At 60.9% G+C, this 57671-nt stretch carries 48 protein-coding genes (2 of these 48 cut by a window edge); 22 read left to right on the top strand and 26 right to left on the bottom strand.

Translation table 11 applies throughout. The annotated features are described in order from the left end of the window. The 8 genes from ftsW to lpxC all read left to right on the top strand — a co-directional run. Positions 1 to 299, top strand: partial view of a putative lipid II flippase FtsW gene (gene ftsW, locus T3A99_RS08560; protein ID WP_047228818.1) — the end only. It extends 919 nt beyond the left edge of the window; the window shows 299 of its 1218 coding nt (coding positions 920–1218); its start codon lies beyond the left edge, outside the window; it ends in the stop codon at positions 297 to 299. Further along, complete coding sequence (gene murG / locus T3A99_RS08555; protein ID WP_107321911.1) at positions 289 to 1359, top strand: undecaprenyldiphospho-muramoylpentapeptide beta-N-acetylglucosaminyltransferase; 1071 nt, start codon at positions 289 to 291, stop codon at positions 1357 to 1359. Before ftsW ends, murG begins: the two co-directional genes overlap by 11 nt. Beyond that, entirely contained in the window at positions 1352 to 2812 is a 1461-nt protein-coding gene (gene murC, locus T3A99_RS08550) for a UDP-N-acetylmuramate--L-alanine ligase (protein ID WP_047228820.1), read from the top strand. Before murG ends, murC begins: the two co-directional genes overlap by 8 nt. After that, entirely contained in the window at positions 2809 to 3774 is a 966-nt protein-coding gene (locus T3A99_RS08545; RefSeq protein WP_076383613.1) for a D-alanine--D-alanine ligase, read from the top strand. Before murC ends, T3A99_RS08545 begins: the two co-directional genes overlap by 4 nt. A 2-nt stretch (positions 3775 to 3776) precedes the next feature. Next, positions 3777 to 4643 (top strand): cell division protein FtsQ/DivIB, encoded by an 867-nt coding sequence (locus T3A99_RS08540; RefSeq protein ID WP_047228822.1) that lies wholly within the window; start codon positions 3777 to 3779, stop codon positions 4641 to 4643. Positions 4644 to 4658: 15 nt separating this feature from the next. Then, complete coding sequence (gene ftsA, locus T3A99_RS08535; protein WP_076383614.1) at positions 4659 to 5918, top strand: cell division protein FtsA; 1260 nt, start codon at positions 4659 to 4661, stop codon at positions 5916 to 5918. A 100-nt stretch (positions 5919 to 6018) separates the two neighbouring features. Beyond that, positions 6019 to 7212 (top strand): cell division protein FtsZ, encoded by a 1194-nt coding sequence (gene ftsZ / locus T3A99_RS08530; RefSeq protein WP_047228824.1) that lies wholly within the window; start codon positions 6019 to 6021, stop codon positions 7210 to 7212. A gap of 112 nt (positions 7213 to 7324) precedes the next feature. Further along, on the top strand, positions 7325 to 8236 hold the full coding sequence (gene lpxC / locus T3A99_RS08525; RefSeq protein ID WP_030139673.1) for a UDP-3-O-acyl-N-acetylglucosamine deacetylase: 912 nt from the start codon (positions 7325 to 7327) through the stop codon (positions 8234 to 8236). A 759-nt stretch (positions 8237 to 8995) separates the two neighbouring features. Here lpxC and T3A99_RS08520 read toward each other — a convergent pair. The 5 genes from T3A99_RS08520 to T3A99_RS08500 form a co-directional block, all read right to left on the bottom strand. Further along, on the bottom strand, positions 8996 to 10492 hold the full coding sequence (locus tag T3A99_RS08520; protein WP_139049260.1) for a sensor domain-containing diguanylate cyclase: 1497 nt from the start codon (positions 10490 to 10492) through the stop codon (positions 8996 to 8998). A 245-nt stretch (positions 10493 to 10737) separates the two neighbouring features. After that, entirely contained in the window at positions 10738 to 12105 is a 1368-nt protein-coding gene (locus tag T3A99_RS08515; RefSeq protein ID WP_171061319.1) for a heavy metal sensor histidine kinase, read from the bottom strand. Further along, on the bottom strand, positions 12102 to 12773 hold the full coding sequence (locus tag T3A99_RS08510; protein ID WP_047228825.1) for a heavy metal response regulator transcription factor: 672 nt from the start codon (positions 12771 to 12773) through the stop codon (positions 12102 to 12104). Before T3A99_RS08510 ends, T3A99_RS08515 begins: the two co-directional genes overlap by 4 nt. A 9-nt stretch (positions 12774 to 12782) precedes the next feature. Beyond that, positions 12783 to 15893 (bottom strand): multidrug efflux RND transporter permease subunit, encoded by a 3111-nt coding sequence (locus T3A99_RS08505; RefSeq protein ID WP_322834218.1) that lies wholly within the window; start codon positions 15891 to 15893, stop codon positions 12783 to 12785. Continuing rightward, positions 15890 to 17047 (bottom strand): efflux RND transporter periplasmic adaptor subunit, encoded by a 1158-nt coding sequence (locus T3A99_RS08500; RefSeq protein WP_322834217.1) that lies wholly within the window; start codon positions 17045 to 17047, stop codon positions 15890 to 15892. Before T3A99_RS08500 ends, T3A99_RS08505 begins: the two co-directional genes overlap by 4 nt. A 236-nt stretch (positions 17048 to 17283) precedes the next feature. On the opposite strand from T3A99_RS08500, the gene T3A99_RS08495 reads away from it, so the two are divergent. After that, positions 17284 to 17538, top strand: a complete 255-nt coding sequence (locus T3A99_RS08495) for a hypothetical protein (RefSeq protein WP_047228828.1) — start codon at positions 17284 to 17286, stop codon at positions 17536 to 17538. A gap of 27 nt (positions 17539 to 17565) precedes the next feature. Here T3A99_RS08495 and T3A99_RS08490 read toward each other — a convergent pair whose 3' ends face one another. After that, positions 17566 to 18534: a LysR family transcriptional regulator gene (locus T3A99_RS08490; protein ID WP_047228829.1), complete on the bottom strand. Its 969-nt coding sequence runs from the start codon at positions 18532 to 18534 to the stop codon at positions 17566 to 17568. Positions 18535 to 18845: 311 nt separating this feature from the next. On the opposite strand from T3A99_RS08490, the gene T3A99_RS08485 reads away from it, so the two are divergent. From T3A99_RS08485 to T3A99_RS08470, 4 genes are read left to right on the top strand one after another with little or no spacing between them, the layout of a single operon-like run. Then, entirely contained in the window at positions 18846 to 20318 is a 1473-nt protein-coding gene (locus T3A99_RS08485) for an efflux transporter outer membrane subunit (RefSeq protein ID WP_047228830.1), read from the top strand. 7 nt (positions 20319 to 20325) lie between these two features. Beyond that, complete coding sequence (locus T3A99_RS08480) at positions 20326 to 22518, top strand: FUSC family protein (RefSeq protein ID WP_155417184.1); 2193 nt, start codon at positions 20326 to 20328, stop codon at positions 22516 to 22518. Continuing rightward, complete coding sequence (locus tag T3A99_RS08475) at positions 22508 to 22708, top strand: DUF1656 domain-containing protein (RefSeq protein ID WP_024617598.1); 201 nt, start codon at positions 22508 to 22510, stop codon at positions 22706 to 22708. The genes T3A99_RS08480 and T3A99_RS08475 overlap by 11 nt, the downstream gene beginning before the upstream one ends. Before the next feature lie 10 nt (positions 22709 to 22718). After that, complete coding sequence (locus T3A99_RS08470) at positions 22719 to 23594, top strand: HlyD family secretion protein (RefSeq protein ID WP_047228832.1); 876 nt, start codon at positions 22719 to 22721, stop codon at positions 23592 to 23594. A gap of 118 nt (positions 23595 to 23712) precedes the next feature. Here T3A99_RS08470 and T3A99_RS08465 read toward each other — a convergent pair whose 3' ends face one another. Both T3A99_RS08465 and T3A99_RS08460 read right to left on the bottom strand, forming a co-directional pair. Continuing rightward, positions 23713 to 24537: an SDR family oxidoreductase gene (locus tag T3A99_RS08465; RefSeq protein WP_274089985.1), complete on the bottom strand. Its 825-nt coding sequence runs from the start codon at positions 24535 to 24537 to the stop codon at positions 23713 to 23715. Between the two features lie 31 nt (positions 24538 to 24568). Beyond that, positions 24569 to 25033, bottom strand: a complete 465-nt coding sequence (locus T3A99_RS08460) for a multidrug transporter (RefSeq protein WP_316912186.1) — start codon at positions 25031 to 25033, stop codon at positions 24569 to 24571. 173 nt (positions 25034 to 25206) lie between these two features. Between T3A99_RS08460 and T3A99_RS08455 the strand changes: the two genes are divergently transcribed. Next, positions 25207 to 27924 (top strand): RHS repeat-associated core domain-containing protein, encoded by a 2718-nt coding sequence (locus T3A99_RS08455; RefSeq protein WP_322834216.1) that lies wholly within the window; start codon positions 25207 to 25209, stop codon positions 27922 to 27924. Positions 27925 to 28007: 83 nt separating this feature from the next. Here the strand turns inward: T3A99_RS08455 and T3A99_RS08450 are convergent, their stop codons facing one another. From T3A99_RS08450 to T3A99_RS08395, 12 genes are all read right to left on the bottom strand, one after another. Further along, complete coding sequence (locus tag T3A99_RS08450) at positions 28008 to 29459, bottom strand: mannose-1-phosphate guanylyltransferase/mannose-6-phosphate isomerase (protein ID WP_047228836.1); 1452 nt, start codon at positions 29457 to 29459, stop codon at positions 28008 to 28010. Positions 29460 to 29610: 151 nt separating this feature from the next. Continuing rightward, positions 29611 to 30279 (bottom strand): alginate O-acetyltransferase AlgF, encoded by a 669-nt coding sequence (locus T3A99_RS08445; protein ID WP_047228837.1) that lies wholly within the window; start codon positions 30277 to 30279, stop codon positions 29611 to 29613. Positions 30280 to 30293: 14 nt separating this feature from the next. Next, positions 30294 to 31469 (bottom strand): alginate O-acetyltransferase, encoded by a 1176-nt coding sequence (locus T3A99_RS08440; RefSeq protein WP_107321917.1) that lies wholly within the window; start codon positions 31467 to 31469, stop codon positions 30294 to 30296. An 11-nt stretch (positions 31470 to 31480) separates the two neighbouring features. Then, a complete protein-coding gene (locus T3A99_RS08435; protein ID WP_047228839.1) occupies positions 31481 to 33046 on the bottom strand; it encodes an MBOAT family O-acyltransferase in 1566 nt (521 codons plus the stop codon). Between the two features lie 132 nt (positions 33047 to 33178). Beyond that, the gene (locus T3A99_RS08430) at positions 33179 to 34303 is read right to left on the bottom strand and encodes a mannuronate-specific alginate lyase (RefSeq protein WP_139049262.1); all 1125 of its coding nucleotides are present in this window, start codon (positions 34301 to 34303) and stop codon (positions 33179 to 33181) included. 23 nt (positions 34304 to 34326) lie between these two features. Beyond that, a complete protein-coding gene (locus tag T3A99_RS08425; protein ID WP_139049195.1) occupies positions 34327 to 35778 on the bottom strand; it encodes an alginate O-acetyltransferase in 1452 nt (483 codons plus the stop codon). Positions 35779 to 35789: 11 nt separating this feature from the next. Further along, positions 35790 to 37382, bottom strand: coding sequence for a mannuronan 5-epimerase AlgG (gene algG / locus T3A99_RS08420; RefSeq protein WP_322834215.1), 1593 nt, complete (start codon positions 37380 to 37382; stop codon positions 35790 to 35792). 26 nt (positions 37383 to 37408) lie between these two features. Then, positions 37409 to 38893, bottom strand: coding sequence for an alginate export family protein (locus T3A99_RS08415; protein ID WP_047228909.1), 1485 nt, complete (start codon positions 38891 to 38893; stop codon positions 37409 to 37411). A gap of 5 nt (positions 38894 to 38898) precedes the next feature. Next, entirely contained in the window at positions 38899 to 40410 is a 1512-nt protein-coding gene (gene algK, locus T3A99_RS08410) for an alginate biosynthesis TPR repeat lipoprotein AlgK (RefSeq protein WP_322834214.1), read from the bottom strand. A gap of 9 nt (positions 40411 to 40419) precedes the next feature. Beyond that, complete coding sequence (locus tag T3A99_RS08405) at positions 40420 to 41589, bottom strand: alginate biosynthesis protein Alg44 (protein WP_047228844.1); 1170 nt, start codon at positions 41587 to 41589, stop codon at positions 40420 to 40422. Positions 41590 to 41624: 35 nt separating this feature from the next. Further along, complete coding sequence (gene alg8 / locus T3A99_RS08400; protein ID WP_370695168.1) at positions 41625 to 43106, bottom strand: mannuronan synthase; 1482 nt, start codon at positions 43104 to 43106, stop codon at positions 41625 to 41627. A gap of 100 nt (positions 43107 to 43206) precedes the next feature. Then, complete coding sequence (locus tag T3A99_RS08395) at positions 43207 to 44523, bottom strand: nucleotide sugar dehydrogenase (protein WP_139049197.1); 1317 nt, start codon at positions 44521 to 44523, stop codon at positions 43207 to 43209. 472 nt (positions 44524 to 44995) lie between these two features. On the opposite strand from T3A99_RS08395, the gene T3A99_RS08390 reads away from it, so the two are divergent. Then, positions 44996 to 45184: a hypothetical protein gene (locus T3A99_RS08390; RefSeq protein ID WP_139049198.1), complete on the top strand. Its 189-nt coding sequence runs from the start codon at positions 44996 to 44998 to the stop codon at positions 45182 to 45184. A 150-nt stretch (positions 45185 to 45334) separates the two neighbouring features. Here T3A99_RS08390 and yaaA read toward each other — a convergent pair whose 3' ends face one another. Beyond that, the gene (gene yaaA, locus T3A99_RS08385; RefSeq protein ID WP_047228847.1) at positions 45335 to 46114 is read right to left on the bottom strand and encodes a peroxide stress protein YaaA; all 780 of its coding nucleotides are present in this window, start codon (positions 46112 to 46114) and stop codon (positions 45335 to 45337) included. A 177-nt stretch (positions 46115 to 46291) separates the two neighbouring features. On the opposite strand from yaaA, the gene T3A99_RS08380 reads away from it, so the two are divergent. The 6 genes from T3A99_RS08380 to T3A99_RS08355 all read left to right on the top strand — a co-directional run bounded on the left by T3A99_RS08380 (position 46292) and on the right by T3A99_RS08355 (position 51624). After that, the gene (locus tag T3A99_RS08380) at positions 46292 to 47416 is read left to right on the top strand and encodes a polysaccharide deacetylase family protein (protein ID WP_047228848.1); all 1125 of its coding nucleotides are present in this window, start codon (positions 46292 to 46294) and stop codon (positions 47414 to 47416) included. A 335-nt stretch (positions 47417 to 47751) separates the two neighbouring features. Beyond that, positions 47752 to 49146 (top strand): PhoH family protein, encoded by a 1395-nt coding sequence (locus T3A99_RS08375; RefSeq protein WP_047228849.1) that lies wholly within the window; start codon positions 47752 to 47754, stop codon positions 49144 to 49146. A 259-nt stretch (positions 49147 to 49405) separates the two neighbouring features. Further along, entirely contained in the window at positions 49406 to 49879 is a 474-nt protein-coding gene (moaC, locus tag T3A99_RS08370; protein ID WP_076383624.1) for a cyclic pyranopterin monophosphate synthase MoaC, read from the top strand. Further along, the gene (locus T3A99_RS08365; protein WP_139049200.1) at positions 49876 to 50118 is read left to right on the top strand and encodes a MoaD/ThiS family protein; all 243 of its coding nucleotides are present in this window, start codon (positions 49876 to 49878) and stop codon (positions 50116 to 50118) included. The genes moaC and T3A99_RS08365 overlap by 4 nt, the downstream gene beginning before the upstream one ends. Positions 50119 to 50121: 3 nt before the next feature. Further along, positions 50122 to 50574 carry a molybdopterin synthase catalytic subunit MoaE gene (gene moaE / locus T3A99_RS08360; RefSeq protein WP_047228852.1) on the top strand — a complete coding sequence of 151 codons (453 nt, stop codon included), beginning with the start codon at positions 50122 to 50124 and terminating at the stop codon, positions 50572 to 50574. 273 nt (positions 50575 to 50847) lie between these two features. Continuing rightward, positions 50848 to 51624, top strand: a complete 777-nt coding sequence (locus T3A99_RS08355; RefSeq protein ID WP_047228853.1) for an ABC transporter substrate-binding protein — start codon at positions 50848 to 50850, stop codon at positions 51622 to 51624. Positions 51625 to 51750: 126 nt separating this feature from the next. On the opposite strand, the gene T3A99_RS08350 is transcribed toward T3A99_RS08355, so the two are convergent. The 5 genes from T3A99_RS08350 to T3A99_RS08330 all read right to left on the bottom strand — a co-directional run bounded on the left by T3A99_RS08350 (position 51751) and on the right by T3A99_RS08330 (position 56948). After that, complete coding sequence (locus T3A99_RS08350; protein ID WP_076383627.1) at positions 51751 to 52377, bottom strand: helix-turn-helix transcriptional regulator; 627 nt, start codon at positions 52375 to 52377, stop codon at positions 51751 to 51753. An 88-nt stretch (positions 52378 to 52465) separates the two neighbouring features. Next, complete coding sequence (locus tag T3A99_RS08345; RefSeq protein ID WP_107321919.1) at positions 52466 to 53593, bottom strand: NAD(P)/FAD-dependent oxidoreductase; 1128 nt, start codon at positions 53591 to 53593, stop codon at positions 52466 to 52468. A gap of 62 nt (positions 53594 to 53655) precedes the next feature. Next, complete coding sequence (locus T3A99_RS08340; protein WP_047228856.1) at positions 53656 to 54603, bottom strand: ornithine cyclodeaminase family protein; 948 nt, start codon at positions 54601 to 54603, stop codon at positions 53656 to 53658. Between the two features lie 125 nt (positions 54604 to 54728). After that, positions 54729 to 56192 (bottom strand): ATP-dependent RNA helicase RhlB, encoded by a 1464-nt coding sequence (gene rhlB / locus T3A99_RS08335; RefSeq protein ID WP_322834213.1) that lies wholly within the window; start codon positions 56190 to 56192, stop codon positions 54729 to 54731. A gap of 99 nt (positions 56193 to 56291) precedes the next feature. Then, a complete protein-coding gene (locus T3A99_RS08330) occupies positions 56292 to 56948 on the bottom strand; it encodes an alpha/beta hydrolase (RefSeq protein WP_322834212.1) in 657 nt (218 codons plus the stop codon). A 473-nt stretch (positions 56949 to 57421) separates the two neighbouring features. Here T3A99_RS08330 and T3A99_RS08325 point away from each other — a divergent pair, with 473 nt between their 5' ends. Next, on the top strand, positions 57422 to 57671 hold the start of the coding sequence (locus T3A99_RS08325; RefSeq protein ID WP_047228859.1) for an amino acid ABC transporter substrate-binding protein. Its footprint extends 782 nt past the window's final position; the window shows 250 of its 1032 coding nt (coding positions 1–250); the start codon lies at positions 57422 to 57424; the stop codon falls past the right edge of the window.

The following is a 57671-nucleotide window of genomic DNA, read 5'->3' as shown; positions in this document are numbered from 1 at the left end:
TGTACATCGGTTTGTGGGCCGAGCGGGCCAAGCAGTATTTCGCCGCGTACGTGGCGTATGGCTTGTCGTTCCTGTGGATCGGTCAGTTCCTGATCAACATCGGCGTGAACGTCGGCCTGTTGCCAACCAAAGGCCTGACGCTGCCGTTCCTCAGTTACGGCGGCAGTTCCCTGGTGATTTGCTGTGCCTGCCTGGGCTTGTTGTTGCGCATCGAATGGGAGAGTCGAACCCACCTGGGCAGCGAAGAGATGGAATTCCAGGAGAGCGACTTCGCCGAGGAGCCGACTCATGGGCGCTAACGTGCTGATCATGGCCGGCGGAACCGGGGGGCATGTGTTCCCGGCGCTGGCCTGTGCCCGGGAGTTCCAGGCGCGCGGTTACACCGTGCACTGGCTGGGCACGCCACGGGGCATCGAGAACGAACTGGTGCCCGCCGCCGGCCTGGAACTGCACCGGATCAGCGCCAGCGGCCTGCGGGGCAAAGGCAAGTTGTCGCTGCTCAAGGCGCCGCTGATGCTGCTCAAGTCGATCTGGCAGGCCCGGGCGATCATTCGTCGGTTGCGGCCGGTATGCGTGGTGGGCTTTGGTGGTTATGTGACCGGTCCTGGCGGTGTTGCGGCAAAACTGGCCGGTGTGCCGGTTATCGTTCACGAGCAGAACGCCGTGGCCGGTACCGCCAATCGGTTACTGGTGCCGTTGGCCGCTCGAGTCTGTGAAGCCTTTCCCGACACCTTTACCCTGTCGGGCAGCCGTCGTACCACCGGTAACCCGGTGCGTACCGAGCTGTTCCTCGATACACCGCGCCCGGCCCTGGCCGGACGCAAGGCGCGTTTGCTGATCCTGGGCGGAAGCCTGGGGGCGGAGCCGTTGAACAAATTGCTGCCCGAAGCCTTGTCGCAGGTCGCTCCCGAACTGCGGCCCGAGGTGTTTCACCAGGCCGGCAAAAACCACGATGAAGTCACCGCCGAGCGCTACCGCGCCGCAGGCGTCGAGGCGCAAGTGCAGCCTTTCATCAAAGACATGGCCCAAGCCTATGGCTGGGCCGACCTGGTGGTCTGCCGCGCAGGCGCGTTGACCATCAGCGAACTGGCCGCCGCCGGTCTGCCCTCGATGCTGGTGCCTTTGCCCCACGCCATCGACGACCACCAGACCCGCAACGCCGATTATTTGGCCCGTGAAGGCGCTGCCTTCCTGATGCCGCAAAGAACGACTGGTGCCGCGGATCTTGCCGCGCGCCTGACAGAGGTTTTGATGCAACCGCAAACAATCGAAGACATGGCCCGCGCCGCCCGTCGCCTGGCCAAACCCGACGCCACGGTTCAAGTGGTCGATACCTGCCTGGAGGTGGCCCATGGTTGAGAATCGCAAAGCCATGCCGCAACCGGAAATGCGCCGTATCCGCCGCATCCATTTCGTCGGTATCGGCGGGGTGGGCATGTGCGGGATCGCCGAAGTGTTGCTGAACCTGGGCTATGAGGTTTCCGGTTCCGACCTGAAAGCCTCGCCGGTTACCGAGCGCCTGGAATCCTTTGGCGCGCAGATTTTCATCGGCCACCGTGCCGAGAACGCCGCCAACGCTGATGTGCTGGTGGTCTCCAGCGCCGTGAACACCTCCAACCCGGAAGTCGCCACCGCCCTGGAACGGCGCATTCCCGTGGTGCCGCGTGCCGAGATGCTGGCCGAACTGATGCGTTATCGCCACGGCATCGCCGTTGCCGGTACCCATGGCAAGACCACCACCACCAGCCTGATCGCCTCGGTGTTCGCTGCCGGTGGCCTGGACCCGACTTTCGTGATCGGCGGTCGTCTGAATGCCGCGGGCACCAATGCCCAGCTGGGCACCAGCCGTTACCTGATCGCCGAAGCCGACGAAAGCGATGCGAGCTTCTTGCACCTGCAGCCGCTGGTGGCCGTGGTCACCAACATCGACGCCGACCACATGGCGACCTACGACGGTGACTTCAACAAACTGAAGAAAACCTTCGTCGAGTTCCTCCACAACCTGCCGTTCTACGGTTTGGCAGTGGTGTGCCTGGACGATCCGGTGGTGCGCGAGATCCTGCCGCTGATCAAGCGCCCGACCGTGACCTACGGTTTCGGCGAAGAAGTCGACGTGCGCGCCATCAACGTGCGCCAGCAGGGCATGCAGACGTTCTTCACGGTGCTGCGCCCTGACCGCGAGCCGCTGGATGTGTCGGTGAACATGCCGGGCAACCACAACGTGCTCAATGCCCTGGCCACCATTTGCATCGCCACCGACGAAGGTGTCAGTGACGAAGCCATTGTCCAGGGCCTGTCCGGGTTCCAGGGCGTGGGACGACGTTTCCAGGTCTACGGCGAACTGCCGGTGGACGGCGGCAACGTGATGCTGGTGGACGATTACGGCCACCACCCGACCGAAGTCGCGGCGGTGATCAAGGCCGTGCGCGGTGGCTGGCCGGAGCGGCGCCTGGTGATGGTCTACCAGCCGCACCGCTACAGCCGTACCCGCGACCTGTACGACGATTTCGTCCAGGTTTTGGCCGACGCCAATGTGCTGCTGCTGATGGAAGTCTATCCGGCCGGCGAGGAGCCGATCCCGGGCGCCGACAGCCGTCAGCTGTGCCACAGCATTCGCCAACGCGGTCAGTTGGACCCGATCTACATCGAGCGCGGCGTGGACCTCGCACCGCTGGTCAAACCGCTGCTGCGCGCTGGCGACATCCTGCTGTGCCAAGGCGCCGGTGACATCGGTGGCCTGGCCCCGAAACTGTTGAAAAGTCCGTTATTCGCCGGGGCAATCGTGGCATCCAGCGAGGGGAAACTGAAATGACTGCTGCCTACGCCAACCTGGTTTCGACCCTGGACCCGAAAGCCTTCGGCCGCGTCGCCGTGCTGTTCGGCGGCAAGAGCGCCGAGCGCGAAGTGTCCCTCAAGTCTGGCAACGCCGTGCTGCAAGCCCTGCAAAGTGCCGGTGTCGACGCGTTCGGCATCGACGTAGGCGACGACTTTTTGCAGCGCCTGCTGAACGAAAAAATCGACCGCGCGTTCATCATTCTTCATGGCCGCGGCGGCGAAGACGGCAGCATGCAGGGCCTGCTCGAATGCCTGGGTATTCCCTACACCGGCAGCGGCATCCTGGCGTCTGCCTTGGCCATGGACAAACTGCGCACCAAGCAGGTCTGGCACAGTCTCGGCATTCCCACGCCCCGTCACGCCGTGCTGGCATCCGAGGCCGATTGTATTTCGGCGGCCACGGAACTGGGCTTCCCTTTGATCGTCAAACCGGCCCATGAAGGTTCAAGTATCGGCATGGCGAAAGTGACTTCGCTGCCTGAGTTGACCGCGGCATGGAAAGACGCCAGTTCCTACGATTCGCAAGTGTTGGTCGAGCAGTGGATCACCGGTCCCGAGTTCACCATCGCCACCCTGCGTGACCAGGTGTTGCCCCCGATTGCCCTGGGCACGCCGCACACGTTCTACGACTACGACGCCAAGTACGTGGCCAATGACACCCAGTACCGCATTCCATGCGGGCTGGACAGCGCCAAGGAAAAACAACTGATGGACCTCACGGCCAAGGCCTGTGAGGCGCTGGGTATTGCCGGTTGGGGCCGGGCGGACGTGATGCAGGACGCCGACGGGCAGTTCTGGTTCCTGGAAGTCAACACCGCCCCAGGCATGACCGATCACAGCCTGGTACCGATGGCGGCCCGTGCCGCCGGCCTGGATTTCCAGCAACTGGTGCTGTCGATCCTGGCCGCCAGTGTCGGCTCTCAAGAGCCAAGAGGTTAAGCATGCAAGGCGCATCGCTTCGTCATCAGCCATCCGCACCCGGTCGCAAGCCGGTGCCGCGGGGTGCCAGCCGAATGGTGGCCAAAGAGCCGATGTCGGCGCGCCTGCCGAAAGCCAACTTCGGTTTTCTCAAGAGTCTGTTCTGGCCGGTGTTGTTGGTGGCGTTGGGGTTCGGTACGTACGAAGGGGCCCAGCGGTTGCTGCCCTATGCGGATCGGCCGATCGCCCGGATCAATGTGCAGGGCGACCTGAGCTACATCAGTCAGCAAGCCGTGCAGCAGCGGATCGCCCCATTCGTGGCGTCGAGCTTCTTCACCATCGACCTGGCGGGCATGCGCAAGGAACTGGAGCAGATGCCCTGGATCGCCCATGCCGAAGTGCGGCGGGTATGGCCTGACCAGGTATCGATCCGCCTGGAAGAACAACTGCCCGTGGCCCGCTGGGGTGACGAGTCGCTGTTGAACAACCAGGGCCAGGCGTTCACGCCGCGGGAACTGGCCAACTACGAACATTTGCCACAACTGTTTGGTCCTCAGCGGGCCCAGCAGAAAGTAATGCAGCAGTACCAGGTGTTGAGTCAGATGTTGCGGCCGCTGGGCTTCTCCATCGCGCGCCTGGAGTTGCGTGAGCGCGGCAGCTGGTTCCTGACCACTGGCGCGGGCAGCTCGGGGCCGGGCATCGAGCTGCTGCTCGGGCGCGGCAATCAGGTGGAAAAGATGCGCCGCTTCATTGCCATCTATGACAAGACGCTCAAAGACCAGATTACGAACATCGCGCGCATCGATCTGCGCTACGCCAACGGCCTGGCTGTTGGCTGGCGGGAACCTGTAGCGCCCACGACGGCTGAACCCGCCGTCGCGAAGAATTAAGAAGAGGCAGGACCCATGGCAAACGTGCAAAGCGGAAAAATGATCGTCGGTCTGGATATCGGCACTTCCAAGGTGGTTGCGCTGGTAGGCGAGGTCGCGGACGACGGCACGCTGGTCATCGTCGGGATCGGTACCCACCCGTCCCGTGGCTTGAAAAAAGGCGTGGTGGTGAACATCGAGTCCACCGTGCAATCGATCCAGCGCGCCATTGAAGAAGCGCAGCTGATGGCCGGTTGCCGGATCCACTCGGCGTTCGTCGGTGTGGCAGGTAATCACATCCGCAGCCTGAACTCCCACGGCATCGTGGCGATTCGTGACCGTGAAGTCAGCTCCGCTGACCTTGAGCGCGTGCTCGACGCGGCGCAGGCCGTGGCGATCCCGGCCGACCAGCGTGTGCTGCACACCCTGCCGCAGGATTACGTGATCGATAACCAGGAAGGCGTGCGTGAGCCCCTGGGCATGTCCGGCGTGCGCCTGGAAGCCAAGGTCCACGTGGTGACCTGTGCCGTGAACGCCGCGCAGAACATCGAGAAATGCGTGCGCCGTTGCGGCCTGGAAATCGACGACATCATCCTCGAGCAACTGGCCTCGGCCTACTCGGTACTGACTGACGACGAGAAGGAACTGGGCGTGTGCCTGGTGGACATCGGCGGCGGCACCACCGACATCGCGATCTTCACCGAAGGCGCGATCCGCCACACGGCAGTGATCCCGATTGCCGGTGATCAGGTCACCAACGACATCGCCATGGCCTTGCGCACTCCGACCCAGTACGCCGAAGAAATCAAGATCCGCTACGCCTGCGCCCTGGCGAAACTGGCCGGTGCCGGTGAAACCATCAAAGTGCCAAGTGTTGGCGAACGTCCTCCGCGCGAGTTGTCCCGCCAGGCGTTGGCCGAAGTGGTCGAGCCGCGTTACGACGAGCTGTTCACGCTGATCCAGGCTGAGCTGCGTCGCAGTGGCTACGAAGACCTGATCCCGGCCGGCATCGTGCTGACCGGCGGTACGTCGAAGATGGAAGGCGCGGTCGAACTGGCCGAAGAGATTTTCCACATGCCGGTGCGCCTGGGCGTGCCCCATGGCGTCAAGGGCCTGGATGACGTGGTCCGCAACCCGATTTACTCCACCGGCGTGGGCCTGTTGATGTACGGCCTGCAGAAGCAGTCCGACGGGGTTTCGTTCTCGGGCATCGGCAGCCGCGACAGCTACAACAGCGACGAGCCGAAGGCGCCGCTTTTCGAGCGGCTCCAGGCTTGGGTGAAGGGCAATTTTTAGCAACAGGTTTAAAGCTTCAAGCGACGAGCCTCTGGCTTGGCACTGGAAGATGCAACAAACGCAGTAGGCGAAAAAACTAGAGAATGAAAGGAGAGGGAAAATGTTCGAACTCGTAGACAACATCCCCGCTAGCCCGGTTATCAAGGTAATCGGTGTCGGCGGTGGCGGCGGCAACGCTGTCAACCACATGGTCAAGAGCAACATCGAAGGCGTCGAATTCATTTGCGCCAACACTGATGCTCAAGCGCTGAAAAACATCGGCGCGCGAACCATCCTTCAACTGGGTACCGGCGTGACCAAGGGCCTGGGTGCCGGCGCCAATCCCGAGGTTGGCCGTCAGGCTGCCCTGGAAGACCGCGAGCGCATCGCTGAAGTCCTGGCTGGCACCAACATGGTGTTCATCACCACTGGCATGGGCGGCGGTACCGGTACCGGTGCGGCGCCGATCATCGCCGAAGTAGCCAAGGAAATGGGCATCCTCACCGTTGCGGTGGTGACCCGTCCGTTCCCGTTCGAAGGCCGCAAGCGCATGCAGATTGCCGATGAGGGCATCCGCGCGCTGAGCGAAAGCGTCGACTCGTTGATCACCATTCCCAACGAGAAGCTGCTGACCATCCTGGGTAAGGACGCAAGCCTGCTGTCGGCTTTCGCCAAGGCCGATGACGTACTGGCCGGTGCCGTTCGCGGTATCTCCGACATCATCAAGCGTCCAGGCATGATCAACGTCGACTTCGCCGACGTACGCACCGTGATGTCCGAAATGGGCATGGCGATGATGGGCACTGGCTGCGCCAGCGGTCCGAACCGTGCTCGCGAAGCCACCGAAGCGGCTATCCGCAACCCGTTGCTCGAAGACGTCAACCTGCAGGGCGCCCGTGGCATCCTGGTGAACATCACCGCCGGTCCGGACCTGTCCCTGGGCGAGTACTCCGACGTGGGTAGCATCATCGAAGCGTTCGCTTCCGACCACGCCATGGTCAAGGTCGGCACCGTGATCGATCCTGACATGCGTGACGAGCTGCACGTGACCGTGGTTGCCACTGGCCTGGGCGCGAAAATCGAGAAACCGATGAAGGTGATCGACAACACCGTTCAGACCTCCCTGGCATCGCAGCCGCAGCAACAAGCAGCCGCTCGTCAGGAACAACCCGCGGTGAACTACCGTGACCTGGACCGTCCGACCGTCATGCGCAACCAGGCTCAGGCCGGTGCTGCGACTGCCGCGAAGATGAATCCGCAAGACGATCTGGATTACCTGGACATCCCGGCATTCCTGCGTCGTCAGGCCGATTGATGAAATGTATCAGGGGGATACGGGTGATTGGTGTTCAGCAAAGGTCTGGTCTGCTATTATCGCCAGCCTTTGTTGATACCAGTTCGCAATTTGCGCTGAAGCGGCCCATGCCATGATTAAACAACGCACCCTGAAGAATATTATCCGTGCCACAGGTGTCGGCTTGCACTCCGGTGAGAAGGTCTACCTGACCCTCAAGCCCGCGCCTGTCGATACTGGCATCGTGTTTTGTCGTGCCGACCTCGACCCTGTGGTGCAGATCCCTGCTCGCGCGGAAAACGTTGGTGAAACCACTATGTCGACCACACTGGTCAACGGTGACACCAAAGTGGATACGGTGGAGCATTTGCTCTCGGCCATGGCTGGCCTGGGCATCGATAACGCCTACGTCGAGCTCTCCGCGTCCGAAGTCCCGATCATGGATGGCAGTGCCGGACCCTTCGTATTCCTGATTCAATCGGCTGGCCTGGAAGAGCAGGACGCAGCCAAGAAGTTCATCCGTATCCTGCGGGAAGTGACAGTGGAAGACGGCGACAAACGCGCCACTTTCGTGCCTTTCGAAGGTTTCAAGGTGAGCTTCGAGATCGATTTCGATCACCCGGTTTTCCGTGACCGCACCCAGAGTGCAAGCGTGGACTTTTCCAGCACTTCGTTCGTAAAAGAAGTCAGCCGCGCCCGTACCTTTGGTTTCATGAGTGACATCGAGTACCTGCGCAAGCACAACCTCGCACTCGGCGGCAGTGTTGAAAACGCGATCGTGGTCGATTCCGATGGTGTGTTGAACGAAGACGGCCTTCGTTATGAAGACGAGTTCGTCAAGCACAAGATTCTCGATGCAATCGGCGACCTCTACCTGCTGGGCAATAGCCTGATTGGTGAGTTCAAAGGCTTCAAGTCCGGCCACGCGCTGAACAACCAGCTGCTGCGCAAGTTGATTGAGCAGAAAGATGCTTGGGAAGTCGTGACGTTCGAAGACGCCAGCACCGCACCAATCTCTTACATGCGCCCTGTAGCGGCCGTGTAAGCATAAAAACCTCTCTAGTTTTTAAAGGCTGCCTTCGGGTGGCCTTTTTTTATGGCTGCTTTCTGGGACGTTTGTGGCAATAGGGGGAATGCTGTTTTTTGAGTTGAGTTGAGTTGAGTTGAGTTGAGTTGGGGTACATATCCGTTTCTGCGGTAATGGCCACTGGCGGTTCCGCCCTTACGGCGGGTCACTTTCGAAAAGCGCGAAAGTAACCAAAGCGCTCATGCCCCACCACTAGGTGCCTCGCTTAGGCTCGGCATGCCCTCACTCCGGCATTGCTCCGTGGGCCCGCCGCGAAGGACCATCCATGGTCCAGCGCGGCTATCCCGGCATCCATGCCGGGATGCCCACTCCACAATGCCTGCGTTCGGCCAGCGTGGTTAACGGGGCGCCGAGATCAACGTCCACCGCGAGGCGGCCTGACAGCCGGCCTGGTTCTTTCGGTCGTACACCTGTCAGATCTGTGGGAGCAAAGCTTGCTCGCGAAGGCGGCCTGACAGCCGGCCTATTTCTTGTGGTAGTACTCCGATCCAATTGTGGGAGCGAGCCTGCTCGCGAAGAGGCCGGCACATTCAACATCCTCATTGACTGAACCACCGTCATCGTGAGCAGGCTCGCTCCCACAGGATGAACGCGGTCATCAAAAAACAGGTCGGCTGTCAGGCCGCCTCGCGGTGGACGTTGATCTCGGCGCCCCGTTACCGCAGCAATGGATACACACCTACCCAAATCGGTCGAATAGCCACATGGAAGGGTCCGTTACATCGCACAAACCACACGATTGCGCCCACTGGCCTTGGCCTGGTATAGCGCCTTGTCAGCAGCGAACATGAGCTGCTCGAGTTCGCCATAAGGTCCTTGGGCCCAGGTGGCAATGCCAATGCTGACGGTCATGGGGGCTGCGCCGGGAATGAAGGGCGGCAACTGTTCCACCGCTTCGCGAATGTTCTGGGCCATGGTAAAGGCTCCGGCGGTGGTGGTTTCCGGCAGTACCACCGCGAACTCCTCACCGCCGTAGCGCGCTGCCAGGTCGGCCGGTCGGCGGACATGCCTACCGATCAGATGCGCCAGGGTGCGCAAGGCCTCATCACCACTTGGGTGGCCGTGGCGATCGTTGAATGCCTTGAAGTGATCGGCATCGATCATCATGACTGACAGCGGTTGGCCCGAACGCTGGGCCCGCAGCCATTCCTGTTGCAGCGTTTCGTCCAGAGTCCGGCGGTTGGCCAGGCCCGTCAGCGAGTCGATGGACGCCAGTTGCGCCAGTTCCCGTTCAGCATGGTGGCGCCGCCTAAGTTCATGACGCAGCAGCCAGGTGAGCCAGAGCAAACCGATGCACAATGCCCCCGTAGCACCGCTGACCAGCAGCGCCGTGCGTTTCCAGGAGGCGAAGACTTCATCGGAGGAGAGCGCTACCACCACGATCAAAGGCAGGTCGCCCACTTGGGAGAAGGTGTACAGGCGCGGCTTCTGGTCCTGACCGGATACGCTGGTGAAGCTGCCGTTGCCTTCGCGCAGGATGCGCATGAAGTTCGGGCGGTTGCTGAAATCCTTGCCAATCAGGTCCTCGGCCAGGGGCGGCTCCTGGGCCAACAGAAAGCCTTCGCTGCTCACCAGATTGACTGTGCCGCCATGACCGATGTTCAGGCTCTTGAACAATTGGTTGAAATAGTTCAAGCGCATCGCGGCTTCCGCCACGCCCAGGAACTCCCCTTGTTCGTCGTTTAGTCTGTAGCTGAAACTGATACGCCAGTCCTGCGCGGCACTTCTGGAGCGAAACGGGCGACTGATCATCATGCCCGGGCTTGGGTTATGGACATGGGACTGGAAGTATTCCCGGTCGGCGTAGTTGCCCTTTCGTGGCTCGATCGAGGCGGAGTCGGCGACTACATTGCCGCGCTTGTCGAGCAGCAGGATGTCGCCTTTATAGGGGGCGGCGGTGGCACGGTCGAAGAGGGCCAAGTGGCGAATCGTCGGCGAAACGTCTTTCAGGTCGTTGCGTTGGGCGGCGGCGACCAAACCTTGTAGCGACAGATCGTAGAGCTCCACGTTGCGCAGCACGTCGGCATCAATCAGTTGCACGATATTGGTCGCCGAACGTGTCGCGGCCTGTTGGGCAGCGGCGTATTCGCGGATCAGCAGGAAGGTCACGATGCTCAGGATGGCAATGACAACCAACGAACTGGCCAGTACGAGTACCCGTTCCGAGCGTATCGAAAACGGGGTATTGCCGGGTGTCGCACTGCTCGCGCTCATGGTTCCGATGTCTGCATTTGTCATGTGGCTGGGATCCGTCCCAAAGGGTTGCATAACCGGCAATGCACCAGATGCTGGCCTTTTGCTGATTGTGCTTGGATCGGTGAGAGCGGGCAATCAGTGTTCGCGCAATAACGCGTGAGCGCTGCCGAAGGCGCAGATCTTTTTACTTTGCTTGATTTGGCTTTCATCCAGCATTCAATCGCCTGGAATTCATCCCAATACGATCTAAACAGCGTGGGGTGTCAGGCCGGCAAGCGGATCCCGAAGGTATTCACGCCCCGGTCACTGCGCACGAAGACATCCCCGCCGTGCATCAGCGCAATCGCCTTGACGATGGCCAGCCCCAACCCGTGGTTGGCGCCACTGTTGCTGCGGGAGGCATCTACCCGGTAGAACCGTTCGAACAGGCGTGGCAGGTGTTCATCGGCAATCGGTTCGCCGGGGTTGGTGACGGCGAGGGTGATCTGGTCGCCCAGGGCCTCGATGCGCACATTGATCACTTGCCCCGGGGCGGTGTGTCGCACCGCGTTGCTCAGCAGGTTGATCAGTGCGCGGCGCAGGTGGGCGATCTCGATGTTGGCCTGGGCGTCACCGCTGACCCTGACCTGGACCTGGGCGTCTTCAAGGATGAAGTCCAGGTAGTCGAGGGTGGTCGCCACTTCGCCGGCCAGGGAGGTGCTGGTGAGTTTGGTGGCTTTGTTGCCCTGGTCGGCGCTGGCGAGGAACAGCATGTCGTTGATGATCGAGCGCAGTCGCTCCAGCTCTTCGAGATTCGATTGCAGCACCTCGAAGTAATGTTCGGCCGAGCGCCCACGGGTCAGCGCCACCTGGGTCTGGCCGATCAGGTTGGTCAGGGGCGAGCGCAGTTCATGGGCGACGTCGGCGTTGAACGACTCCAGTCGCGAGTACGCCTGTTCGACCCGGTCGAGGGTGGCGTTGAAGGAACTGACGAATTGACTGAGCTCCGGCGCCAACGGTGACATCTGCAAGCGCCCGGACAAGCGCGGTGGTGTCAGGCGTCTGGCCTCATCGGACAGTTTGATCAGCGGCTTGAGGCCGATACGCGCTACCCAGTAGCCCAGCAAGGAGGCCAGGATCACCCCGACAATCGCCAGGCTCACCAGTGCCACGAGCAAATAGTGTTGGGTCTGGTAGAACGTCTGGGTGTCGATGCCGATCATGAAGCGCAACGGTGGACGCTGGTCCTTGGCCGGGAACTGGCTGACGAGTACTTTCATCGGGTATTGCTGGGCCGCCAGTTTCAGGTCGCGCTTGCCCAGCGAACCTTCGGCGAAGGCACGAATCTGTGGATCGGGGTTGCCATATTCAAAGCGTGGATCGCCACTGACGATCCAGAAGTGAATGCGTTTGTCTTCCTCTCCCAGCAGGCGCAACTTGTTATTGATCTTCACCCAGTGCTCGGGTGTGCCGTAGCGACCGACCGTGGATTCGAGCACGCTGTAGCGCGCATCGAGTTCGGCTTCCGGCAGCAGGCCCAGACCCTTTTCGACTTGCTGGTACAAGGCTCCGCCGATCAACAGGAACACCAATGCCGCCACCAGCGTGAACATGCCGCTCAGGCGCAGGGCAATACTGTCGGGCAAAGTCACTCTCTGCTCTCCAGCACATAACCCATTCCACGAATCGTGTGCAGCAGTTTCTGTTCGAACGGCCCGTCGAGCTTGGCCCGCAAGCGTTTGATGGCCACTTCCACCACATTGGCGTCGCTGTCGAAGTTGATGTCCCAGACCATTTCGGCAATGGCGGTTTTCGACAGTATTTCGCCCTGGCGACGTGCCAGGACGCTGAGCAGCGAGAACTCCTTGGCCGTCAGGTCCAGGCGTTGGCCTGCTCGGGTGGCCTTGCGGCTGATCAGGTCGATCCACAGGTCGGCGATGCTGACCTGCACCGGTTCATGACTGCCGCTGCGGCGGGTCAGGGCTTGCAGGCGGGCCACCAGCTCCAGGAAGGAGAACGGCTTGCCCAGGTAATCATCGGCGCCGTCTCGCAAGCCCTTGATGCGGTCTTCGACCCGTTCACGGGCGGTGAGCATGATCACCGGCGTCTGTTTGCGGGCGCGCAGGGCCCGCAGCACGCCGAAGCCGTCCAGGCCTGGCAGCATGACGTCCAGCACGATCACCGCGTAGTCGCTTTCCAGCGCCAGGTGCAGCCCCTCGACGCCGTCCGGCGCCACATCCACGGTGTAGCCCTGTTCGCTCAGGCCGCGATGCAGATAGTCCGCGGTTTTTTCTTCGTCTTCGATGATCAGAACGCGCATGGCCCCGCCTCAGTCTGTGGTCGCCAGCGTCGTCGGCGCAGGTCCGGGCTGCTGGACGGGCCGATGAAACAGTCGCTCGAGCCATAAGTATATGACCGGTGTAGTGAACAACGTCAGCGCCTGGCTCACCAGCAGGCCGCCGACCACTGCAATGCCCAACGGCTGGCGCAGTTCTGCGCCGGGGCCGGAGCCGAGCATCAGCGGCAGGGCGCCCAGCAGGGCGGCCAGGGTGGTCATGATGATCGGGCGAAACCGGGTCAGGCATGCCTGGAAAATCGCTTCCTGGGGCGTCAACCCACCCTTGCGCTGGGCGTCGAGAGCGAAGTCGATCATCAGGATGCCGTTTTTCTTGACGATGCCGATCAGCAGCACCAGCCCGATCAGCGCCATGATCGAAAAATCCTGGCCCAGCAACCACAGCATGACCAGCGCGCCGAGGCCGGCCGAGGGCAGGGTGGAGATGATCGTCAACGGGTGTACGAAACTCTCGTAGAGCACGCCGAGGATGATGTACACCGCCAACAGCGCGGCGAGGATCAGCCATGGCTGGCTGGCCAGGGAGCTTTGGAACGCCTGGGCCGCGCCCTGGAAGTTGCCGGTAATGGAGGCCGGCATGCCGACCTCGTTCTTGGCCTGGTCGAGCATGCGCACCGCATCCCCCAATGCCACGCCAGGCGCCAGGTTGAACGACAGATTGGCGGCCGGGAACATGCCGTCGTGGGCAATGGACAGCGGGCCGTTGGTCGGCGCATCGAAGCGGGCCAGGGCCGAGAGCGGGACCATCTCTCCACTGAGCGGCGAGCGCAGGTAGAAATAGGCCAGGCTCTCGGCCTTGCCGCGTTGCGCGGTGTCGAGCTCCAGGATCACGTTGTACTGGTTGGTTTCAGTCTGGAATTCGTTGATCTGCCGCTGGCCGAAGGCGTCGTACAGGGCCTGGTCGACATCGCTGGCGGTGAGGCCAAAGCGCGCCGCCGCGCTGCGGTCGATGTTGATGTGGGTGATGCTGCCGCCCAGTTGCAGGTCGTTGGAGATGTCCCGGAACGCGGGGTTACCGCGCAGCCTGTCGGTGAGTTTTTGTGTCCAGGTGTTGAGCGTCGGTCCGTCGTTGCTCTTGAGCACGTATTGATATTGGGCGCGGCTCGGACCGGGACTGAGGTTGATGTCCTGCCCGGCCCTCAGGTACAGCACCACGCCGGGGATGCCCAGCAGTTTGGGGCGGATCCGGTCGATGAATGCGCTGGCCGACACGTCACGCTGATCCTGGGGCTTGAGGGCGATCCAGAAGCGACCATTGGCGATGGTCTGGTTGGAACCCGAGACGCCGACAGCGTGAGAAAAGCTCTGCACCGCCGGGTCGGCGGCGACGATCTCGGCCAGGGCCTTGTGTTTGGCCACCATGTCCGGGAATGACACGTCGGCGGCGGCTTCGCTGGTGCCCAGCACCAGGCCGGTGTCTTGTACCGGGAAGAAACCCTTGGGAATGAATACGTAGCCCGCCACTGCCAGCGCCAGGGTCATGCCGAACACGCCGATCATCAGTCTCTGATGGGCCAGGGCCCAGCGCAGTGTCCGTTCATACCCACCCAGCAGGCGTTCGCCGAAACTTCGCTTGCCGTGGGCATGAGGCGTCGGGGCGCGCATGAACAGCGCGGCCAGGGTCGGTGCCAGGGTCAGGGACACCACCACCGAAATCAGGATGGTCGAAGTGGCGGTCAGGGCAAACTCCTTGAACAGACGCCCGACCACGCCACCCATGAAGAGCAGGGGAATGAACGCGGCTATCAGCGAAAAACTGATGGAGATCACCGTGAAGCCGATTTCGCCAGCTCCTTTGATCGCCGCTTCGCGCATGCCATCACCCGCCTCCAGGTGCCGGTGAATGTTCTCCACCACTACGATCGCATCGTCCACTACGAACCCGACCGAGATCACGATAGCCACCAGGGTCAGGTTGTTCAGACTGAAGCCCATCACATACATCAGGGCGAAACTGGCGATCAGCGACACGCCCAGGACCGCTGAGACAATCAGGGTCGCCGAGAGCTGGCGCAGGAACAGCGCCATCACCGCCACCACCAGCAGCACCGCGATCAGCAAGGTGATCTCCACCTCATGCAGCGAAGCGCGGATAGTCTGTGTACGGTCGTTCAGTACCTTGACTTGCACGGCCGCAGGCAGCATGGCTTCCAGGGTCGGCAAGGCTGCCTGGATGCGGTCGACGGTGTCGACGATGTTCGCCCCCGGCTGACGGAAAATCACCAGGTTGAGCCCCGGTTGCTCATCGGACCAGGCCTGAATGTAGGCGTCTTCCGAACCATTGATGACTTTGGCGACGTCCTTGAGATGAACCGGTGCCCCATCCTTGTAGGACACGATCAACTCACCATATTCCTCCGGCTGGAACAGCTGATCGTTGGTGGACAGGGTGGAAACGCTCGACTCGCCGTAAAGCGCCCCCTTGGCCAGGTTGAGGCTGGCCTGCTGGAGCGCCACGCGAATGTCGGCCAGGGTCAGACCGATGGCGGCGAGTCGGTCCGCCGAGGCCTGTACCCGGATCGCCGGACGTTGCTGGCCGGTGATGTAGATTTGTCCCACGCCATCGATCTGGCTGAGTTGCCGGGCGAGCAGGGTTTCGACGTAGTCGCTCAATTCGGTGCCGGGCATCAGGCTGGAGCTGATGCTGAGGATCAACACCGGGCTGTCGGCCGGATTGACTTTGCGCCAGGTGGGCAGATTCGGCATGTCCTGGGGCAGTTTGCCGGAGGCGGTATTGATGGCCGCTTGCACTTCCTGGGCGGCGGTGTCGATGCTTTTGTCCAGGCTGAACTGCAAGGTCAGGTTGGTCGAGCCCAGGGCACTGCTTGAGGTCATCTGGGTAATGCCGGAAATGGCGCTGAATTGCACTTCCAGTGGGGTCGCCACCGACGACGCCATGGTTTCGGGGCTGGCGCCGGGCAACAGAGCCCTGACCTGGATGGTCGGGAATTCCGCTTCAGGTAACGGCGCGACAGGCAGGCGAGGAAAGGCGATCAATCCCAGCAGTATCAGGGCGAAGGTCATCAGGACCGTGGCGATGGGATGGTCGATGCACCACGCCGAAACCGAACCGCGGCCCTTCATGGTTTTGGCTCCGACACATTGGCCTGGGCCACTGGGTCACCGAGCACCTGGATGCGGCTGCCCGGCTTGAGCCGTGACTGACCGTCGCTCACCAGTTGATCGCCCGCGCTCACCCCTTTGATGATGTGCAGGTCACTGTCCTGGTAGACCATCACCACCGGTACGCTCTCTACCCGGTCGCCGGTGATTCGGTACACGAAAGGTTGCTCCAGGCCGCGCTGAACCACGGTCGGTGGAACCACCAGGGCGTCCTTGTCGAGTGCGGTCTGGATTTTCAATGTCACCAACTGCCCTGGCCATAGCCGTTGCGCAGCGTTGCTGAATTCAGCCTTGGCCCGCAGGGTGCCGGTGTTGGCGTTGATCTGGTTGTCGATCAGGCTCAGGCGGCCCTCGCCGAGCATTTCACCGGAGGTCCCATCAGCGCCTATGTAGGCCTGGACCAGCGCTTGCTCGGGGGCGGCCATCAACCGTTGCAAGGTGGGCAGCATTTGTTGGGGCAGGGCGAACTCCACTGCGATCGGGTCGATCTGGGTCACGGTGAACAAGCCCTCGGTGTCGCTGGTGCGCAGGAAGTTGCCTTCGTCCACGTTGCGAATGCCGACGCGACCGGTCACCGGGGAGCGGATCCGGGTGTAGGACAACTGCACCTGGGCGGCATCGATGGCCGCCTGATTGCCCTGGGCGGTGGCCTTGAGCTGGTTGACCAGTGCCTGTTGCTGGTCGTAGGTCTGTTTCGATACGCCGTCGTCGACACTGAGCAATTTGTAACGCTTGAGATTGACCTGGGCGACCGCCAGTTGTGCCTGGCTTTCACCGAGTTGGGCCCTGGCCTGGTCAAGGCTGGCGCGGATCGAGCGGTCGTCGATGGTGGCCAGCAGTTCCCCCTTCTTGACCTGTTGCCCTTCCTTGACCAGCAGTTGAGTGAGGATGCCGTCGATCTGCGGGCGGATCACCACGCTGTGCAGTGACAACACCGTGCCGATGCCACTGGCAAAGCGCGGCACATCCTTTTGCACCACGCTGACGACCCTTACCGGCACGGCCAAGGGCGCGCCGGGCTTGGCGGTGACAGGTTTCATGACATACCAGAGGGCGACAGCTGCCAGAGCGACCAGGAGCGCGACGAGCAAGACGGTTTTTTTCTGGATGTGCATGGATGTGGGAGGCCGGTTCAGGACAGAGGGATTTTTATCTTTCTTATATAGCGTTGTGAGGTGGTCAGGAAGGTGACGCCTAACTGACGGGCTTGTCAGTTTTGTCCCGACTTGCTGTCAGACGAGTGAAGGGCCGATTGAATCCGCCCTGCGCGCGCTGGTATCGGGCGGGTATACTGCCGACTTTCGCGGCTCGCTCTCCGGGCCCGACTTGCACGCATTACCCGGAGCTTTACATGACTTCCCCAACACCTTCGCCCGCGGACGAACGCCCGAACGGCGAACAGGCCGACCGGCCCGACAGCGATGTTTCCAGCGGCGAGAGCGTCAACGCGATCCCGACCTTCAAGTTTCCGTTCAAGCCCGGTGAGCTGGCCGCGGCCAAAGGGGCCGGGCAGCAGCCTTGGTACAAGAACGGCGCGAAGAACGGTCATACCAAGACCCCTGGCGCCGCGCCTCCCGGCACGCGTCGCTCGATGGGCAAGCGCTGATATCACCCTTGGAGCACGGGCGCGAAATCAGTTCGCGACCCGTGCACCGGCCAGACTGCCACTCAACTCATAGGCCGTCAGTTCGGCCTGGTGCGCCGCGAGGATTTCCGGCAGCGAGCCGCGCAGGTACTCGACCCAGGTCTTGATCTTCGCATCCAGGTACTGGCGCGAAGGATAGATGGCGTAGAGGTTCAGTTCCTGGGAGCGGTAGTTGGGCATGACCCGCACCAGCGTGCCATTGCGCAAGCCCTCAATGGCGGCATACACCGGCAACACGCCCACGCCCATGCCACTGGTGATCGCGGTTTTCATGGCATCGGCGGAGTTCACCAGGAACGGTGAGTTGCTGATGGTGACCATCTCTTGGCCTTCGGGGCCGTCAAATACCCATTTCTCCAGCGGAATGACCGGGCTGACCAGGCGCAGGCAGGCGTGGTTGAGCAGGTCGCCGGGTTTCTGCGGGCAGCCGCTGGCTTTCACGTAGGCAGGTGATGCGCAGACGATGCTGTAGGTGATCCCCAGGCGCTGGGAGACAAAGCCCGAGTCCGGCAATTCGCTGGCCAGTACGATGGAAACGTCGTAACCCTCGTCCAGGATGTCCGGCACACGATTGGCCAGGGTCAGGTCGAAAGTCACGTCGGGATGGGTTTTACGATAGCGGGCGATGGCATCGATCACGAAATGCTGGCCGATGCCGGTCATGGTATGGACCTTCAACTGCCCGGCAGGACGTGCGTGAGCATCGCTGGCCTCGGCTTCAGCCTCCTCGACATACGCCAGGATCTGCTCGCAACGCAGCAGATAACGTTTGCCGGCCTCGGTCAGGGCGATGCGGCGGGTGGTGCGGTTGAGCAGGCGGGTTTGCAGATGGGCTTCCAGGTTGGAAACCGCACGCGAAACGTTGGCTGTGGTGGTATCCAGTTGCACGGCGGCGGCGGTGAAACTGCCCGCTTCAGCAACACAGCTGAACGCACGCATGTTTTGCAAAGTGTCCATGGGAGGCTCTCTTGGGAGATGGCAAATTGTGACACGAAGTTACAGCGCCGCGGACCCCGACTAATGGATTATCGCAGTAACGGTAACAAAGATTCGCAGAAAGGTCGGCTTATCGCCGTTCGATGGGGTGCCTAGAATTGCGGCCAATCCTGGATCGCTGATTGCTGTGGGAGCGAGCCTGCTCGCGATGGCGGCATCACATTCCCCTCAATGTGTCTGCCTGGACGCTATCGCGAGCAGGCTCGCTCCCACAGTTGCGTCACCGGGCATTCAGCCTCTTCACGCCTCCCCATCTCAGGAATTTTGCGCAAGTGCCGCGTTGCATCAGCAGAGAGCTGAAGACTCTCAGTGTTTGGCTTTTAACGTTCACCATCAGCGGTTGCATCGGCACGGGAGGGATTGCGCCGCAAGGCCAGGCATTGTCGGCCAATCAACTGGCCACCGATGAAGCGATCCGCGAGGCTGCCCGTGATGCTCACTGGCCCACCGGCCAGTGGTGGAATGCCTATGGCGACCGGCAACTGGATCGCTGGATCGACCTGGCCGTGCATGACAGCCCGAGCCTGGCCCTGGCCGCTGCCCGCGTGCGGCAGGCCAAGGCCATGGCCGGTGTCGTCGAGGCTGCCGAGTCGCTACAGATCAATGGTCAAGCGACCCTCAAGCGCCACAACTGGCCCACCGATCAGTTCTATGGCCCTGGCGAGTTGGCCGACACCACCACTTGGGACAATAACGCGGGCCTGGGCTTGAGCTATGCGCTGGACCTGTGGGGCCGCGAGCGCAACGCCAGTGAGCGGGCCGTCGACCTGGCTCATGTCAGCGTGGCCGAGGCGCGGCAGGCGCAGTTGGAGTTGCAGAACAACATCGTGCGCACCTATATCCAGTTCGCGTTGCACTATGCCCAGCGCGATATCGTCGTGGCGACCCTCCATCAGCAGGAGCAGATTCTCGAACTGGCGCAAAAGCGTCTGGACGGCGGCATCGGCACCCATTTCGAAGTCAGCCAGGCCCAGGCGCCATTGCCTGAGACCCATCGGCAACTCGACGCCCTCGACGAAGCCATTGCCTTGAGCCGCAATCAACTGGCGGCGCTGGCGGGCAAAGGGCCAGGAGACGGGGCGCGGCTGCAGCGCCCGACCCTGGCCCTCGGTGCGCCCTTGAAGTTGCCGTCGGCCTTGCCCGCCGAATTGCTCGGCCAGCGTCCGGACGTGGTGGCCGGGCGTTGGCAAGTGGCCGCTCAGGCACGGGGTATCGATGTCGCGCGTGCCGGGTTTTATCCCAATGTCGACCTGGTGGGCAGTATCGGCTACATGGCGACCGGTGGCGGGGCGCTGGAGTTCTTGACCGGCAAGAAGCTCAACTACAGCGTCGGACCGGCCATCACACTGCCGATTTTCGACGGTGGGCGCCTGCGCTCACAGTTGGGGGAGGCGGCGGCCGGTTATGACATCGCCGTGGCCCACTACAACCAGACGTTGGTCGATGCACTCAAGAGCATTTCCGATCAGTTGATCCGCCGTGAGTCCATGGACAAACAACACGTCTTCGCTGCTGAGTCGGTGGCCGCCGCGCAACGCACCTACGACATCGCGATGGTTGCGTTCCAGCGCGGGCTCACTGACTACCTCAACGTGCTCAACGCCCAAAGCCTGTTGTTCAAGCAGCAACAGGTGCAGCAGCAAGTGGAGGCGGCGCGCCTGACGGCCCACGCCGACCTGGTGACGGCGTTGGGCGGTGGCCTGGACGCCGGCAAGGACATCCCTGACTTGAGCCATGTTGAGTAGTTCTATTGTGATGTCTTTATTCGCTCCTGCCCGCTGGCTGTACCGCCTAGAATGGCGCCGTGGTTTCTTCGACTGGGCTCGCAGCGACGGTGTGACGTGGGTCTACATTTTCAAAGTGCTGCTCGCCGCCTTCCTGACATTGTGGCTGGCGATGCGTCTGGAGCTGCCGCAACCGCGCACGGCCATGATCACGGTGTTTATCGTCATGCAGCCCCAGAGCGGGCAGGTGTTCGCCAAGAGTTTCTATCGCTTGCTCGGCACGCTGGCCGGCTCGGCGGTGATGGTGGCGCTGATTGCCTTGTTCGCCCAGAACACCGAACTGTTTCTGGGCAGCCTGGCGATCTGGGTCGGTGTCTGTTCCGCGGGCGCGGCGCGTTATCGCAACTTCAGGGCCTATGGTTTTGTGCTGGCCGGCTACACCGCGGCCATGATCGGTCTGCCGGCCCTGGCTCATCCGGAAGGTGCGTTCATGGCGGCGGTCTGGCGTGTGCTGGAAATTTCCCTGGGGATTCTCTGCGCGACCCTGATCAGCGCCGCGATCTTGCCGCAAACCGCCAGCGCCGCCATGCGCAACGCCCTGTACCAACGCTTTGGAGTGTTCGCCCTGTTTGTCACGGATGGCTTGCGTGGACGCAGCAAACGCGAGGCATTCGAGGCGCGTAACGTCGGTTTCATTGCCGAAGCCGTGGGCCTGGAAAGCCTGCGCAGCGTGACGGTGTTCGAAGACCCGCACATGCGTCGTCGCAACGGTCGGCTCAGCCGCTTGAACAGCGAGTTCATGGGCATCACCACCCGATTCAACGCCTTGCACCAGTTGCTCGAACGTCTACGCAGCCGCGGGGTGGATCATGTGGTGAATGCCATTAAACCGGGTCTGCTAACGTTGGCCGAGTTGCTGGACGGTTTTAGCGCCCGCGCCCTGACCGATAAAGACGCCGCGCGCCTGGCGGCGGAGCTGGCAACCTATAAAGCCGATTTGCCGGCACAGGTCCGCAGGCTGCGTGGGGTGTTCGAAGAAACAGATCCGAGCGAGGCAGAACGGCTGGACTTTCACACCGCTTACGAGCTGCTGTATCGCTTCGTCGATGACTTGCACGGCTACGCCCAGACCCATGCGTCGCTGGCTGATCATCGCCACGAACGCGAGCAATGGGACCAACCTTTCATGCCGCAGACCAACGGTCTGGCGGCTGCGGCGTCGGGGTTTCGGGCAGCGTTCATCCTGCTGGTGCTGGGCAGCTATTGGGTCGCCACGGCCTGGCCGAGCGGTGCGACCATGACGATGATTGCCGCCGCCACGGTGGGCTTGTCGGCCGCCACGCCCAACCCCAAACGCATGGCGTTCCAGATGGCGTGTGGCACGCTGCTCGGGGCCTTGATCGGTTTCGTCGAGATGTTTTTCATCTTCCCGCTGATCGATGGCTTTCCCTTGCTCTGCGTGATGTTGGCGCCGGTGATCATGTTGGGCTCATTCCTCAGCTCGCGACCGCAATACGCCGGGGTCGGGTTGGGGTTGTTGATCTTCTTCTGCACAGGCTCGGTGCCCGACAACCTGACGGTCTACAACCCCTACACCTTCATCAACGATTACCTCGCGATGATCCTTGGCATGCTGGTATGTGCCGCTGCCGGGGCAATCATTCTGCCGCCCAACAGTCGCTGGTTGTGGCGCCGGCTCGAACAAGACCTGCGCGAGCAGGTGGTGTTTGCCATCAGCGGCCGGCTCAAGGGCCTGGCCTCGGGCTTTGAAAGTCGCACCCGGGACTTGCTGCATCAGGCTTATGGACTGGCGGCGGGGCAACCTGGGGTGCAGCGGGATCTGTTGCGCTGGATGTTTGTGGTCCTGGAAGTCGGCCACGCGATTATCGAATTGCGCAAGGAACAGGCGATCTTGCCCGTGCATCCGGCCTATGCCCCAAGCCAGCCCTGGCGCCAGGCGATCCGCGTGATGGGGCGGGCGTTGGTGCGGCTGTTTCGTCAGCCCGGCCAGAGCAATCTGGAGCGCGCCCTGCTGGCGGTCGACCATGCCATCAGCCGCGTACAGGCCAGTGACGAACCCTTCGCCCCGCATTTCGACACCTCAGCCCTGCGCCGGGTGAAAAGCTACCTGCATTTCATCCGCACCTCGCTGTTGGACCCGCAATCGCCATTGGCGGCCTACGCCAGGCCGCTGCCCCAGGAACCCGAACATGCCTCGTGAAATCGCCTTCCATGGCGTGTACATGCCCACCATGACCCTGATGTTTTTCATCGCCGCCGCCCTGGCCTGGGCCCTGGATCGTTTTCTGTCGGGGTTGGACCTGTACCGCTTCTTCTGGCACCCGGCGCTGCTGCGCCTGAGTCTGTTTACCTGCCTGTTTGGCGCGCTGGCGCTGACGGTCTACCGTTGAGATCAATGCGATGAAAAAGTTTTTCAGCCTGCTTGCGACGCTGTTGGTGCTGGCCCTTGCCCTGTGGATCGGCCGGGTGTTGTGGGTGCACTACATGAACACTCCGTGGACCCGTGATGGTCGGGTACGCGCCGACATCATCAACGTCGCCGCCGACGTCAGTGGTGAGGTGGTCGAGGTACCGGTGCGTGATAACCAGTTGGTAAAAAAGGGCGACCTGCTGATGCGCATCGACCCCGAGCATTACCGCATTGCGGTGAAACAGGCTCGCTCTTTGGTGGCCTCGCGCAAGGCGACCTGGGAAATGCGCAAGGTCAACGCGCATCGGCGTGCCGACCTGGACAGCCTGGTGATCTCCCGGGAAAACCGTGACGACGCCAGTAACATTGCCGACTCGGCCCTGGCTGATTACCAGCACGCACAGGCGCAACTGGAGGCCGCCGAACTGAATCTGGCCCGTACCCAGGTCCGCGCGGCGGTGGACGGTTATGTCACCAACCTCAACGTGCATCGGGGCGACTATGCGCGCATCGGCGAGGCGAAAATGGCCGTGGTGGACATGAATTCGTTCTGGGTCTACGGCTTCTTCGAAGAAACCAAGCTGCCCAAGGTGCGGGTCGGTGATTCGGCGCAGTTGCAGTTGATGAGCGGCGAGGTGCTCAAGGGGCATGTGGAAAGCATCTCGCGGGGCATCTACGACCGTGACAACCCCGCAAGCCGCGAGTTGATCGCCGATGTGAACCCGACCTTCAACTGGGTTCGCCTGGCGCAGCGGGTGCCGGTGCGGATCCATATCGACGAAGTGCCGGACGGCGTGCTGCTGGCGGCGGGGATGACCTGTACGGTGGTGGTCGATCCCAAACCGAGCGCTGACGCCCACGGATAATTGTGGGCGCGAGCCTGCTCGCGATAGCGGTGTTTCAGTGGGCAAGGAGGTTGGTTGTGCCGTCGCTATCGCGAGCAGGCTCGCTCCCACAGGGTTTCATGCGTGTTTACCCTGTGTTTTACAGCGACCCACCCAACCCGAACCGCTTCATCAAGCCTTTTTCCAGCAACCCCTTGGGCAGCAAACCGGCCATCAACGGCAACGCCCGGCTGCCATTGCCCAAGCGCAGCAGGCGCGGGGGCCTGGGTTGCTGCACGGCCTTGAGCAGTCCTGCGGCAAAATCGCTGGCCGGGGTCGGGTTGTCCTGGGACGCCTTGGCGCGGCTGCGGATGCCGTCGCGCAGAGGCCACCAGGGTGACTGTTCGCTGATCAGTTGCTCGGCTTCATGGCCGGCATTTTTGGCGAAGCTGGAGGCAATGGCGCCGGGCTGGACTTCCATCACGCGGATGCCGAACGGTGCCAGTTCCATGCGCAGCGCATCGCTCAAGGCATGCACCGCCGCCTTCGAGGCGCAATAGGCGCCGGCAAATGGCGTCACCAGCACGCCGGAAACGCTGCCGATGTTCACCACCAATCCCTTGGCCCGGCGCAGCACCGGGAACAGTGCGCGGGTCACTCCGACGACCGCGAACACGTTGGTTTCGAACTGGCGCTGCATGGCCGGCACACCACCGTCCAACAAGGGACCCATGGCGCCGTAGCCGGCATTGTTGATCAGCACATCGAGACCGCCGTGTTGTTGGTTGATGCGTTCGCTCAACTGTTCCAAGGCCTGGCCATCATTGACGTCCAGTTGTACGGCGGTAAACCCGGCAGCACTGAGCAGCGCCACGTCCTCATCCTTGCGTGCACTGGCCCATACTTGATAGCCGGCGGCCTTGAAGGCATCGGCGAGGGCGCGGCCGATGCCGCTGGAACATCCGGTAATCAACGCAACGGGCATAGCCATTCCTTATGCAAACAGTGAGAGGGGATCAGTTGGAGAAGCTGCCTTGCAATCGTTCGGCGCGAAACTCCAGGGTTTGTGGGCGGTAGCCGGGACGCAGTGGCGGCAGGGGCAGGCAATCCTGCCAGTCCGCGCAGGGCTGCAACTCGCCTGGGCCTCTGTAACGAGGTGCGGTGTACTGATTGTCGGCCAGGTTGATGGTGTCGCCGGGTGCATACGCCGCGATTCGCCAGCGCAGTTCGATCAGCGGTACATCGTTGCCATTGGTCATGTTCAGCAACAGCGGACGGTCGGCCGGGCAGCGTTCGGGGGCGTAAGTGACGCGCAGATCCAGGCGCGCCAGTTGCCGGGTTTCGCGGTTGTCCTCCCAGAGTACCCACGCGGCCACCAGTCCCAACCCGACGAACGCCGCCAGGGACACCGGCAACGCCTTGGCCGGATAGCGCAGCAGCAGGATGAGCCAGGTGATGACCAGCAAGACGCCGATAAGCATGGTTGAAGCCTCCGTTACCGTCACACCATCCTACCGGAGGGGGCGGGCCGTGGGTATTCATCCGTCTCGGGCCGTCGGTCGCCGCTGTCATATCTGACAGTAGGCAAGGGTTGTCTGCCCTTGTTAGATGCCGTTTACGACGCTGCGGTGCTACGACCAAGAGGTCTGATTAGATGGGCATGGATCAGAGAACCCCGAGGCTGATGGCCTTTGACCCAAGGAATTTACCGGTTCGTTCGGTCGACTATTGGCGCAACATCGAGAACGGGCCCACGCAAGAGCGCGTCACTCGCAGCCTTTTCGATGCCGCCGGTCGTTTGGCAAAACAGTGGGATCCTCGATTGTGGCGCTTGCAACAAGACGATCAGTCGGCGCCGGCCAACCTTACGACGGTTTATTCGCTGTCCGCTGCCGCGCTGCGTACCGATAGCGTCGATGCGGGCAGGCAGATCGATCTGCCTGGGCTCGCCGGCGAGGGTTTGCGGGCGTGGGACGGTCGGGGCACGCATCGCGAGGTGGGCTACGACGACCTGCTCCGTCCCGTGGTGGTGCTCGAACAAGGCGCCGGGCAACTGCGTCGGTGCATGGAGCGGTTGAAGTACGGTTCCCCGGGCCGGGGCGATCGCGACCATAACCAGTACGGGCAGTTGATCCGTCACGATGACCCGGCGGGTAGCGTGCTGCTGGAGTCGTTTTCCCTCACCGCGCAAAACCTTGTCCAGAACCGTCGCTTCATCCTTGATGCCGTCACTCCCGACTGGCCGGAGCCGGAAGCCGAGCGCGAAACACTGCTCGAGCCCGGCGAGGGCGCCCGGTCAACCTGGTGCCTTGGCCCCCAGGGCGACGTGCTGGAGCAAATGGATGCCCTGGGCCATCGACAAAGCAAGAGACTGACCCGCGATGGCCGGTTGCATGAAAATCACTTGTTATTAAACGGGCAGGACACATGGCAGCCGCTGGTCAGGGATATCCGTTACAGCGCCGAGGGGCAAATAGAGCAAGAAACGGCCGGGAACGGCGTGCAGACCACACTTCGATACAGTCCCGATGATGGCCGGTTGATGGAACGCCACGCCAGGTGCGCGGAACAGGTGCTGCAAGACCTGTTCTACACATATGACCCCATGGGTAACGTGCTGAGTATCGAGGACAAGGCTCTGCCGGTGCGCTACTTCGCCAATCAGCGTATCAACCCGATCAGTCGTTTTATCTACGACAGTCTCTACCAATTGCTTGAAGCCAACGGCTGGGAGGCGGGCGCTGCCAATCAGGGACCGGAGTCCGTTGGTCGCGTCGACCCGGCGGCGGTGAGCAACTACCGGCAGACCTATCGCTACGACGAAAGCGGCAACCTGCTGGAGCTGACCCATGTCGGCGCTCAGAATCATGGCCGCCAGTTGCAAGCGGCCCGCTACAGCAATCGTTGTTTGCCGTACCGCAACGGCGTGCCCCCAACGGAAGATGAAATCTGCGCCGCGTTCGATGCGCGGGGCAATTGTCTGGAACAGGACGAGGGGCGTTTCCTGGCTTGGGATCTGCGCAACCAGTTGAGTTCGGTCACCCCCATCGAACGCGCCTCAAGGCTTAACGACGGTGAGATTTATGTTTACGACGGCAGCGGTCTGCGCGTTCGCAAATTGCGCACTCTGCAAGCCGGTGCCCGGACGCTGACCGCCGAGGTGCGTTATTTGCCTGGGCTGGAACTGCGTGCCGACAGCGGCACTGGGGAGTCTCTCCAGGTCATCATCGTCCAGGGTGGGCTCAACAGTGTGCGGGTATTGCATTGGGAAAGCCCATCACCTGCGGGGGCCAATGACCTCTATCGATACAGTTTTACCGACCAATTGGGTTCGACCAGTCTGGAGCTTGCCCAGGACGGGAGAATCATCAGCCGCGAGCACTTCTATCCTTTCGGCGAGACCGCGTACCTGGCCGGGGAAGATGTGATCGAGGTCAGTTACAAGACGGTTCGTTACTCGGGCAAGGAGCGGGATGCAACAGGGTTCTATTACTACGGCTATCGGTACTACATGCCCGGTCTGCAGCGCTGGCTGAATCCGGACCCTGCGGGAGATATCGATGGGCTGAATCTGTACGCGATGGTGAGCAATAACCCGCTGACTTTTCGGGACGCCGACGGGCTCAACAAGACTGGCAAGTACGAAATAGAAGTGGGCGTAAAAAACCGACTGAAGCTCACAGCGGCAGCGCTTACGAGCAGGGTTGGCGTGTTCAAGGAAGCCACAGGAAAGTTCAGCGATGTGAATGACTTCAAAGTGGTGGAGGTCGGTGCATTCAATGACTATCTGGTGGGAGGGGATGAGGTCAAACAGAATCTACAACGCTACAAGCAACGCTATAAAGCCCTCTCCAGCGAAACATCGAGTTCGAAGGTCGTTGGGCAACCTTCAAACTTCGGTCTGGGGGCAAGCATTTCCAGTTACATGTTGCGCAGTGCCAATGATGTATTCGTGGACGAGCCGATCGATCCGGACGCGTTGAACAGGCACCCTGATTTCGTCGTTGAGCGGCGCTTTTTCGCGGTCATGAAAAAATCCGACAAGTTGAAACCACCTGAAGAGCGACAGATTTATGGTCTGGCCGAATTGAACGCGTTTACAACGAAGGGAAAAACCGAAGTGGATGTTGTGCAAGTGGTCGTCCACCCTGAAACCCAGGATGGCGGGACCTTGAAGAAAGAGGCGTTGGCGCAGGCCACCTCAGTGGCGCGACTGCCGATCCTGAAGGGGGTGGGTACATTCTTGACGGTGCATGCAATCAAGGCCATTTCGAAGGGCGCGGACATCAGAAAAATCAGAACGGACGCGGTCAATCCGCGCTCGGCCAGGATTGCCGAAAAGTTTGATGCCAAGCGAGTGGTCAATCAATAAAAAAGCCCCCACCCAACCCACTGCGGATAGGGGACGCAGTGGGCTGGACGGGGGCTTCTTGTTCTGCTGATCGTTGCTGATCGTTATTGGGCGATGGTTTTCACCGACACGCCGCGTTCGACCGGGGTGGAGCGACCGTAGATGTCTTCGAAGCGTTCGATATCGTCTTCGCCCAGGTAGCTGCCGGACTGCACTTCGATGATTTCCAGCGGGATCTTGCCCGGGTTGCGCAGGCGATGAACCGAGGCGATCGGGATGTAGGTCGACTGGTTTTCGCAGAGCAGGAACACGTTCTCGTCGCAGGTCACTTCAGCGGTGCCGCTGACCACGATCCAATGTTCGGCGCGGTGGTGGTGCATCTGCAGCGACAGGCATGCGCCCGGCTTGACCGAGATGTGCTTGACCTGGAAACGACCGCCCATGTCCACCGAGTCATAGGAACCCCATGGACGATAGACCTCGCAGTGGTTCTGGGTTTCGGTGCGGCCCTGGGCGTTGAGGGTGTTGACCATTTGCTTGACGCCTTGGACCTTGTCCTTGTGGGCGATCATCATGGCGTCCTTGGTTTCGACCACCACGATGTTGTCCAGGCCGATCACCGACACCAGCTTGCCATTGCCGTGGATCATGCAGTTGCGGCTGTCCTGGACGACGACGTCGCCCTTGGTGACGTTGCCGTTGGCATCCTTGGCGTTGACTTCCCACAGCGACGACCAGCAGCCGACATCGCTCCAGCCGGCCGACAGTGGCACCACGCAGGCGCGCTGGGTCTTTTCCATCACCGCGTAGTCGATGGAGTTGTCCGGGCAGCAGGCGAAAGTGGCTTCGTCAAAGGTGATGGTATCGGCCGTCTGTTCGCTGCGCTCCAGGGTCAGCAGGCAGGTGTCGTAGATGTCCGGATCGTGTTTTTTCAGCTCTTCGAGGAAACGGCTGGCGCGGAACAGGAACATGCCGCTGTTCCAGAAGTAACCACCGGCTTCGACGAACTCGGTAGCGCGCTTGACGTCGGGTTTTTCGACGAAGTGCGAAACGCGGCTCACCCCTTCAGGCAGCAGGGCATCGTTGGTCGACTTGATGTAGCCATAACCGGTTTCCGGTTTGGTGGCCGGTACGCCGAACAGCACCATTTCGCCACGCTCGGCGGCCACGGTGGCCAGGGCCAACGCACGTTGCAGGGCTTTCTGGTCTTCCAGCACGTGGTCGGCTGGCAGGACCAGCATCAGCTCGTCGCGGCCTTCATTGACCAGCATCATCGCCGTCAGGGCCACGGCCGGCGCGGTGTTGCGCCCGAACGGTTCCATCAGGATGCGCTGGGCTTCCAGCTTGCGGTTGGTCAACTGCTCGTTGACGATGAACCGGTGGTCTTTGTTGCAGACCACGATCGGGGTGTCCATGCCTTCGAACACCAGGCGCTCGAGGGTCTGCTGGAACAGGGTATGTTCGCCGGTCAGGGCCAGGAACTGTTTAGGGAATTGCTTGCGCGAAAGCGGCCAAAGACGTGAGCCGCTACCACCTGACAAGATCACCGGAATCATGTTTGTTACTCCTACAAATCGAAATGGTTTTTAGAGCTACTGCGTTCTGTCGTTTCACTCTCTTGTTGTTGTTCCTGCGGCAGTGGCAAGCCTTGAGCTTCAAGCTGCAAGCAAAAGCTTGCCGCTTGAAGCTGGAAACTTGCCGCTGCTCTTATCGGGTCGACACCGGGCGTTTTACCCACACTGGCGACAGGCTGCTGCCGGAGCCGGTGACGTACAGCACGGCCGCTTCGCCGCGTTCCAGGGCCACGGGCTTGAGGTCGCCGACTTTCTTGTCGCCGTCGAACAGCGCCAGGCTCACTTTCACCGGGTTGATTTCACGCTCGCCACGGCTCTTGGCCGCTACGGTCTTGACCACTTCGGTCTTGCCGTCGGCGGTCTTGAGGGTCAGCGGCTTGTCGCTAAGGTTCTGCACGCGAACCAGGGATTTCTGCTTGTTCTTGAATGGCGGTTCTTCGATCAACTGAGGCTGGCCGCTGGCGTTGTTGACCAGGGTGTAATAGTGATCGGGAGCCAGTTTTACCGGGACGGTCTGGCTGCCGACCTTGGCACTGTAGTCGCCGCCAGGCATGAAGCTGAAGTCGGTGCTGGCCAGTGGTGCTACGTCGCTCAGGTTGGTGCTGCCGACGGTGGCGCTGACTTCGGCGTTGCTGGCGTTGTATATCCGCACGAAGCTCGACCCTTTTGGCGCAACCGGGCCATACAGGGCCGAGTCACCTCCGGCAAAGGCGGACAGTGAAAGGGCGCTCATGCTGGCAACCAGGGCAACGGCCTTGAGGGAGCGAGCGGCGAGACGGCGAGGAGTTGTAGTGAAAGTCATGGTGGACCTCTCTTTCAGTTTTGCGCCCGGTCGGGCGTCTCGGATGGGGTGTTGGCGGCTACGTTCTGTTGGCGTGCGCCGGCTTGCTTGAGTTCTGCGACCCACTGCGGGTCGGCGTCACCGATTTCGTTGTTCACAGGCAGATAACGTTCAGGAAACTCCCAGATCAGTACCTGGGGCGGGCTGTTCTTGAAGGCGTCGCTCTTGAGGTAGCTGAGCATCGGCAGAATCGGGCCATGGCCGTCTTCGGCGTAGTTCACGACGTCGCTGTTCAGGGCCTGCTTGAGGGCACCGACGAAGTTCCAGGTGGGGTTGGCGCTGTAGCTGGTGCCGATCAGCGCCACCGGCACTTGGGCATCGGCAAACAGCGCGTCGCCTTCGGCCGGCTGATCGTCGGCTTCACGGGTGGTGCGCTTGACCAGCGGCTCCTGGGCTGGCATCAGGTTTTCGAACAGCGGGTCCAGAGGCAGGAACTGACGCAGGTCGCCCTTGTGGATGATTTTTTCCGCTGGCGTTGTCACGAAACGTTGTGGCTCGCCGTTGAGTGGGGTGCGCTCGGCAATCGTCTTCGCCAGCATCTCGGCGGCGACCTGCGCGCCTTCGGGAGTCCAGTGGGTGTCGGTGCGCAGGAACACTTGTTGGCCGTTTTGCTTGGCCTGTTGCATCGGGCCGAGCAGGTCAGGGGCCAGGATCTTGTCTGCCGCCACACGGGCATGGAAATCCTGATAGAGGTTGGCGTGAATGCTGGACGGCTTCACTTCACCCAAGTGTTCCGGGTAGAGGCGCGCCTTGGCTGGCACGATCGCCATCACCAGGGTAATGCCCTGTTCCTTGAGCTTCTGGCGCACGCCTTCGACCAGCGCGTAGTTGCCTTGCAGGTTTTGCTCTTCGTTGACGATCGGATTGAACTCTTCGTCGCTGTACAGCCACTGATCGCGACCCAGGACCACGCCTTTGCGGCCCTCGTTGAACAGCTTGTAGTCCAGTGCCGCCCAGATGTTGGTGCCCAGGCGCTTGATCGGGAACTCGTCGTCGTAGTGCGTCTCGACGGCTTTGCTCCAACGACCGTTGAGCACGGTCGCATCAGGGTTGGTGCTGAAGCCGAAGAAGCTGCGCACCGACCACAGGCCCAGGACCGTCAAGGTCAGCAGGAACAGTGCGATGTAGAAGATGCGTAATGAGCGGGTCATGTTCAGATCCCTCAGAACTGGAAGTAAAGGAACGGCGAGAAGCTTTGCGCCGAGAGTTTGAGAATCGAGGCGATGAACAGCACCAGCACCAGCGTGCGCATCACGTAGCGCGGCCAGTCAGCGACCCAGTACGCCGGTTGCACCTGGGCTTCGACGCCCACGGTGTAGCCCGGTTGATGAATGCTCGACGGGTTGTCGCCCGGTACAGCCTTGATCAGTCCCGGTTGTGCAGTGGCCGGGCCATCGGCCTCGGTGTTCACTTCAGGCTTGGTCTTGACCGGTGGACGATTGGTGTAGAGATCGCGCAGGCCAAAGAAGGCGAGGGTGGCGTAGGCCACCGCCAGCGTGGCGATTTGCAGGCCGGTGAGGTTGGCACGGGTCAGTTCCGACAGCGACAAGTCACCGAAGCTGAACATGGCGCCATACATGCGGCCGGCCACATGCAGGTTCTCGGCACGGAAGATCACCCAGCCCATCACCACCAGCAGGAACGTCAGTGCCCAACGGATCGGATTGATGCTGCGTGGCGTGGTGTTGATACCCACCGCTTTTTCGATGGCCAGCCACATACCGTGCCAGGCACCCCAGATCACGTAGGTGATGTTCGCGCCGTGCCACAGACCACCGAGCAGCATGGTCAGGAACAGGTTGCGATAGGTCATCAGCGTGCCTTTGCGATTGCCGCCCAGGGTGATGTAGAGGTAATCGCGCAGCCAGGTCGACAGGCTGATGTGCCAGCGCCGCCAGAACTCGGTAATCGACTGGCTGATGTAGGGCTGCTTGAAGTTCTCCATGAAACGGAAGCCCATCATCAAGCCCAGGCCGATGGCCATGTCGCTGTAGCCGGAGAAGTCGAAGTACAGTTGTGCGGTGTAGGCCAGGGCGCCGAGCCAGGCATCGCCCGTGGTCGGGTTCTCCAGGGCAAAGCAATGATCGGCCACCACCGCCAGGGTGTCGGCGATGAACACCTTCTTGATGAAGCCCTGCATGAAGCGCGTGCAGCCTTCGGAGAACTTGTCCAGGGTGTGGGTGCGGTTGTTGAACTGATCGGCCAGGTCGCGGAAACGCAACACGGGGCCGGCGATCAGGTGCGGGAAGATCGCCACGAACGCTGCGAAGTCGATCAGGTTGTGAGTTGCCGGGGTATCACCGCGATACACGTCGATGATGTAGCTGATGGACTCGAAGATGTAGAACGAGATCCCGATCGGCAACAACACGTGGGTCAGGATGAACGGATTGAGACCGAAGCCGGTAATGATCGCGTTGAGGCTGTCCACACCGAAGTTGGCGTACTTGAAGTAGCCCAGGATGCACAGATCCACACCCACGCCGAGCAACAGCCAGCGCTGGGCCGGTTTGGTGCGCACGCCGGCGGCGCCGACTTTCAGGCCGATCCAATAGTTCCACAGGGTGACGCCGGCGAACAGCGCAAGGAAGTCCACGCGCCACCAGGCATAGAACACATAGCTGGCCAGCAATAACAGCAGGTTGCGATAGCGTTGCCCGCTCAAGTAGTACAAGCCGAGAAAGATCGGCAAGAACAGGAACAGGAACACATTGGATGAAAATACCATCCCGATCTCTCCATGTTGAATCAACAGTCAAGGGCCAGAGCCCCCCCAAACCCCCCCATGAAAACCGGGAGGTTTTATTACATTTCAGACGTTTTGCTCCCACAGCTCCCCTGCCAGGCAGGGGATACGGCATCAGCTACCTTTTTCGCCTTTTTCCCATGACGGGTCGTACACCTTGGTCAAGTCCCCGCCGAGGCGGAACGTCTTGAACGGTTGCATTTCATGCTTGCGTTCCAGCACATCCTCGGGGCAGGTGTAGAGGCTGCAGAACGGTTCCAGCCAGGCGAACTTGGAATCGATTTTCAGATCCTTCATGTCCTGCTCATCGCCGTTCTTGTCTTCGAATATCTCCGGGTCTTTCACCCCGGCCAGCACCTGGTCACCCAGGCGCTTGAGGGCGCCGTTGTTTTCCTGGCGCAGGTCCACGCCGTTGACCTGGGCGAAACTGGCGATCATCGCCAGGGGCGGCAGGGCATAGTTGTGGTAGGACAGGGCTCGTTGCTTGCGCTTGAGTTCGTTGGGCAAGAAGCCCTCGGCGTCGACCTGGTTGGCGCCGACCTTGTATTCCTTGACGGCCCAATCGAACAGGTCGCGGCGGTTGGTCGCCACGGCGGTGGCCATCACCGACCAGGCGGCCCAGTAGGAGTGGTTGTTGATTTTTTTCAGCGGCAGGTTGTCCCAGTCGCTCACCACCTGATCGGCCATCTTGCTGAACCAGCCTTCGATCAGTTGCGCCTGCTCCTGGTGATTGGCCAGTGGGCGAGACTCGGAGAACTTCAGGCGTACGTAGGCCGAAGCCATGCTTCCCAGGGCCCATTTGCGCATGGACTTGCCGGTGTGGTTGAAGTCCTTGGACATCAGCGCATCGGCCTTGGCCCAGGCGGTCAGCCAGTTCAGGGTGCATTCCAGCTGCTCGGGGCGGCCGTCACGCATGAATTGCATCACTTGCTTGCTGACGCCGCGTTCGATCCGGGTGATGTCGGAAGTGGCATCACGGAAGGCTTTTTCCGATTTCACGTTCAGCGTTGCGCGGGCCTTGTCGGAACCCTCGTACTTGCTGCGAAATTGCAGGGCGCCCGTGTAGGGCGTCGGTACTGCCTCGCAGCGCTCGTCAGAGCTGCCCGTCTTGAATTTTTCAATCGGTGCGAAGTAACCCTGGGGCGGGCGTAGCGGGGCCGCGGCCTGCGTCGCGCCGGCGAATATCGCCAGGGTCAGCAGGGACGGCGCCAGCAGCGTTTTCAACGTTCGGGTGCGCATGGTTCTGGTCATGAGACGAGACCTCATTGTCCGATTTGAGCCGTTTGTTGCCCGGCTTGCGGAGATGCGTTGCGTTTGCAGACTTTCGCTTCGATTTGCTGTGGCTCGGCACCGGCTTCAGGTCCCTGGACTTCTACAGCCAGCAGGTTCTGGGAAGCCCAGTCCTCGTCGGTGCGCAATTGGAAGGCGAAACGTCCGTCGGTTTCGGAAGTGTCCGGTTTTTCGATCTTGATATCCTCGTGGCGCCCATTCATGTACCAGAGGGTGGCTTGTAAGGTTTTCACCGACGTATCGGCGAAGCGGATATCGATCTGGTGGCTGCCGTTACGCAGGTCCATGTTCTTGCTGTTGACCATCAATTCGTTCTTGCCGGGCTTGAGGGCAGTCTTGCTGCTCATCAGCGCGGGCTTGCCTTCGCAACCGTTGTTGTCCAGCAACGCCATCATCTGGCGGTAGATGGTTTCCTGGTCGAGGCGATACAGCGGCGAGAATTCCCAGATGAGGATTTTCGGCGGGCTTTTCTGGAATTCTTCGCTGCCCAGGTACTGGATCATCGCGCCTTCCAGACCGCCGCCGGGAAAGGCGACGTTGAGGATGTCAGCGCCGATGGCTTCTTGAAGGAAGCCGGCGAAGTTGTAGTTCTTGCCGCTGTGACTGGTGCCCACGAGGGTGATTTGCGGATCACTGGAGTCGCCGAACAGGTCGCCGTCGCCGGCCTCGCCTTTAGGCTCGGTGGTGAACTGGTCCATGTACTGGACCGCGTAGCTGGTGCCGCACAGCTGGCCGGCCATATTGTGCAGGGTGCCGGTCTTGCCCATGCGGCCGGACTTCTTGGTCTCGAACTCACGCTTGGGAATGTCGGCAAAGGCCGGGATCTGCTTGACCTTCTCGGCCACGATCTTCGCCGTGCGCTGGGCGCCGTACGGGGTCCAGTGCTGGTCGCCACGGAAGTAGAAATCGTGGGCCGGCAGGGTGTCGGGCAGGTTTTCGTTGGTCAACGGCGACAGGTCCGGCACCACATAACCCATCTGCGCGAAACGCCCGAGCATGCTCTTGTAGTTGGTCAGGGCCTTGTCGAAGTCGTAACTGGCCTTTTCCTGAGGGTTGAGTTTGTTGCGGTTCACCAGGCCCCGGGTCGGTTGATACACAAGCACCAGCTCAACGCCTTTTTTCTTGAACGCGTCGTGCAACTGCTGCATGCGCTTGTAGCCGGCCGGGGTGGTATTGAATTCGGTACGCAGGTCTTCCTGGGTACGGAACAGCCAATCGCCCTGGGCCTGTACCAGCGTGGTGAAGTTCTGCTGATAGCGCGTGGTGTAGTTCTTCGCGTCATAAGCAGCCGGGCACAGGTTGCAGCACGGTTCGGCAGTGAACACAGGCGCTGTGGTTTCAGCGGCGCGCGCGCCGCTTGTGGCGGCGAGAATGCCGGCAGTCAGGGCGGACAGGCCCAGAAGTTTGATCATCTGTGGGTTCATAAAGGTCATCCTCAGTCCCGCAATTCAGTCTGGCGTTCGACAGGGTCGATCAGCACGGCTTTCTGCTGGCGCACCAGCAGGTCGAGAATTTCATCCTGGCGCTCGCCCAGGATCCCCGAGAAGCTGATGCCGCTGGATTTGGTCGGCGCGAGCATGGACACGCGGTAGAGCTCAACGCTCAACGGTGAGTCGATGGACAATGGGCCGCTGCCGTTGGCAGCCAGTTCACCACCGACCACGATCAGCGAGACCTGGGCGTCGAACGGGTCGAGCTTGATGTCCCGGTCGGTGTCGGACAGGTCCTTGATGTGGCCGTAAAGACCGGTCAGGCCGTTGGCCATGGACACGTTTTCGTAAAGGCGGATGTTCACGCTGTTACGAATCCGGATGCCGTGGCGCCGGTTGCTGATCACTTTGTTGCCCCACAACAGGTTGTCACCACTCTCGTAAAGCGTGATGCCGTCGGTGTGGTTCTTGTAGATCTCGTTGTAGGCGATCACGTTGTTCACGCTGTTACGGTCGATCACCAGGCCCGAGAGTTTGTTGTCGTAGCTGCGGTTGTTGAAAATGAAGCTGTCGTTGACCTCACGGGAAATAATGATCCCGTGCTTCTTCTTGGTCCCGTAGACGGTGTTGTCGGCGATGATCAGCCGATGGGAACGGTCGTGGGGGTCAATGCCGTAGACGATGTTGTCCTTGTAGGTGTTGCCCTTGACCACAAAGTCGTTGGTTTCGTAGCAATAGAAGCCGTACCACATGTCCGAGAACTCGGAATCGATGATCCAGCCGGTCGGTTCCGGGCGCTTGAGGACCTTGGCCATGTTGGGCGTGTACTGGGAAATACTGACCCCGTACGACTTACTGTTGGCGTAGCCGAAGCTGGCCATTTTGGTATTGACGATGTAAGTCTCGGTGCCGCCCCAGGACAGCAGGAACGGACGGAATTCGTTGGCCGAGCGGAACGTGGCGGGGCCATTGTCCTTTTCGCGCCAGCCGGTGACCTTGGTGTCGCGGATGAACATCTTTCCATCGTTGACCAGGAAGGAGCCGCCCTCTTGGGACAGGCGCAGTTCCTGGGTCTGTTGGTCGATTTCCAGAATGCCTTTTTCACCCACCACAATCGGAATCCTGGCCAGGAAGACACCTGGCGAGGTTTCCCTGAGGTACTGCTTGGGCACTTTCTTGGCCAGGTCCTTGAGGTTCATGTAGCCATCGTCGATGAAGATGGCCTGTGGGATGCCGTGCTGGCGCACCACCCACTCGGCCATCTTGTTGTCACCGCCGATGAAGTCCTTCAAGGCGTTTTCCTGCATCATCCGGCGCACGCTGACCTTGCCGGGCTTGCTGCGCACGATCTTGGCCGCGGCCGCTTCGGCGGTGAAGCCTGTGAGGTCGGGCAGGGTCGGCGCAGCCAGTTCCAGCGGAGCGGTCGGCGCGCTGCTGACGGTGTAGGTCTTGGCCTGCTGCAGTTCCTTGACCACGTTGCCCGGTTTGACCACCGGTTCAACGTTGGCGAACGCCGACGAGCCGGCCAGCAGCATCGCTGCGGCCAACAGGCTGATCGAACCTTTCATCGCCTGGCTGTTCCTGAGGTAGCGGTTCATATCGGGCACTCCCATGGTCATTCGCATCAGAAGCGCCAGATCACGTCGACAAAGGCGCGATGCATGTATGAATCGACCTCTTTGCCGTAGGCGTCGCCAGGCTTGAACACACCGCCACGAAAGCGCACCAGCGCCGACGGCTCGTCGATGGACTGGCTCAGCGCTGCCGGCAGCAGGCCTTGCTTGAAGTACTTGGTGACCACAAGGTCGACTTCCTGGCCCAGGTCCTTGTTACCGTCGCGCAGTGGCAGGGACGAGGTGGACAGGATCGCGCCGGTCACATCGTCGGTGTTGTTTTCCACCGCGTTGATGCCGTTACTGCCCACAGGCTTGTTGCCGTCCACGCGCCAGAACTTGTGGTACACCAGGCTTGCGTCGTATTCGTCACGCAACTGCCAGGAACCGAACAGGCTGGCGCTCTGGGTGTTGGCCATTTCGCCACGGAAGGCTTCACCGAAACGGTGGACCCGCGAGCGGGTACCGGTGTAGTTCGAGCGGTTGCTTTGCAGACCGTTCTGTTCGTAGTCCTCGCTGGCGCGGGCATAGGCCGCACCGACTTGCCACTGCGGATCCAGGCGCAGACGGATGCCCAGGTCGGTGGCCCAGCCATCGACGTCGTCACTGCGCTTGAGTTGCGTGGGGCGCGTGCCATCGGCGTTGAGCGGGTTGACGGTGTCGCGATCGCCGGTCATGCCGGTCAGGCTGGCCCAGTAATTGACGGTGTTGGTGTTACGCCAGTTGTAGGCGTCACTGTTGGCTTCCAGGCCTAGCCAGGACAGGTCACCGTTCTGGGTCTTGTCCAGGGAATCGGTGGCTTCGCCCGGGGTCGGGTAATCGAGGCTGCCATTGTCGTGGGTATGGTGGGCACGGATTCCGGCCCACTGGCCTGGCATCCACTGGTAGCCCACGTCACCGTAGACGTGCAGGCGGTCCTTGTCGTCAGGCGACAATTCCTTGAGGTCGGTGCGGTATTCGCTGAAGCGCTCGGCGACACCCAGGTTGGCCCGCAACAAGGTGGTATCGAAGGTCCAGTTCAGGGCTTCGATGTTGGTGTCGCGCCATTGGCCGTCTTCGTTGCGCAGGCGTTGGCGACCGAATTTCAGCTGTTCGCCCGGGTAAGGGGTCAGGCCCCGATAGCCAATCCAGAATTCGCGCATGGCCAGGTAGTTCTTCTTGACTTCGCGATCACCGCTGTCGGTTTGCGCGGTCGCGTCATCGGACTGTTGCAGGGTGTCGGTCTCGATGGTGTCGGTAGACGTCACGGCCTGGGCCATGGCGTAGGCGCTCCAGGCACCGCGCTCACCGTAGATCCAGGGACGCAGGTCCAGACCGATACCGTTGACGTCGCCGCCGCGCTGGGTGCCGAGGTCGCGATCGTCTTCGGACTGGGCGGTGATTTTCACGTCCAGACCGAAGTTCTGGTCTTCAGTCAGGGCCGCCAGGGTCGGACAGGACCACAGCAGGGCAAACGACAGGCCAATACCGGCCTGCACAAAAGGATTGAGCTTCAAAGGCTTCATAGAGGTTCCTCGCCGTCATCTTCTTTTAGGGCTTGCAGTTCCAGCGTATCGGGGCTCATGGAGCCGCGAATGGCCTGCTCTTGTTGTAGCAGGCGCTGGGCTTGTGCAAGCTGGTTCGGCGGTAATTGGGCTTCGAGGGTCTGGGCAAGCTCGATGGCTTGCGGGGTGTTCTGGGCCTTGGCCAATTGACTGAACACATAGGCATTGACCGGGTCGGGCTTGGTGCCCTTGCCTTGGGAGAACAACTGGGCAATGGCGAAATCGGCGCTGTTCTGGCCGTTGCGGGCGGCCTTGAGCAGATGGTCCAGGGCCTTTTGCGAGTACACCTGGCCCAGGTAACCACGGCGATAGATCTGGCCCAGGTAGTAATCGGCGGCCACTTCGCGGCCAACGGCTTTCTGGAAATGCGCTTCGGCGACCTTGGCGTCAGCCGGCACCCATTTGCCTTCGTAGTACAGCTTGCCCAGCAACAGATCGGCACGTGACTGATCGGCGGCGCGGCCGTTTTCCAGGTACTGCATCATCTTGTCGACGTCACCCAACTCGGGGAAGTCGTAGAGAATCTGCGCCAGGCTGACCCAGGCAGCGGGATAGCCAGGGGCGATACCTTCGAGCAACGACTGTGCGGTTTTTTCGTCGGTCTTGCCCAGGCTCGTATCGGCCAGGACGCGGGCGACGCTGTCCACACGCTGGGCGGAGACGGTGCCACTCTGGTGACCGGCCTGCATTTGCTTGAGCAACTCGGCCTGCTGTTCAGGCTGGCCGCGTTTCTGATAGACCGTGGCCAGTTCGACGTAGCAGATGTCGGTGGTGGCCAATGCCGCCTTGCAGACTTTTTCCACTTCATCCAGATGCTGGTCGTAGGTGCCCTGGGTGCGATAGAGCAGAATCTGCGCCAGGCCCGCTTCCGGGTAACCGGCGCTGCGCCATTGGCTGATCTGCTGCTGAGCGTTGACGTTCGGGAAGCTTTGGGGATATTGCAGGTACAGCATCGCCAGCGGGATCAGGGTGCCGCCCTGACCGTTGGCGAAGGCTTTCTTCAACAGGCCTTCGGCTTCGTGCTTTTCCGCTTCGCTGGAGCCGGGCTTGGCCACCAGCAGGCGGCCCAGGCGAGCCTGGGCCCGTGGCGAGATATCGGCCGCGGCGCGGTAAGTCGCCTCGGCCTTTTTCATCTGCTCGGGGTCGCGGCTGTCCACCTGGATGTCGGCCAGGCCGACCTGGGCTTCGCTGTAGCCCAGGTCTGCCAGTTGCTGATAGTTCTGCTGTGCCAGCGTCGTGTCACCGCGCTTGAGGGCTTCGTTGGCCAGGCGCTGGTCGGGCAGGCCGGCGCAGCCGCTGAGGCCGATTGCCAGCGCCAGCGCACACAACGCATACCCTGTGTGGGAGCGAGCCTGCTCGCGATGCAGGCCGCTCGATACACCAGGCACACCGCTTTGATCCCATCGCGAGCAGGCTCGCGCCCACAGGGTATGCGGCGTCTTGTTGTCTTGTGGAGTCGTCACGAGCATGTCCTCCGCTTAAATACCGACAGCCATGGCTTTGTCGATCAGCCAGTTCAGGTTCGGGCCACGGTCGCTGGTAACTTCTACCGGCCGGCCGGCCAGCGAGCTGTCCAGGGGTTCGTCAGGCTGGATCAGTACGCGGATATCGGACGACAGGTCGGCACTTTTCAGGCTGGTGCTGCTGACGATCTTGCCGGTACGGGTGGTGTCTTCGCCGGCAACCTGGAAGCTGACCGGAGTGCCTGGGCGCACGTCGCCGAACTGGCGATAGGAGAAGCGTGCTTCGACGTTGGCTTCGGTGCCCCGTGGGACCAGTTGGAAGATCACGTCACCCTTGCTGGCGTACTGACCGTCGGACACCAGTTGCTGGGACACGATGCAGTCGCACGGCGAGGTCAGGGTGCCGGTCATTTGCTTGCCGAACAGCTCCTCGACCTTGGCCGGTTGCAGCTGGTTGTCGTCCAGATGGCCCTTGAGCACATCGAGCATGCTGGTGCTGAACGTGGCCAGCGGGGCGCCTTTGGCAGCAACGCCGTCGGCCTTGACCAGACTCTGCACGGTGCCGTCGCGCGGCATGGTGATAGCCATGCCCGGTACGTTCACCAGGCCCGCCTGGGCGTGGCTGACGAAGTACATGCCGTACACCGACTTGAAGATGAAGCCGAATGCCGCCAGGCCGACGATAAAAATCGCCAGGCTGAAGGTCACGGCCCGCAGGCGGCCCAGGGCGGTCATGCCACCGTTGTCGTCCTTCTGCTTGCGCGCCTTGGTGAAGTTGTCGCGTTGCAAGGTCGCCAGCACATCGCCGACGCCGACGATGTCGCCGGCCAGGTGCGAGGTGATGATGTGACGCAGCGTCGAGATGTCCCGAGGCTCCAGATTCTGGAACTGGCAACCGGTACGACCGGTCTGGCGGTCGTAGGAGCGAACCTGCAGTTCCACGTCCATGGCCAGGCCAAGGTTGTCGATCACGAATTGCAGGCGGCCTTTGTACGCTTCGCCGACCTTGAGCGGCATCTGGCCGGCGTTGAAGCACAGGCCTCCGGCCGACAGGTCCAGGACCTTGACTTCCATGGGGGTACGGTCGGGACCGAAGAAGCGCAATTTGGCCGGGATTTTCACTCGGGCGTGTTGGCGCTGGGCTTCGGATTCATGCACTACGTTGACATTCACGGCGGTGTTCATAGGGGCGATTTCCTAGTTAATTCAGGCGAGTTCGGTCAGACCATCATCAGCAGCACGGCAACGAAAACGCTGCCGGCGGAGAAGGTCATGGTCCGAGACGACCAAGTGTTGAACCAACGTTGAAAGCTGGCGAGATCACGGGTCAGATGGGTGGGCTGGCGAGTCCAGGACTGTTGGTCGAGGCGGAAGAACACGTAGATTTTCACCAGCGCGCCAACGATCTGGTTGTAATACAGAATCGCCGGGTAGGCCGGACCGATCCGATGTCCGGAGCACGACAGCAACAGGGTCAAGAGCAACCGGGTGATGCCGATCCACAGCAGGTACACCAGGATGAACGCGGTGCCGTACTTGAAGCTGGCAATCAGCGCCACGGTCAGGCCCAGCAGCGAGGTCCACATCGACACGCGCTGGTCGAACAGCACCACCGAGGTGAACAGGCCCAGACGCTTCATGCCCAGGCCCAGTGCCCGGGAGTTCTGCCGCAGGTTGTTGCCATACCAGCGGAACATCAGCTTGCGACTGGCCTTGATGAAGCTTTTTTCCGGCGGGTGCTCGACGGTGTTGATCGCCGCATCGGGTACGTAGAACGTGTCGTAGCCCAGGCGCATCAGGCTGAACCAGCTCGATTTGTCGTCGCCGGTGAGAAACTTGAAGCGGCCCAGGCGCCAGTGTTGCAGCGAGTCGCTTTCCACGTCGGCGATGAAATCCGGGTTGGTGACCACGGTGGCGCGGAACACCGACATGCGGCCGGTCATGGTCAGCACACGCTTGGACAGGGCCATGGAGCACATGTTGATGTGGCGCTGAGCGAAGCGCAGTTTGTGCCATTCGCTCATGATGTAGCCGCCGCGCACCTCGCAGAACTCGTTGGTGGTCAGGCCGCCGACGTTGCCGAACAGCTGGAACCACGGCACGGTCTTGCGCACCACGCCTTCGCCGAGCACGGTATCGCCATCGATCACGGCGACCACTGCACGGTCGTCCGGCAAGTGGCGGGAGATGGCGCGGAAACCGAAGGCCAGGCCGTCACGCTTGCCGGTGCCAGGAATGCGCACGAAGTCCAGCTTGACGTGCTCTGGCGGGTTCATGCGGGCCCAGAGGCTCTTGACCAGCAGTTCGTCGGACATTTCCACGATGGAGCAGACCACAGTGGTCGGCAGCCCGCAGTCGATGGCTTCGCGGATTACCGAACTGTAGACCTGGGCGGTCGTCAGTGCGTCGATCCGGAAGCTGGTGACCATCAGGTACACGTGGGACGGATCCGCCGCCTTGCCCAGCTTGCGTACCTTGCGGCGCAGATGCGGGTAGACGATGTACAGGAAGATCATGCCGCGCACGAAATGCGTCGCTCCCATGGAGTAACGCCAAATGCCCACGGCGCCGATCAGGAAAATGAAATCCTTGGATTCGGAGTCGAACGTGGACGTGGGCAACGCCATGGCGATGCCCATCAATAAACTCAAGTAAAACAGCCAACCGGCGGCCTGAAGCAGGCCGTGCTTTAGCCTGTGCATAATCTGCATCCGTCTCTATCTCGGGCGGGCCTTGTGGGCGGCCCGATGGGTTAAGGCAGGCGAAAGGCCGGCCGGGCCTGGGCCCGGCCGGCAAACAGACTTACCAGCAGATGCCTTCGGTCCGGCCACTCGGGTTGGTGGCCTTGGACATGAAGCCAACCAGGTCGATGACCTGCTTGCCTTCCGGTACGTTCTCGGTCAGCGCGCGGAACTTCTCGTCGCGGTTGCCCAGGATGATGATGTCGGAGCTGTCGATCACCGAGTCGAAGTCGGCGTTGAGCAAGGACGAGACGTGAGGAATCTTCGACTCGATGTAATCCTTGTTCGCACCGTGGACGCGGGCGTATTCGACGTTGCTGTCGTAGATCTTCAGGTCGAAACCCTTGCCGATCAGCATTTCCGCCAGTTCCACCAATGGACTTTCACGCAGGTCGTCGGTGCCGGCCTTGAAGCTCAGGCCCAGCAGGGCGACTTTGCGCTTGTCGTGGCTGGAAACGATGTCGAAGGCGTTCTGCACCTGGGATTCGTTGCTGCGCATCAGCGAGTTGAGCAGCGGCGCTTCCACGTCCAGGGAACCGGCGCGGTAGGTCAGGGCGCGAACGTCCTTGGGCAGGCACGAGCCGCCGAAGGCGAAGCCTGGGCGCATGTAGTACTGGGACAGGTTCAGGGTCTTGTCTTGGCAGACCACGTCCATCACTTCACGGCCATCGACGCCGACTGCCTTGGCGATGTTGCCGATCTCGTTGGCGAAGGTCACCTTGGTGGCGTGCCAGACGTTGCAGGTGTACTTGATCATCTCGGCGACAGCGATGTCCTTGCGGATGATCGGCGCATCGAGCTCTTCGTACAGCGATTGCAGAACGTCGCCGGAGGCTTTGTCGAACTCGCCGATAACGGTCATCGGTGGCAGGTCGTAGTCCTTGATCGCGGTACTTTCACGCAGGAATTCAGGGTTGACCGCGACGCCGAAATCGACACCGGCTTTTTTGCCGGAGCAGTCTTCCAGAATCGGGATGACCACATTCGCCACGGTGCCTGGCAGCACGGTGCTGCGAACCACGACGGTGTGGCGGGTGGTCTTGTCGCGCAGAACAAAACCGATCTCGCGGCACACCGCTTCGATGTAGTTGAGTTCCAGATCGCCGTTCTTCTTGCTCGGTGTACCGACGCAAATCATCGACAGGTCAGTATCACGAATCGCTTCGGCGAAGTTGGTGGTTCCGCGCAGACGGCCTGTTTCAATACCTTGTGCCAACAGCTCGCCCAGACCGGGTTCAACGATCGGCGATTTACCGGCGTTGATCATGTCGATTTTGTCTTTGGCGACATCTACGCCAACGACATCATGGCCCCGTGCAGACAGGCAACCGGCACATACTGCACCGACGTAACCCAAACCAAATATGCTAATGCGCATCGCATTTACCTCTGTTTTTCACGCCATTAAATGGCCGGAGTTAATAGTGTTCAGCGGTCATAGTGCACTCGGAAGTGTGGAATGCAGGCGCCACAGTGCCGTGTGCAGGCATACTAAGTTCCGAGTGTCTAAATAAGTGCACTCAAGTTGTGCGCAATGCGGCCTAGTTGTTATGACCTGCCCTGTTATGCAGCCAGTCCTCGTATTCGGGAACGTTCGTGCAAAGGTCCTTCACCTCCGATCCCTGGCAAAAAGCCCACAAAATCAGAAGCTTGTGTGCTCTGGCGAGCACGTTATAGGGGCGCAGCCTTGGCCTTGTAGGGGATAGTAATGGTGCGTTATCTCCTGTCCTTTATAAGATGGATCCAAATAGGCGACCGTTTCGCTAAATTGCCATGACAACTTGGTTACTTGGATCGACGGCCTATGTAAGTCATCTCTTACACGCACGGCGAGAATCGTTACGGGTGGTATGAGCCGTGCAATTTCACATAGTTCCGATCCGCTCATCGCGATTTTCGAAATTTTTCGAAATATTATGAAAGATGGCACTGACCTCATGATGATGGCACTTGCCGTTTTGACCTTTGATAACGGGGAGTTAAGAGGGGTAGATATTTTTGTGCCACTACCGAATAAAAAATTTGGTGCCACTACGTAAAAAACTGACAGGTGTCGAGTGAAACAAAAGTTAGCGAGGGAAGGGGGCGATTTATTGGCGTCATGGAACTGACGAAGTGGGCGGGGAAGTTGGATGACGTGTTCGGGTTTGATCAAGGCCCCTGATCAAGGGGCCATATAAAGATGTGCTTTATTCGGGGGCATGGTCACGCAGGAACACCAGTTTGTCCGCGCTCGATTGTTGAGCATTGAAACGGTAGCCCTGGGCATCGAACTGCTTGAGTGCTGCTGGATCGTTGATGCGTTCCTGAATCACGAAGCGGCTCATCAGGCCGCGGGCCTTCTTGGCGTAGAAGCTGATGATTTTGTACTGGCCGTTCTTCAGGTCCTTGAACTCGGTATCAATGACCCGTGCTTTGAGCGCGCTGCGTTTGACCGCCGAGAAGTATTCATTGGAGGCCAGGTTCAACAGTATGTCGTCGCCCTGGTCAGCCAGCGCTTCGTTCAGCCATTCGCTGATGCGTGTGCCCCAGAAGGCATACAAGTCTTTGCCGCGGGCATTGGCCAGCTTCGTGCCCATCTCCAGGCGATAGGGTTGCATCAGGTCCAGTGGGCGCAGCAAGCCATAAAGACCGGAGAGCATGCGCAGATGCTCCTGGGCATAGTCGAAATCGGCTTCGGCAAAGCTTTGTGCATCGAGGCCGGTGTACACATCACCCTTGAAAGCCAGCAGAGCCTGTTTGGCATTGGCCGGGGTGAACGCCGGCGTCCAGCTGCCGAATCGTGCGGCATTGAGACCGCCGATCTTGTCGGAGACGTGCATCAGCTCGCTGATCTGTGCCGGCGAGAGTTCGCGCAACTGTTCGATCAGTTCCTGGGAATGATCCAGGTACTGCGGCTGGGTAAAACGCTCGGTGGCCGGCGGTGTTTCGTAATCGAGGGTCTTGGCGGGGGAAATCACCATCAGCATGTAATCGTCTCCTTCAAAGGTGCGGCGATTCTAGGGGGTTGTCCGGGTGGACTCCAGCTATTGGGGTGATAGGTGATGGATGGGCAAGCCTTGCTTCCACCGAGTCCTCTGACCACAAGGGTATTGCTTCAGGATCGGCTATGATGCGGCGCGGGTTTCGTTATGGAGACATCCCTTTTGCGCATCGTCCTTCTATTGTCGGCCTGGTTCCTGAGTTTCGCGGCCATTGCCGCACCCAGCGACATCGCCACCCTGGACCGCAGCACCTGGCCGGAACAGCTCACCAGCCCGACGCTGTTCGACGTGGCCTCGCGAGCTGAGATCCTGATGTTCGCCCGGGTCCTGCTGGACACCGATGCCATGGACGAAATCGCCCTCAAGCAGCACCTGGGGCTGCGCACAATCAATATGGCGGCGATCGACACCCTGCGCGCGCGGTTGTGGCAGCGACTGCTGAGCAACTACAACTTCGCTCAGCAAAGCTGCGATCAGGACGCTTCGTTCTGTTTTCTGGTGGAAGACCTGGCGACGTTGCGCGAAGAGGCGGGCAGGCTCACGCTCGATGAAAACTCCTACTACATCAAGTGGGCTGAGCCGAGCCGGATCTTCCACGCTCAATATCTGGACGAGTTGCTGCGCAAGGCCGCGTTGTTTCCGCAGACCAGCAGCGAAATTGCGCGTTTCGGCGATTACGAGCGCAACGGTGATGATCTGAATGACCGGCTGTTCCTGCTGACCTTCGACAGCGCGGCCAACATCACGCCGGACAATACCCCGTGGCTGACTGAATACCTGCGCAAGTCGAACATGAACGGCACCTTCTTCGTGCTGGGCAAGGACATCCAGGCGCGGCTTGCAGAGCGCTCGGTCAACCACCTCCAGGCCTTGTATTCGGGGCAATGCGTCGGTGTCCAGGGGTGGGAGTTCCGCTCCCACAGCCATTGGCAGGATTGGCAGGACTCGGTGCGGCGCAGCGTCGATCTGGTCAAGGGCAAGCTGCCGGAAAACTACGTGCCGCTGTTTCGCCCGCCCCAGGGCCAGCGCCGTGGCGATGCCGGCGCATTTTTCCGCAACCAGGGCCTGCAGGTGGCGCTCTGGGATATCGACCCTCAGGACAGCGCCGGCCGGCTCAACCCCGAGCAAAGCGCCCAGCGCACACTGACCCTGATGCTGTTGTGGCGCCGCGGCGTGATCAATTTCAACGTCAAGCAGGATGCGCTGAAAACGGCGCTGCCCTGGCTCATTACGCAAACGGCGCAAAGCGGGATCGGCTGGGAAGATTGTCGGGTCGCGTTTCGCTGATTTGGCCAAAGGCCCGGAAACACTGGGGGAGGAGGAGAATTCGGCGCACTTTCATGACGACCGGACTTCCGACTTTAACGGCGCAACGGCGCAACGCCAAGCGTTATTCGTCACTCTGAAAAATAAACTTCAAAAAAGCGTCAAAGTGCTTTTTCCTGTCATGTGTTTTGGAGTATCAAGAAGTCAGACCGCCGAAACCTGCAACACAGGTGGCGTCTTCCAAGACCCAGTTGTGTGCAGTTCACCTCAAGCCTTGCGGGTGAATTCGGTGGCTACTTCGAGGCGCAGCACTGTCACGGTATTGCGTCGAATGGCCCCCACAAAGGTGACCGAGTATGGATGACCACGGACGTAGCCCTTCCTCCAACCAGCCAATCCTCTATGTACTCGATACCAACGTATTGATCCACGATCCAAACGCACTCCTGAACTTCGAAGAACACCATGTTGCCATCCCGATGACCGTGCTCGAGGAGCTGGACAAGCTCAAGAGCGGGCATCACAGCGTCGCCGCCGAATGCCGGCAGGCGATCCGCCTGATCGACAAGACCCTGGGAGACGCGTCGCCCGAGGACGTTGAACTGGGTGTGCCGATCCAGCGTGGCAAAAGTGGTCCCAAAGGCCTGCTCTCGATCCTGATGAGCAAGCGCACCGAACCCAACCTGGTGCTGCCCGAACACCTGAACGACAACATCATCATCAACCAGTTGATCGACCTGCACGCGCGCAACCAGGATCAGGCCGTGGTGCTGGTGACCAAAGACATCAACATGCGCCTCAAGGCCCGCGCCTGCGGGATCGCGGCGGAGGACTACAGCACCGACCAATTGGTCGACGACGTATCACTGCTGCCCAACGGCTATCACACCATGACCGGCTCCTTCTGGGACCGGGTGAGCAAGGTCGAGACCCGTCAGGACCATGGTCGCACCTGGCACCAGGTGCAGTTGATCGACAATCTGCCGGCGGTGCACATCAATGAGTTCATCATCGACGAACAGGGTTTCGTCGGCTGGATCAAGGAAATCCAGGTCGACAAGCTGCTGATTCTCGATCTGCACCAGGAGCCCCTGCTGCATCAGGAGGCCTGGGGCCTCAAGCCGCGGGATATTTACCAGAGCCTGGCCTTGTTCGCCTTGCTCGACCCGGATATCCACCTGGTCAACCTGTCCGGCGCCGCCGGTTCGGGCAAGACCATCCTGGCCCTGGCCGCCGCCATCGAACAGACCATGGTCAGCAAGCGCTACCGGCGCATCATCGCCACCCGTAGCGTGCAGGGCCTGGACCAGGAAATCGGCTTTTTGCCCGGCACCGAAGCGGAAAAAATGGAGCCTTGGCTGGGCGCCATCACCGATAACCTTGAAGCCTTGCACATGGATGACGAAAGCACTCATGGCAGCGTCGACTACATCCTCAGCAAAGTGCCGTTGCAGTTCAAATCCCTCAACTACATTCGCGGCCGCAGCTTCCAGCAGAGCCTGATCCTGATCGACGAATGCCAGAACCTCACCCCGCACCAGATGAAAACCATCATCACCCGTGCTGGCGCCGGTTCCAAAGTGGTGTGCCTGGGCAACCTGGCACAGATCGACACCCCTTACCTGTCCGCGACCAGTTCCGGGCTGACCTACCTGACCGAACGCTTCAAAGACTTCCCCAACGGGGTCCACATCACCCTGCAGGGCGTACCGCGCTCGATCCTGGCCGAATACGCCGAATCTCACCTGTAACTGACCATCAGAACCGGGCGACCTCAAGGTCGCCGGTTTTTTTATGACTGTACGAAAACCCTGTGGGAGCGAGCCTGCTCGCGATAGCGGTGCATCAGCCACCTATTTTTATCTGATACACCGCTATCGCGAGCAGGCTCGCTCCCACAGGGGGATTTGCGGTGATTGGGCAATTGCGCTCGCCACAGGTGCGACAATCAGGCCTGCCGGAATCTGACTCACAGGTTTACAATCGATGCTCCCGATCAGGAGTAACCCTGTGCTGACTCATCTCGATTCCCAAGGTCGCGCCAACATGGTCGATGTGACCGACAAGGCCGTGACGTTCCGTGAAGCCACGGCCGAAGCATTTGTGCGCATGCTGCCCGAAACACTGCAGATGATCGTCAGCGGTGGTCATCCCAAAGGCGATGTGTTCGCCGTTGCGCGCATTGCCGGCATTCAGGCGGCGAAAAAAACCAGTGACCTGATTCCGCTCTGCCATCCGCTGATGCTCACCAGCGTCAAGGTCGAGCTCAATGCCGAAGGCGAGGACCGGGTGCGCATTGTTGCCCGTTGCAAACTGTCGGGGCAGACCGGCGTGGAGATGGAAGCCCTCACCGCCGCCAGTGTTGCCGCGCTGACCATCTACGATATGTGCAAGGCCGTGGATCGGGGCATGACCATCGAAGGCGTGCGGGTGCTGGAGAAACTCGGCGGCAAGAGCGGCCACTTCCAGGCGGATGCACCATGAAAATTACCGTGAAGTTCTTTGCGCGTTATCGCGAAGCGTTGGGCATTGATTCGCAGAGGGTCGAGGGCGATTTTTCCACGGTGGACGACGTGCGGAAAGTGTTGGCTGCGCGTGATGGTTTCGATGTCTTGAAAGAACAAAACCTGATGTGCGCCCGCAACGAAGACCTGTGCCAGCTCGACGAGCCGCTGGTCGATGGTGACGAAGTGGCATTCTTTCCCACCGTGACCGGAGGCTGAGCCATGGCGATTCGGGTGCAAGCCGATCCGTTCGACCCGGGCGCCGAAGTCAACGCGATGCACGCGGCCAATGTCGGCGTGGGGGCGGTGGTGAGTTTTGTCGGCTACGTGCGTGACTTCAATGACGGCCTTGATGTGTCCGGGATGTTCCTGGAGCACTACCCGGGCATGACTGAAAAAGCCTTGGGCAAGATCGCTGCCGAGGCCGAGCAGCGCTGGCCGTTGCTCAAGCTGGAGGTCCTGCATCGCATCGGTGCCCTGGAGCCGGGCGAACCGATCGTCTTCGTGGCGGCCGCCAGTGCCCATCGCCAGGCGGCATTCGACGCCTGCGCCTTTGTAATGGACTACCTCAAGACCCGTGCGCCGTTCTGGAAAAAGGAAAACACCGCCGATGGCCCGCGCTGGGTCGAAGGGCGTGACAGTGATCATGCGGCGGCGGATCGCTGGAAGCGGTAGATAGCCTGTTGCTGATTCATTGCCTGCCAACCGCTATCGCGAGCAGGCTCGCTCCCACAAGGGATCCAGGTTGTACACAGTATTCGTGTTCGACGCAGGCCTCCTGTGGGAGCGAGCCTGCTCGCGATGAGGCCATTAGCCTCCCATCACTTTTCGCGGTTGCCCCAATTGACGATATGTACATTAAAGTCCAGTATGGATTTATAAGTACATAAAATCCGTCGCTTCACCTTTCTCTGCCAAAACCAACAACAAACCCGCGAGAGATCGATCATGAAAAAGCTCCCCCTCATCACCGGCCTGGCCTTGAGCCTGCTGGCCTCCAGCAGTCTGTTCGCCGCCGAGAAGACTTTGCGTATCGGCATCGAAGCGGCGTATCCGCCGTTTGCTTCCAAGACCTCCGAAGGAAAGATCGAGGGATTTGACTATGACATTGGCAATGCGCTGTGCGCGCAGATGAAGGTCAAGTGCCAGTGGATCGAAAGTGAGTTTGACGGGCTGATTCCGTCGCTCAAGGTGAAGAAAATCGACATGGCGCTGTCGTCCATGACCATCACCGAAGAGCGCAAGAAGTCGGTGGATTTTACTCACAAGTACTACTTCACCTCGTCGCGGCTGGTCATGAAGGAGGGCGCGGTGGTCGATGATCAGTACGCCAGTCTCAAAGGCAAGACCGTGGGTGTGCAACGGGCGACCACCACCGACCGCTTCGCTACGGAGGTCTTCGAACCCAAGGGCGTGACAGTCAAGCGCTACAGCAACAACGAAGAAATCTACATGGACCTGGCGTCCGGTCGACTGGACGCGATATTCGCTGACACCATCCCGCTCGAAGATTTTCTGTCGATGCCCCGGGGCAAGGGCTACGCGTTTGTCGGGCCGGAGCTCAAGGACCCGAAATACGTCGGTGAAGGCGCGGGGATCGCGGTGCGCAAGGGCAATACCCAACTGGTGTCGGACTTGAACAAGGCCATCGACGGGATTCGGGCCAGTGGGGAGTATCAGAAGATCCAGGCCAAGTATTTCAAGTCGGATATCTATGGCGACTGATTGATCGTTATCGCGAGCAGGCTCGCTCCCACATTGGATCTCATTGAACACAAATAGCGTGTTCGACACAGACCCCCTGTGGGAGCGAGCCTGCTCGCGATGAGGCTAGGTCAGGCAACAAAAACCTCAGCCCTTCAACTCCTTCAAATGCTTGTAAACCGTCGCTCGTCCCATGTTCAGCACATTGGCCACATAGTTGGACGCGCTCTTGCCCTTGAACGCGCCTTCGGCATGCAGCGCCAGCACCAGTTCGCGTTTATGGTCGCGGGTCAGCAGGTTCAGGCTCAACTGACGCTCGCGCATCCAGGCGTGGAGGAAGGTGTTGATCCGTTCCTGCCAGTCATCGCGAAACAGTGAGTCCGGCTGCGGGATCAACTTGCCCGGCGACAGGAACAGGTCCAGCGCGGCCTTGGCATTCTCGAACAGCGAAATATTCAGATTGATGCACAGCACCGCCAGCGGGCGCCCCCCTGCATCGCGCAGGACGCTGCTGAGGCTGCGGATTTTCTGCCCGTCCCAATTGAGTTTTTCGTATGGGCCGATGTTCCGTTCGCTGATCTCTTCGCTGAGCATGTCCTCCAGGGACGAGTCATCCCCTATCACGCGCTTGGACAGGTTGTTGGCGATGTAGTCGACTTTCTGCGTACGCAGGTCGTGCAGCACCACTTCGGCGTGAGGGTAGAACAGCGTGGCGATGGCGTCGGCGATGGTGCGGAAATTATCCAGTGTCGGATCAGGTTGCGGGGCATTCATGACAGGGCTCCGGGCAGCGTCAGCGCCCCGTGAAGCAGGGGCGCGCAGGAGTGTGCCGCAATCGTGGCGATGCGTCACCTGGGTGGGTTCAAGCCAGGCGTGCCGGCGACAGCTGGGTGGTGCTCAGGCCGAAACGGGTCAAGGTCTCGGGCAATGGCTCACCGCGCACCAGGGCCGCGCTGGCCTGACCCATGGCCGGGGACGTCTGGATGCCGTATCCGCCCTGGGCCGCGACCCAGAACAACCCCGGTACCTGGGGATCGAAACCGGACAAGAGGTCGCCGTCGGGGACGAAACTGCGCAACCCGGCCCAGGTGCGGGTCGGACGGCGGATGGTCAGGGTGGTGGCTTCTTCGATCTGGTAGATGCCCATGGCAATGTCCAGTTCTTCAGGCTGCACGTCGTGAGGTTCCACCGGATCGGCATTTGCCGGCGAGCCGAGGAACATGCCGGCGTCGGGCTTCATATAGAACGACTCGTCGAGGCTCACCAGCATCGGCCAGTCATGAATGTCCACGCCCTCGGGGCCGGCAAAAATGAATGCCGCCCGCCGCTTGGGTTGCAGGCCCAGCTTGCGCGCGCCGGCCATTTCGGCAATGTGATCGGCCCAGGCGCCGGCCGCGTTGATCAGCACCGGAGCGCTGAAGGTCTGGCCAGCGGTTTCTACCTGCCACATCCCCTGATCGTCGCGGCTCAGGCCCAGCACTTCGGTGTCGGTGTGCACCTGACCGCCGTTGCGGCGGATACCGCGCAGGTAGCCTTGGTGCAGCGCGTCGGTGTCGATGTCACAGGCGGTGGGGTCGTAGATTGCACCATGCACCTTGTCCCGTCGCAGGATTGGCAGTCGCACACAGGCTTCTTCGGCGCTGAGTAGCTGCATCTGCGGCACCGTGGCCTTGGCGCTGAGGTACTGGTTGTTCAGCTCGGCCGGGTCGCCGGTGAAATCCACGGTCATTTCGCCCCGTGGGGTGAGCAGCGGGTGCTCGCAGAAACCGGCCGGTGGGGCGTCGAAAAAGTCACGGCTGGCCTGGGTCAGCGCCCGCACCTGAGGCGTGCCATAGGCGGCGCTGTACAGCGCCGCCGAGCGCCCTGTGGAGTGGTAGCCCGGATGGGATTCGCGCTCGAGCACAATGACCCGACCGTGGGGGGCCAGCCAGTAACCGGTGGAAGCACCGGCGATGCCACCGCCGATGATGATGAAGTCTGCTGAGGTCATGAAGCTCTCCTGTGGAGCGCGGTGCCGGGAGTTAGTAAAACCTTCTGGGGAAATTGGCTGTGTCAGTTGTGCAACTGATAAAGCGCATTCGCCAGCGCAACGTCTTCCAACCCCAGGCCGATGGAGCGGAAAAACACATGGCGCTCATAGCCGGGACGCGCTACGTGTTCGCTGAGCAGTTCAGGCAAATCCCCAACCAGGCGTGACGCGTCCCAGCCGTGCTGTTCAGCGGCAATCAACATTTCACCGGCCGAACCGGGGGTGGTCTGACGATAGTCACAGAACACGTCCATGTCGTTGAGGCTCTGGGGGGGCACTTCGTGGGCGCGCGGAGCATTGGTGCTGATGGAGGTAATCAGGGCTGGCTTGCTCAGTGTCTGTGGGTCGAGCACTGCCTTGGCGGACGAGGTGCAGAGCATCACCACATCGGCGTCGTGCAGCGCCGCTTCAAGGCTGGCCGCGATTTGCAGGCGCGGATCCAGCTCGGTGAGCGAAGCACGCTCTTGCGCCGATTTATTCTGCAGGCTGGGCGAATAGAGGCTGATGCTTTGCCAATCCCGCAGACCCTTGACGTATTGCACGTGGGCCCTTGCCACTGCGCCGCTGCCGATGACTGCCAAGCGCCGGGCCTGGAATGGGGCAAGGGCATCCACGGCGACGGCAGTGGTGGCTGCGGTGCGGGCGGTCGTCAGTTCGGCGGCATCGCACAGCAGCAGTGGCTGGCCGGTCTGCATCGACATCAGCAAAGTCCAGGCGGTCACCAATGGACCTTGCTCGCGCACGATATACGGTGAGGTCTTGACCCCGTAGACCTGCTCTTCAGCCAGCACGCCCAGGTAGTTGATGAAATCCCCGGCGCCTTGGGGAAACGCCACAAGTTGCTGGGGCGGTTGGACGGCCTGTCCGGCGGCAAGGTCGTGGAACAGCTTGCGTAAAATCTGCGGTACGTCGACTTGGCCGAGCAGCTCTCGGGCCTGGGCTTGTGTCATCACGTAGGGCGTGCTGGACATCGGAACTCCGGGGTGCTTTGTGTAAACTAATTTGTCCATTATGGACTTATAGTTCTGTTGGGCAATATCCCGGACGAAAAAAAAGCGCAGCGTTTGCGGCTGCGCTTTCTGGTTCCTGACGACGGTTAAGGGCGTTTGCGCTCAACCGGCCGAAGCAGATGAGTCGGTGGGGTTTCGCAATTGATCTTCTTCCCCAGCAACGCTTCGATGGACGGCAACTGATAGGAGTCATCCTCACCGGCGAAGCTGATCGATACGCCAGCGGCGCCTGCACGCCCAGTACGCCCGATCCGGTGCACATAGTCATCCGGCACTTCCGGCAGGGTGAAGTTGATCACGTGGCTGATCCCGTCGATATGAATCCCGCGCCCGGCCACATCGGTGGCCACCAGCACACGGATCTTGCCTTCGCGAAAGCCTTCCAGCGTCTTGATACGCTTGTGTTGCGGCACGTCGCCCGACAACTGGGCTGCGTTGACGCCATCGCGTACCAGGCGCTCCTCGATACGGCGTACTTCGTCCTTGCGGTTGGCGAACACCATCACGCGCTCCCAACCGTTGTCGTTGACCAGGTTGTAGAGCAGCTTGTACTTGTCGGCGCCGGCCACAGCGTAGATGTGCTGCTCGACGTTTTCGCTGGCGACGTTCAGCGCTTCGATCTCGACGATGGACGGGTCGGTGGTCCATTGCTTGGCCAGGTTCATCACGTCTTCGGTGAACGTGGCGGAAAACAGCAGGGTCTGGCGTTCGCTTTTCGGTGGGGTCTGGCGAATGATCTGGCGCACTTGCGGGATGAAACCCATGTCGAGCATGCGGTCGGCTTCGTCCAGCACCATCACTTCGACCATGTCCAGGTGCACATCGCCGCGCTGGTTGAAGTCCAGCAGGCGTCCCGGTGTTGCCACCAGAATGTCGCAGTGACGGGCTTCGAGGTGCTTGAGCTGCTTTTCGAAGTCCATGCCGCCGACGAACGTCATGACGTTCAGTCCGGTGTACTTGGTCAGGTCGGCGGCGTCCTTGGCGATCTGCACCACCAGCTCGCGGGTCGGTGCGATGATCAGCGCCCGTGGCTCGCCCATGTAGCGTTCTTTGGGCGGCGGGGTCTGCAGCAACTGGGTAATGATGGAAATCAGGAACGCGGCGGTCTTGCCGGTACCGGTCTGGGCGCGGCCGATGGCATCTTTACCGGCGAGGGTGAATCCCAGTACCTGCGCCTGGATTGGCGTGCAGTAGGGGAAGCCCAGGTCCTGGATGGCATGCATCAGTTCAGGGGCGAGTTTGAAATCATGGAAGCGGGTCTTGCCTTCCTGGGGTTCTACGACGAAATCCTCGAGCTTCCAGGCGACGACCGGCGGTTTTGGGGCGCGCTCGCGGCGTGGCTTGGGGGCTTCGTTGTGTGGCTGTTGCGGCGCGGGAGCGACAGGCGCGGTGGCCGCGTCTTTTTCTGTGTTCGCAACAGGCGTTGTCCGCCGCGGCTTTTTTTGCACCTCGGCACGACTCGGGCTGTGGGCAGGTGCGCTGGGGCCAGGCACGAGCTGCTCGGCCTCGCTTTTACCGAACATCTTCTTGAGTGCTTTGAGCACGGTCATCTCATCGATTGGTTAAGGAATGTACGCCGGCCAGTGTAATGCAAGAAACGGGCGCGGCGTAGTGTGATCGTCAAGGGGTTGACATGTCCTCACGCCCGCTTAGCGCAACCGCTCGCTCAGCCAGGTGCCGATGTCGCGAATCTCTTCGGGTAACACTTCATGGCCCATTGGGTATTCTTGCCATGTCACGGTGACACCATGCTGTTTCAAATACTCTTTCGCGGTCCGCCCCATGGGGTTGAGTACCACTTCGTCGTACTGGCCGTGTAGCGCCAATACCGGAATGCGCTGCTGGCTGGCCGACAATTGCAGTTCTTCGCTGAAAGTCGGTGCATAAGTGGACAGCGCGACTACGCCCCCCAATGGACCCTGCCATTTCACGAACGCGGTGTGATAGACCACCGCGCCGCCTTGGGAGAAACCTGCGAGGAAAATCCGCGAGGCGTCTATTCCAAGGGCTCGCTGGGCTTCGATCAGGTCGATGACCCGCTGCGCCGACACTTCCAGCTGTTGCTCGTCGATGGCCCGCGCGGGGCTCAGGGCGCGGATATCGTACCAACTCGGCATGGCGTAGCCGCCGTTGATGGTCACCGGCTGGGTCGGCGCTTGAGGCAGAACGAAACGTGTCGTGAGCAGGCTTTGCTGCAGCATTTCGGCCACCGGCAGGAAGTCGTAACGATCGGCGCCCAGGCCGTGGAGCCAGATGACGCACGCGTCGGCGGTGGCGCTGGGCTCGAGAATCAAGGGGTCGGTCATGGTCTGCTCCAAATCTGTGCGGGCGCGCTCATTCAGTGCGTTATTACAGTGCGGGCCCGGTGCCTCAGTTAATTAGATGTCGCAATCTTAAAAGTTTTTGTCTTGACGTGTCTCATAAGGGTCAAGCGCAGCGGTGTGGTACGGCGTTTGCTTTGAGGTAGCTTGAGTGATGATTCTTACGCTGCGCGGTAACACTATCAGCTTGACGCGCCGCATGGGATATCAGAAATCCGGTGATGGATGTTCGCCAATAGCCGCTACGGGCTTCGCGAACGTGAAGGGCTACAGCCCGTTCGGCCGATTGGTGAGAGATGAGGCAGGCGCCCTGTTTAGGGGCATTCTCATTATTAGACTCATAGCGAAGGTCCAGACGTCGGTTGACCCTAAAAAAAGCCAACAAGGGTCGGCAATGCCCCATAAGGGTGCGACAGGGCTCGAGCTCCGACACAACAAGAGCAAAACTGGAGGTTTGAATGAAGTTACTGAAATCCACCCTGGCCGTCGTGACTGCAGCAGCAGTGCTCGGCGTCAGCGGGTTCGCTCAGGCGGGTGCAACCCTGGATGCCGTACAGAAGAAAGGCTTTGTGCAATGTGGCGTGAGTGATGGCTTGCCGGGTTTCTCGGTACCCGATGCAAGTGGCAAGATTCTCGGCATTGACGCGGACTTCTGCCGTGCCGTGGCGGCTGCTGTGTTTGGCGATGCGACTAAGGTGAAGTTCAGCC

The organism is Pseudomonas sp. N-137 (assembly GCF_034555295.1).
GTDB lineage: Bacteria > Pseudomonadota > Gammaproteobacteria > Pseudomonadales > Pseudomonadaceae > Aquipseudomonas > Aquipseudomonas rhizophila.
Note: the sequence above shows the minus strand (reverse complement) of the source record. Positions and strands in the feature narration are given on the sequence as shown.

What these genes read in the sequence shown, in the direction of transcription:
- murG (WP_107321911.1), top strand. Translation starts at nt 289, where the DNA reads ATGGGCGCTAACGTGCTGATCATGGCCGGCGGAACCGGGGGGCATGTG.
- murC (WP_047228820.1), top strand. Translation starts at nt 1,352, where the DNA reads ATGGTTGAGAATCGCAAAGCCATGCCGCAACCGGAAATGCGCCGTATC.
- T3A99_RS08545 (WP_076383613.1), top strand. Translation starts at nt 2,809, where the DNA reads ATGACTGCTGCCTACGCCAACCTGGTTTCGACCCTGGACCCGAAAGCC.
- T3A99_RS08540 (WP_047228822.1), top strand. Translation starts at nt 3,777, where the DNA reads ATGCAAGGCGCATCGCTTCGTCATCAGCCATCCGCACCCGGTCGCAAG.
- ftsA (WP_076383614.1), top strand. Translation starts at nt 4,659, where the DNA reads ATGGCAAACGTGCAAAGCGGAAAAATGATCGTCGGTCTGGATATCGGC.
- ftsZ (WP_047228824.1), top strand. Translation starts at nt 6,019, where the DNA reads ATGTTCGAACTCGTAGACAACATCCCCGCTAGCCCGGTTATCAAGGTA.
- lpxC (WP_030139673.1), top strand. Translation starts at nt 7,325, where the DNA reads ATGATTAAACAACGCACCCTGAAGAATATTATCCGTGCCACAGGTGTC.
- T3A99_RS08520 (WP_139049260.1), bottom strand. Translation starts at nt 10,492, where the DNA reads ATGAGCGCGAGCAGTGCGACACCCGGCAATACCCCGTTTTCGATACGC.
- T3A99_RS08510 (WP_047228825.1), bottom strand. Translation starts at nt 12,773, where the DNA reads ATGCGCGTTCTGATCATCGAAGACGAAGAAAAAACCGCGGACTATCTG.
- T3A99_RS08505 (WP_322834218.1), bottom strand. Translation starts at nt 15,893, where the DNA reads ATGAAGGGCCGCGGTTCGGTTTCGGCGTGGTGCATCGACCATCCCATC.
- T3A99_RS08500 (WP_322834217.1), bottom strand. Translation starts at nt 17,047, where the DNA reads ATGCACATCCAGAAAAAAACCGTCTTGCTCGTCGCGCTCCTGGTCGCT.
- T3A99_RS08495 (WP_047228828.1), top strand. Translation starts at nt 17,284, where the DNA reads ATGACTTCCCCAACACCTTCGCCCGCGGACGAACGCCCGAACGGCGAA.
- T3A99_RS08490 (WP_047228829.1), bottom strand. Translation starts at nt 18,534, where the DNA reads ATGGACACTTTGCAAAACATGCGTGCGTTCAGCTGTGTTGCTGAAGCG.
- T3A99_RS08475 (WP_024617598.1), top strand. Translation starts at nt 22,508, where the DNA reads ATGCCTCGTGAAATCGCCTTCCATGGCGTGTACATGCCCACCATGACC.
- T3A99_RS08470 (WP_047228832.1), top strand. Translation starts at nt 22,719, where the DNA reads ATGAAAAAGTTTTTCAGCCTGCTTGCGACGCTGTTGGTGCTGGCCCTT.
- T3A99_RS08465 (WP_274089985.1), bottom strand. Translation starts at nt 24,537, where the DNA reads ATGCCCGTTGCGTTGATTACCGGATGTTCCAGCGGCATCGGCCGCGCC.
- T3A99_RS08460 (WP_316912186.1), bottom strand. Translation starts at nt 25,033, where the DNA reads ATGCTTATCGGCGTCTTGCTGGTCATCACCTGGCTCATCCTGCTGCTG.
- T3A99_RS08455 (WP_322834216.1), top strand. Translation starts at nt 25,207, where the DNA reads ATGGGCATGGATCAGAGAACCCCGAGGCTGATGGCCTTTGACCCAAGG.
- T3A99_RS08450 (WP_047228836.1), bottom strand. Translation starts at nt 29,459, where the DNA reads ATGATTCCGGTGATCTTGTCAGGTGGTAGCGGCTCACGTCTTTGGCCG.
- T3A99_RS08445 (WP_047228837.1), bottom strand. Translation starts at nt 30,279, where the DNA reads ATGACTTTCACTACAACTCCTCGCCGTCTCGCCGCTCGCTCCCTCAAG.
- T3A99_RS08440 (WP_107321917.1), bottom strand. Translation starts at nt 31,469, where the DNA reads ATGACCCGCTCATTACGCATCTTCTACATCGCACTGTTCCTGCTGACC.
- T3A99_RS08435 (WP_047228839.1), bottom strand. Translation starts at nt 33,046, where the DNA reads ATGGTATTTTCATCCAATGTGTTCCTGTTCCTGTTCTTGCCGATCTTT.
- T3A99_RS08430 (WP_139049262.1), bottom strand. Translation starts at nt 34,303, where the DNA reads ATGCGCACCCGAACGTTGAAAACGCTGCTGGCGCCGTCCCTGCTGACC.
- T3A99_RS08425 (WP_139049195.1), bottom strand. Translation starts at nt 35,778, where the DNA reads ATGAACCCACAGATGATCAAACTTCTGGGCCTGTCCGCCCTGACTGCC.
- algG (WP_322834215.1), bottom strand. Translation starts at nt 37,382, where the DNA reads ATGAACCGCTACCTCAGGAACAGCCAGGCGATGAAAGGTTCGATCAGC.
- algK (WP_322834214.1), bottom strand. Translation starts at nt 40,410, where the DNA reads ATGCTCGTGACGACTCCACAAGACAACAAGACGCCGCATACCCTGTGG.
- T3A99_RS08405 (WP_047228844.1), bottom strand. Translation starts at nt 41,589, where the DNA reads ATGAACACCGCCGTGAATGTCAACGTAGTGCATGAATCCGAAGCCCAG.
- alg8 (WP_370695168.1), bottom strand. Translation starts at nt 43,106, where the DNA reads ATGCACAGGCTAAAGCACGGCCTGCTTCAGGCCGCCGGTTGGCTGTTT.
- T3A99_RS08395 (WP_139049197.1), bottom strand. Translation starts at nt 44,523, where the DNA reads ATGCGCATTAGCATATTTGGTTTGGGTTACGTCGGTGCAGTATGTGCC.
- T3A99_RS08390 (WP_139049198.1), top strand. Translation starts at nt 44,996, where the DNA reads ATGAGCCGTGCAATTTCACATAGTTCCGATCCGCTCATCGCGATTTTC.
- yaaA (WP_047228847.1), bottom strand. Translation starts at nt 46,114, where the DNA reads ATGCTGATGGTGATTTCCCCCGCCAAGACCCTCGATTACGAAACACCG.
- T3A99_RS08375 (WP_047228849.1), top strand. Translation starts at nt 47,752, where the DNA reads ATGGATGACCACGGACGTAGCCCTTCCTCCAACCAGCCAATCCTCTAT.
- T3A99_RS08365 (WP_139049200.1), top strand. Translation starts at nt 49,876, where the DNA reads ATGAAAATTACCGTGAAGTTCTTTGCGCGTTATCGCGAAGCGTTGGGC.
- moaE (WP_047228852.1), top strand. Translation starts at nt 50,122, where the DNA reads ATGGCGATTCGGGTGCAAGCCGATCCGTTCGACCCGGGCGCCGAAGTC.
- T3A99_RS08355 (WP_047228853.1), top strand. Translation starts at nt 50,848, where the DNA reads ATGAAAAAGCTCCCCCTCATCACCGGCCTGGCCTTGAGCCTGCTGGCC.
- T3A99_RS08350 (WP_076383627.1), bottom strand. Translation starts at nt 52,377, where the DNA reads ATGAATGCCCCGCAACCTGATCCGACACTGGATAATTTCCGCACCATC.
- T3A99_RS08345 (WP_107321919.1), bottom strand. Translation starts at nt 53,593, where the DNA reads ATGACCTCAGCAGACTTCATCATCATCGGCGGTGGCATCGCCGGTGCT.
- T3A99_RS08340 (WP_047228856.1), bottom strand. Translation starts at nt 54,603, where the DNA reads ATGTCCAGCACGCCCTACGTGATGACACAAGCCCAGGCCCGAGAGCTG.
- rhlB (WP_322834213.1), bottom strand. Translation starts at nt 56,192, where the DNA reads ATGACCGTGCTCAAAGCACTCAAGAAGATGTTCGGTAAAAGCGAGGCC.
- T3A99_RS08330 (WP_322834212.1), bottom strand. Translation starts at nt 56,948, where the DNA reads ATGACCGACCCCTTGATTCTCGAGCCCAGCGCCACCGCCGACGCGTGC.